Here is a 52,234-nt window from a genome sequence, read left to right as displayed (position 1 = left end):
AACCCCACCACACCCCCGGCAGACCGGGGCAACGCCACACCCACCAACACCCCGGGACCGGCCCCACGCGCCACCAACAACCGCGCCAGACGACCGGCCCGGTCCATCACCTCCCCGTACGACAACCCCACCCCACCCGACACCAACGCCACGTCATCCGGCGCCGCACCCACCCGGGCACCGAACAACCCGGGCCAGCAACCACCCTCCGCCCCACCACCGAACACCGGACCCCGGCCCGCCTCGAGAACCCCGCGCCGCTCGTCCCCCGACAGCACGTCCACCGAGCCGATCGCCACATCCGCGTCCCCGACCACCACCGACAACAGACGCAACCACCGCTCCACCACCGACTCGACCGTCGCCGCATCGAACAGATCCGAGCTGTACTCCACGAACCCGTCGAGCCCGTCCAGCCCACCGTCGACCGCCCACCGCTCACTCAGGCTGAAGAACATGTCGGCGCGGGCCGCACCGGCGCCCACCAGGGCCGCTTCGACGCCGAGGCCGGGCAGGTCGAACCGGGCCGTCGGCGAGTTCTGCAGCACGAGTGCGGTCTGGAACAGCGGGTGGCGGCCTGCCGAGCGCGTGGGGTTGAGCTCCTCCACCAGGTACTCGAACGGGACGTCCTGGTTCTCGAAGGCGTCCAGTGTCGTGGCCCGTACGCGCTTCAGGAGCTCCGCGAAGGTGGGGTCGCCAGAGGTGTCCGTGCGCAGGACGAGCGTGTTCACGAACAGCCCGACGGCGTCGTCGAGCGCCTGATCCGTCCGGCCGGCGATGGCACAGCCCAGCGGGATGTCGGTGCCCGCACCGAGCCGGTGGAAGAGGGCCGCGAGGCCCGCCTGGAGGACCATGTAGAGGCTTGCGCCACTGCGCCGGGCGAGATCGGCGAGGCCCTGGTGCAGCTCGGGGGCGATGCGGAACTCGAACATGTCGCCGCGGTGGGACTCCACCGCGGGGCGCGGCCGGTCGGTGGGCAGGTCCAGCTGGTCCGGAAGTCCGGCCAGGGCCTCGCGCCAGTAGGCGACCTGCTCGGCCAGGCGGCTGTCCGGGTCCGTGGCGTCACCGAGCAGCCTGCGCTGCCACAGCGTGTAGTCGGCGTACTGCACGGGCAGTTCGGGCCTGTGGCGTTCGCCGCCGCCGTGGCGCGCCCGATAGGCGTCGGTGAGGTCCTGGGCGAACGGGCTGAGCGACCAGCCGTCGGCCGCGATGTGGTGGATCAGGACCAGGAGGACGTGCTTGGTCGGTCCCTCGCTGAACAGCTCCGCGCGCAGCGGGGTTTCGACCGACAGGTCGAAGGCGTGCCGTGCACGCTCGCGAACCATGGTGTCGAGTTCGGCCCGGTCCGCCACGTCGGTGACGGGCAGCGGCACGTCGGCCGTCGGCCGGATCACCTGCCTGGGCACCCCGCCGACCGGCGGGAAGACCGTGCGGAGGCTCTCGTGCCTGGCCACCACATCGGCGAGGGCGAGACGCAGGGCGGTGCGGTCGAGCGTGCCGGAGAGTTCCAGGACGAGCGGCATGTTGTACGTGGGGCTGGGCCCCTCGAGCCGGTGCAGGAACCACAGCCGTTGCTGGGCGAAGGAGAGCGGGATGTCCTGGGGCCGTGCGACCGGGGTCAGCTCCGGCCTGGTGACGTCCCCTTCGGTCAGCCGTCCGGCCAGTTCGGCAACGGTCGAGGACTCGAAGAGCGCCCGGATCTCCAGCTCCACGCCGAGTTCCGCGCGCACCCGGCCGATCAGCCTGCCGGCCAGCAGCGAATGCCCGCCGAGGGCGAAGAAGTCGTCGTCGACACCGACGCGGGCCACCCCCAGCACCTCGGCGAACAGACCGCAGAGGATCTCCTCCCGGGGGCCGCGCGGCTCGCGGCCGCCGCCGGCCGCCGCTTCGGCGGGCGCGGGCAGCGCCTTGCGGTCGAGCTTGCCGTTGTGCGAGAGCGGCAGCTCGTCCAGGACGACCAGCGCGGCAGGCACCATGTAGTCGGGGAGGTACCGGGCCAGATGCGTCTTGACCTCGACCGGGTCGACCGGTGTCTCGCCGCTCGGCACGACGTAGCCGACCAGCCGTTCGTCCCCCGGCTGGTCGTGCCGCACGACCACGGCGGCGTGCCCCACCGAGGCGTGCTGGGCCAGGGCGGTCTCGATCTCGCCCGGCTCGATGCGGAAGCCTCGCAGCTTCACCTGGTCGTCGGTGCGGCCGAGGAACTCCAGGGCGCCGTCCGCGCGCAGCCGCGCAAGGTCACCGGTGCGGTACATGCGGCCGCCGGGCTCGCCGAAGGGGTCGGCGACGAACCGGCCCGCGGTCAGCTCCTGGCGGCGCAGATAGCCGCGGGCCACCTGGTCACCCGCGATGTAGAGCTCTCCCGTCATGCCCTGCGGTACGGGCGACAGATGCTGGTCCAGCACGTACAGCCGTGTGTTGGTCACTGCGCGGCCGATGGGTACGACCGTGGCGTCGGGCTCCGGGGCACACTGCCAGGAGGTGACGTCGACGGACGCCTCGGTGGGGCCGTAGAGGTTGTGCAGTTCGACGCCGTCGTTGCGGAAGGTGGTCAGGAAGCTGTCCTGGAGGTCGACGGAGAGCGCCTCGCCGCTACAGATGACCCGGCGCAGTACGGTGGCGCAGTCGGCGGCACCGGGGTCGCCGAGGAAGGCCCGCAGCATGGACGGCACGAAGTGGATGGTGGTGATCCGCTCGCTCCGGACGAGGCGGGTCAGATAGGCGGCGTCGCGGTGCCCGTCGGGCTTGGCCAGGACCAGGACGGCCCCGGTGGCCAGTGGCCAGAAGAACTCCCAGACGGAGACGTCGAATCCGGCCGGGGTCTTCTGCAGGACGCGGTCGTCGGGGGTGAGCCCGTACTGCTCCTGCATCCAGTGGAGCCGGTTGACGATGCCGCGGTGCGGTACCACCACGCCCTTGGGGCGGCCCGTCGAACCGGAGGTGTAGATCACGTACGCGGCGTGGTCGGGGGCCGGCGCAACGGCTGTCCGGCGGCGGGCGGCCGAATCGGCCGCCGGGTCCGCCGCGGCGCACGGGCCGTCCAGCGAGAGCGTCGTGACGGGCACGGCGGGCAGGCCCGCGGCGATGCGCTCGTGGGTCAGCAGCAGGACGGGGCGTGCGTCGTCCAGCATGTGGCGCAGGCGTTCGGCGGGCAGGCCGGGGTCGACCGGCAGATAGGCGGCGCCCGTCTTCAGCACGGCGAGCAGCGAGACGACGAGGTCCGTCGAACGGGGCAGTGCCACCGCCACCACGTCCTCGGGCCCGACGCCGCGTTCGGCGAGGGCGTGGGCGAGGCCGTCGGCCCGCTCGTCCAGCTGGGCGTAGGTGAGTTCCTGGCCGTCGCTGCGCAGAGCGGGCGCGTCGGGGGTGCGCGAGGTCTGTGCCTCGAACAGTTCGTGCAGGGTGGCCGGTGGTACGTCGACGGAGGCTCCCGTGCCCGCAGCGAGCGCCTCGGACCGCTCCTGTGCTGTGCTCAACTCCAGGGCGCGGACCGGTTTTTCGGGCGTGGCGGCGACGGATTTCAGGACGTGCACCAGCCGGTCGCTGTGGGCGTTCACGTCCTGTGCGCTGTGCGTACGGGCGTCGGCGACGACGTCCATGCGGAATCCCGCGCCGTCCGAGCGGTCCCAGACGAGTACGGACAGCCGGCCGATCATGCCGGGGCCGACGTTGTGCACGGTCGCCCGGCTGTCGCCGAAGGCCACTTCGTAGGAGAACGGGATCATGTTGGCGAACGGTGCGAAGCCGCGGGCGATGCCGCCGCTCAGCCCGAGCGCGCGGACGACTTCCTCGCCCCGGTGGCGCTGGTGCGCCATGATCTCCCTGATCCCTGACGAGACCTGGGCCACCACGGCGCCCAGCGTCATGTCGGGTTCGACGGTCAGCCGCAGCGGCAGCACGTTCGACGCCATCGCCGGAACACGCTGTGCGCGCGAGTCCGGGCGTGCCGGAACGGGCGTGCCGATGACGATGTCCCGCTCACCGGTCAACCGGTGCAGATAGACGGCTGTCGCGGCGATCAGGACGCGTGGCCAGCGCACGCTCTCGGTGTCCGCCACCTCCCGAAGGGCCTCGCTGTCCTCGGCGGACAGCTGCACGGTCCTGCGGTGAATCGCACCGGGCTCCGCCGTGCCGGACGCCGAACCTCCCAGGTCCACGGGGCCGTTCCACCCGGCGAGGCGGTCGGCCCAGAAGTCTCGGTCGCGGTCGAAGTCCTCGGAGGACCGGTAGGCGGCATCGGCGCTCAGCAGTTCGGCGAGCGGGAGGAACGGAGTGTCGGGGACCTGCTCGCCACGGAGCAGAGCCGTGTACACCTCGGGCACCCGTCGCGCTATCAGCGACATCGCGAACTGGTCCATGACGGCGTGGTGGTAGCCGTGGTACCAGAAGTGCCGGTCCTCGGCGAGTCTGAGCAGGCCGTGGTTGAAAAGCGGTGGGTGCGCGAGGTCGAAGGGGCGCTTCATCTGTTCCCGCAGCCACGTGTCGGCCGCGGCGTCGGGGGCGTCGTCCGAGCCGAAGTCCTCGTACGACAGCTCCCACGGGAAGTCCCGTAAGACGACCTGCCGCGGTCCTTCTGCCGTCTCGACGAGACGGACCTGGAGGGTCTCGGCCTCCGACATGGTCCGCCGCAGGGCGGCCTCGAAAAGGCCCCGGTCCAATGGCCCGCGAATTTCAAGGTATTCGGATGCAATATAGGTGGACGTACCCGGCAGGACCTGCTCTGCGAACCAGACCTCACGCTGTGCCGCGGAGAGTTGCAGGTAGCTTTCGTCGTGCGTGGACACGTGCACTCCAATACCATTCTCAGTGGTGCATCTGTAAATAACTGGATTTACCCACGGAGAACTGCAGGCTTGCGCGAATTGCAATTCCCTGAAATTTCGGAACGGAACCGATGAACCTTGACCATCCCGATGGACCTTAACCACCTCGGTGGAACGGTCAGCGCGCGAACGAATTCGCCTGCGAACGCGCAGCCGACACGCGGGACGACACGGAAAACTTCATGCTCATAATCCGGATCCGGGCAGGCCGAAGCCACGGGGGAACACATCACAGTGCCCTGCCCGCAAAAAATTAAAAGTGTGATGAAAAAATTCCACGTCGCGCAGCCCCGGCCACGCGTGCCCACCGCCCATCGCTCCGGGCGTGCGGCGCGGCCGAAGCCTCGCGGTTCGCGGACCTGGGGCTCAGCCTCTGCCGCCCTCCATGGCCTCGATGAGGCTCTTCGGGCGCATGTCGGTCCAGTTGGCCTCTACAAAGTCGATGCAGGCCTGCCGGCTGTCGTCGCCGAACTCAACTCTCCAGCCGGCGGGCACGGCCGCGAAGGCCGGCCAAAGTGAATGCTGATTCTCTTCGTTGACAAGAACGTAGAAGCTGCCATCGGAATCTTCGAACGGGTTGCTCACTCTGTTCCTTCGTCTCGTCGTTCAGGCACGCCGTGCTCGGTACGAAAAGGTCAGGGGCACATGAAAAGAACAGGGTGAATTCGGCATCCGAAAAAGCCGGCCGGAACCATCGGAACGTATGTCGATGTCATACCAAAAACCCCCGCTGAGCGCACGAAACCCGACCGGCCTTAACTGATTGGCCATTGACGACCAAGCCGGCTGGGAAATCATCACCGTATGCTTCGAACTTTAGTTTGACAATAAAATTCTCCCTTGGGGGCACCGGCATGTCAAGGACGATCTTGACGCAGAACCGCAGTTGGCCAGAAAGGAACCTTTACCGGTCCATCGGATCCGCTCGGCACCACCGGCGCCCGAGGGCGTGGCCGACCGCGGATCCCCCGCGCTTGAGCGGTTGACGGGCTCCGGACAGACACCCGACGTCCGCCACAGGCCGCCGACGTGTTTCGGATTCGACCACATCGTTGGCTCGATCAGAACGCACCCGACAGTCCGACCACCCCGCCCCGGGCGCGCCTTCACACCACGCCCTGGACCAACATCCGGCTCGATCGGCCACGGAAACCCAACTTCCTTGCGATCAGCACGCGCCGCGCCCCGCCGCGCCCCCGCAGATCTCCAGGGCCTTGGATTCCCACCACGTCCGCGCCATCGGGCGCTCGTTCATGAACCCGCAGCCGCCATCGGGCCCCATCTCCCGGCGTCGAGTCGCCGGTTCACGGATCGGGCAGCACACGCGCACGGCGGACGGGTCGATCGCCGACGGACGGACAAGCACACAACGCCTCCGGCAGGCATGGCAGATCCTGGTTGTGACACCTCCCGCCAGGAGATTCATCGCGTTGCGGAGTCACCCGGCCGGCGGACTCCCCCACTCGTGCCGGAATCGGCTCACCACGTCGACGACCCGGCACACCCCTCGGCTGCGACCCCAACGCCGATCCGGCCACGGAGGCCGTCCGCGGGGCGGAAGAGTCCCGAGGGTGGTCGGTGATGCGGCTCGCCGACCACCGGCAGCACTCCTTCAGGAGCCTGCGCGACGGCCGTCGGCGTCGTGTCCGGCACCGAGCCGACGGACGAGGTTCACGGCCTCGTCGGTTCTTCCCGCGCCACAGGTGCGGAGGATGTCGGCGAGGCCGGGGTGCTCGGGTTCGAGGAGGGTCGCGGCCGCCAGGATCTCCGCGGCACCGGCACGGGAGTTGAGCAGATCGCGCAGCCGCAGGGCGAACTGCGCATCCGGGTCCGGCCCGGCGGTGGCCGCTGCCGGACGGGGAGGGGCGGGCGGGAGCGAGGCGGTGCCCAGCGAGTCCTGGCCGGGGGTTCGACTGGTCCTGATGGTCGCCAGGGTCTCGCGCGCGGTCGCGGCCGGTACGGTGCCGGCGCGGACGTCGTGGGCGAGGCGGAGCACCGCCGAGAGGCGGGCCGCGGCGTCGGGGTTGGCGATCCGGGCGCGCTGGGCACGCATGACGAGGCTGAGCATGGCCGGCGAGACCCCGAGGATCTCCGCGAGGCCGGACTGGGTCACCGCGAACAGGGTGCACAGATCCCGGCAGAGTTCACCGAGCGGAGCGCCGTACCACTGGCGCTGGAGTTCTTGGTTGCGCGTCGTGGCGGCCTGGTCCATGAGGACACCCTACGAGCGATTTTTACACTTGTCAAAGAAGGTTTTCATGTGTCAATCTCTCGTCCGGAAGCCCGACCACCCTCGAACTGACGGGATGTCATCGTGTCCTGGACGCGCACCACTTCGCTCGCCGCCGTCGCCGCCCTCGCAGTACTCGGCCTGACCGCCTGCGGCAGCGACGGCGGCGAAACCGAAGGCTCCGGCAAGCCCGCCGTCACCGCCCCCGCAGCTCCGGACGCCGCCTCCGGAGACACGGACGCCTCTTCGGACGACACCACCGCCTCCGGCGTGAAGGCCCCGGACGACCTGCCCGCCGGCCTGCCACTGCCGAAGGGGGAACTCACTTCCGTGACCGGGGGCAAGAACGCGTACGTCCTCACGTACCGTACGGACGACCCCGAGGCCACGCTCGACGCCTACCGGTCCTCCCTCGAAGGCGCCCAGTACACCGTGGTCGACATCGGCGGCACGTTCACCGCCAGCTCCGGCACGACCGCCGTGCAGATCACCACCACCACCGACACCGTGATCCTCACGCTCGCCGGCGCCTGACACCGGCGCACCCGTGCGCCGGTACGCTACGGCGCATGGAAGCAGGGGCGATGCTCGCCGACCGGTACCGGTTGCTCGCGCCGATCGCGCGCGGCGCCCAGGGCACGGTCTGGCGGGCCGTGGACACGCGTCGCGGCGAGGACGTGGCGGTGAAGGTCACCGGCGGCGCCGACGTCGAGTCGCTGCTGCGGCTCGTGTGCGAGCAGTCGGTGCGCATCGGGCATCCCCACGTCCTCGCCCCCGTCGACTGGTTCGTCCGCGACGGCGAGGCCTGGCTGGTGCTGCCCCTGGTCCGCGGCGGCACGCTCGCCGGACTCCTCGCCGACTACGGGGAACTGCCGCCCGCCGTGGGCCTGCTCCTGGCCGAACAGCTCCTGGACGCGCTCGTCGCGGTACATGCCGCCGGTCTCGTGCACCGTGACGTCAAACCCTCGAACGTCCTGCTCGCCGCGACCGGGACCGCCCGCCCCCACGCCTGCCTCGGCGACTTCGGCATCGCCCGCGTCCTGCCCCACCTCCGGCTCACCGCTCCCGCCTTCGTCCCGGGCACGCCCGACTACCTCGCCCCCGAGATCCGTGCCGGGGCCGACAGCTCCCCCGCCCAGGACGTCTACGCCGCCGGGCTCGTACTGCGCGCCCTGGGCGCCCCGCCGGCGCTGCTCGCCGCCATGACCGCGGAGCGGCCCGAGCACCGGCCCACCGCCATGGCGGCCCGCGACGCGATCGCCGCCGCCCGCGTCGCCCTCGGGCCCGAGAGCTGGCCCCTGCAGTGGCAGGACGAACCCTTCATCGTCCCCGACCAGCTCGGCGACGCACCCGTCCCCGACCGGCTCGGCGACACCCCTCTCCCCGTCCCCGACCGGCCCTCCCGCCGCCGACGCCCATGGGTGGCCCTCACCGTCGGCGCCGCACTCCTCGCGGGCATCGCCACGGCGGCAGTGCTGATCGGCGGCAAGCCCGGCAGCCCCACCACACCCGGCGGGAGCGGCCCGTCGGGCGCCCCCACCCGCACCGTTCCCCCCGACGCCGAGCGCGGTCCCGCCGACCCCGAAGGGCCTGCCGCCTTCAACTCCTGCCCCGCGGATCAGGAGTACGGCGTCGCCTTCAGCCCCGAGGGCTACGCCCTGTCGTGCGCGCACGTTCCCGGCACACGACGCTACGAATGGCAGCCGATCACTCCCGAGGACTGACCGCGGCCGTTCCTTCCCGGCCTCTGCCGAGGCGCGTACGACGTCGGCACAGGCCTTGGATGCACTTGCCCGCATGGTCGAATCGTCCCGTAATGGCGCGAGCTCCGGGATGTGGCGGCGCGAAGCGGGCACCGTGGCGCGCCGGGCCGAGGAGCTTCCGGGGCGGGCGACGGCTCCCTTCGCCACCCTCGCCGAATCGCAGGTTCCTCCCGTTCCCACGGAATGGGCGCCGCACTCGCACGATCTGTACGAGCCCGTCCGGGTGCGCGGCCTCGTCGAGGAACACGGCGACGCGGTGGGCATCGTGCTGCACGACCTCGGCCACGCCTCCCGCGTCGCGGACACGCTGGTCCTCATGCGGTCCGGCCTCGTGCACGCGGCGGGACCGCCCGTCGACGTCCTCACCACGGAGAACATCGGCGAGGTCTACGACATCCGCGTCGAGGTCGAAGTGGCCCCCGTACGGGCCACCTTCGCGGCGAAGCCCGACCTCGCCGTCGTGGAGGCTTTCAGGGCCGACGACGAGACCATCGAGAAGCCGGAGAAGCGGGGCGTGCCGGTGCCGGCCACGCTGGGGGCGGATCCGGCCGACCCGATCAAGAACATGCAGAACGTGTTCGGCACGATCGGCGAGGCCACGGGTAGCACCGAGCGGGCCGACCTGGTGCTCCAGGAGTTCGACGGGCACCTCGCCCCGGCCAAGAAGCGGGTGACCTCCGCCGGTCTGCCGACGAAGGACTTCCTGTTCTTCGACGGATGGCTCCAGGGTGGCAACCTCACCGTCCGCCCCTACGGCGAGGGCGCCCTGTTCACCGCGACAGGCGAAGAGCTCGGCATGACCCCGCCTGGACCGAAGACGTCAACAAGGCTCACGGGAACGGGGCGTCGCCCCCTCCCACGGCCTTGTGCAGACCGATGCAGAAGGGCTCACCGCGGTGGGAAGGGCCAACCTCTTCCACGCCGACGACGAGGGGGCGGGAGGATACGTCGCGGCGCTGGAGAAGAACCCGATCCGTGAGTCGCTCCCGGCCGTGAAGGAAGGCCGCGCACACGCGTTCCCGGCGCGGTTGTGGGGCGCGGGCGGTCCGCGTTCCTGCGAGCAGGCGATCGACGCGTACGTCGACGTGCTCGACAAGAAGTGAACGCCCGGCAAGAGGCGGACGCCCGGCGAGAGGTGGACACGCCGCGGGCATCGGTACCCGGACGGAAGCCGGAGCCGCGCACCGATCGCGGCCGCGGTTCCACCGGGGCGGCCGTCCTCTGGTGCTCCCTCCCGTCGGGGTCCTTCCGCCGAATAGGCCCGGGAAGAAGGCCGGGGCAGTGCGGATCGCAAAGAGGCCGGACCGGTCGCGGGCGGTCTCCGGGATCGGCAGTCGCACCGAACGATTTACGGTCCCTGCCCGGGGCGGGTCACGATCCGCGTCCGGATCCGTGCCGTCGTCATCGACGACGGCACGGCGGCGCGTACCGCGTTACCGGCCCCGGGGGTTCAGACCCTGACCGACACGTACTCCTTGCCCTTGTCGTTCTCGATCACGACCTTCTGCACGTCGGCCATGGGAACGGCCGCCGAGCCGTCGAGGTTGGCGCCCTTCTTCCCGTCGGCGACGAGCCAACTGCCCGCGATCTCGCGACTGCCGTCCTTCGCCACGACCACCACACGGCAGCGCTCGCCCGCCGGGATGCCCGTGACCGAGGCGTTGAGGCGGATCCAGTCGACGGCCGGGGTCACCCGCAGCCTCATCTCGCTGCCGGTCGAAACGCTGCGGCCCTCAAGGACCTTCATGCCGCCCGGCTGCGTCGGTGGCACGGTGGCGGTGACCACGGGGGCCGGGGGGGTGGCCTCCGGAGCGCGTTCCCCGGTGCTCCGGCCGATCAGGACGCCGCCGCCGAGGACGGCCGCCGCCGCGACCGCGGCGACCGCGCCCAGGACCGCTCTTCGCCGCAGCGTCTGCCCGGCACGTTCCCTGCGGACCTGCCTCAGCGTGCGCTGCAGCAACAGGTCACCGCCTTCCGGCGGCCCGTCGAGGAACGCCTCCGGGGGTACTTCGCCGAGTGCGGACTCCATCTCCCGCAGCTCGTCCAGTTCGTCGCGGCACTTCTGGCACGACGCCATGTGTTCGTCGACGGTTCGCACCTCCTGCTCATCGAGTGCGCCGAGGACATAGGCGCCGAGCAGTTCGCTGTCGTGTTCCTTGATACTCACACCGCCACCCCCTTCAACGCCACGATCTCCACTGCCTTCGGTCTGTCCGCGTACACGTCCCGCAGGGCCTTCAACGCATAGTGTGAACGGGACTTGACCGTCCCGGGTGGTATCCCGAGGGCCTTCGCCGCCTCGGCGACGCTCCTGCCCTGGAAGTAGATCTCCATGAGCACGTCCCGGTGGTCCGGCGAGAGCCGGTCGAGCGCCTCCATGACGACCATCGAGTCGACCACGGCGTCCGCGTGGTCCTGCTCGACGGGCTGTGTGGTCACCGACTCGGCGACCTCCGTGGGACGCGCGGCCCTGGCCCGGTACCGGTCCGTGATGATGTTGCGGGCCACGGTGAGCAGCCAACCACGCACCGATCCCTTGCCGTTGACCAGGGCGTCCGGGTGTTTCCAGGCCCGGATCAGGGTTTCCTGGACCACGTCCTCAGCAGCGCTGCGGTCGCCGGTCAGACGCTGTGCGTACGCGAGCAGGGCCCTGCCGTGTTCCTCGTGGAGGGACCGGATCAGTGCCTCGTCCCCGGTGTCCTGTCTCCGGCTGCGGGACCACAATGCCGCCATCCATTTCTCCGTCCTCTCCTGGGCCGACGCGCTGAACACGGACGGCGGGCCGGACCGGTTCAACACCGGGGCGATGTGAGCCGAATCACGGAGGGGCGGGGGGCGAACGGGGCCCCGGTCACCCCGTCCCGCACTGCCGGTCCTCGTTGATGCAGCGCACCAGTTCCGCCATTCGGTCCTCGGGCATCACGTTCACGAACATCGCGTGGTCGGTGACCGGATCACGCAGTTGCTCCGGGAACGAGTCGACGGCGAACGGCGTGCCCTCCGGGAGGTCGTAGGTGAGGGTGACGCGCAGTTGCGGCACCGGGAACGTGGCCCGCGGGCAGGTGCCGTCGGCGGCGGGGAACTGTGCGTGCGCGCGGTGGTCGGGGCTGTCGGTGGCGAGGCCGTTCCAACAGCTCGGGAAGTCCAGGGTGCGGGTCGGCCCGCTGCCCGGCGGGCAGAGCGCGTAGTCGCGGGTGAACCGGTCCGGGTAGCCGGAGCAGCCCCACTGGGCGCGGGCGTTCCCGCTGTCCGTGGTGGCCGCGACCGGGTCGCCCGTGATCAGTCGTATGAAGCGGGGCATGCCGACGACCGAGCTGACGGGGTTGCCGCGGAACTCCACCCGCACCGAGGAGGCGGTGACGATCTCGCCGGTGTTGCCGTGGGCTCCCCCGCCCGGCTCGTGGGCGTCGTGGCCCGTGCGGTCGAGGCGGCGCAGCACCGGCCAGTAGTAGGTGGACCGGTCGCCGCCCGCGCAGGTGGTGTCGGCGGCGGCCAGACTCCGGTCGGTGGACAGGGCGTTGGTGGAGAGATTGCCGACGTAGTCGTGGGTGTGGTGGGCGCCGTTCACGACGCCCGGGGAGATCACGACGTTGTCCATGTTGTAGTGGCCCTGTTCGTTGCGGCCGCATTCGACGGTGTAGGAGCCGGTGGACGCGTCGGGTCCGGCAGCGGGAGCCCGGGGCTGCGGGACGGTCCCGATGTCCACGTACTTGTCGTCGGCGGGCACGCCGGACACCGTGGCGGCCCTGCCGGCGCCGAACAACGTGACGCCCAGGAACACGATCAGCCCGAGCGTCACGGGCAGAACCCCCCAGAACAGACGGGAGTTGGGGAAGGACAGCTTGATCCGCACGGAAGCAGGGTGACACCGGGGGCCGGGGCAATCAAGGCTGCCCGCACGCCACCCGCGAAACCTCCGTGAACCCTCTCGCCGGTGAACGTCAGTGGAACAACTGCCCCCGTACGGCGCCGTCGGGAAACTCCCGGGTGTGCACATTCGAGTAGAAGCCTGTCGGGCTCCCCTTGAGGCGGGCGATCACCTCGGCGTCGGGGACACCGACGCTTCCCGAGATCGCGAAGACGTTCTTCGGCACGGGAGAGACGAACAGCGGGAGCCGTACGTCGCCGTTCTCGCCGAGCACCCCCTCGTGGATGTGTCCGGCCAGCGGTGCCCCGATGTTCACCCAGGCCATGGAGTAGTCGACGCGGTCCGTCCTCGGGTGCAGGAACGTGGTGCTGTGTCCGTCCGGGTCGCCCGCCCTGCCGGGGTCCTCGGCCGGTACCTCCTGGCCGCCGTCCGCGAGCGCGCGCAACCTGCCGCCCCTGATGATGCTGAGCGGGTTCACCGGCTTCTCCAGGATCCGGAGCCGGCCGCGCACCGCGCCGCGGGGGAACTCCTCGGAGTGCAGGTCGATGGAGAAGTCTCCGGGGTCGGTGCGCAGCCGTCGGGCGAGCGCCGCGGAGGACACCGAGGTCTGCCCGGCGGCGGAGTTCACCGAGGCGGGCATGACCGTGCCGAACAGCTCGGCCTTCATCCCGCCGCGGCTGCCGGGCCGGCCCTGATGGAGGTGGCCGCTCGTCGGCCTGCCGACGCCGTTCCAGGTGAGGGCGAAGGTGACCCGGTCGCCCTTGACCTTGACGAGCGCGACGGCCTTGCCGTCCCGGTCGCCCCCGGTGGGCCCGTCCTGGTCGCCGGTGAGCCGGGCGACGAGGGATACGGCCGGTGCCCGCGCCGCCTCGGCGGCGGCCGTCGAGATCCCGGCGCCACCGGATCCCCTGGTTTCGGGGCCGTCCTCGGCCGACGCCGGGACCGTACCGGCGAAGCCGGCGACGAGCACGGCGACGCCCGCCGCAACAGTGAGCCTGCGCATGTCTGTCGTCCTTCCGGGAGTGGGGCTTCCAGTCGGGCCCTACGCGTCGACGAACGGACGGATCGTCCGAACGGTTCAACGCCGCTCGCGATCCCGGTCGCCGGGGGCCGGAGCGCCGCACGCTGAACCCGAAGGGCGGACGACACGTGTGGGCCGCGGGGGAAATCGCCCCGCCGCGTTCCACGACGTACGAGAGAGGTCATCACCATGCGTGCACGCAAGGCTCTGTTCGCGATCCCGCTGGCCCTGGGGCTTGTCGCCTGCGGTACCGGGGGCAACAGCGACACCAGCAGCACCGGCGGCGGCAGGAAGCCGGGCAGGACGGCGCCCGGTACCGAGGTCACCGTGGCGGACGTCGGGCTCGGCTCCATCCTGGTCGACGGTCAGGGCCGCACCCTGTACGCCTTCACCAGGGACAAGGAGGCCACCAGCAACTGCGACGCGGAGTGCATCGCCGTGTGGCCCGCGCTGACCGGCCCCTCCCCCGCCACCGCGGGCAAGGGCGTCGAGAGGTCTCTGCTGCGCGGGGCGAAGCAGTCGGGGGGTGCCGTGCAGGTCACGTACGGGGACTGGCCGCTGTACTACTACGTCGGTGACATGGCGCCCGGTGACGTCAACGGGCAGGGCCTGGACGGCGAGTGGTTCGCCGTGTCGCCCGACGGAAAGCTCGTCCGCAGGTCCGTGTGAGCCCGATTGCTGTCCCGTACTCCCTTGCTCCGGTGGGTCGTTGAACCGTTCCGCGTCCACGGTCGTGTGGAGCGGGACGGGATGTGCCCGCCGGACCACGTGTACGAGGGAGGAGCCTTGGCCGAGATCGAGATGCCGGGAGACGAGGTGCAACGTCTCGGTGAACTGCTGGGCCGGGTGGTGGAGCTCATCGACACCCGGCCGTCGGGCTACAACCCCGCGGACGTCGGCCCGCCGCTGGTGCGCCCCGGAACCGACTTCGACGAAGCGTGGAAGGACGGGCGCGTGCAGGTCAAGCGGAACAGCAAGGACCTCAAGGACGGCTGCGACGCCATCGTGAAGGCCTTCGCCGAATTCGACACCGGGATGGGCTCTTCCCTGAAGGAGGGCGGTCAGGGCACCGGCGGCGACCCGACACCCTCCGGGGGCGGCGCCCGGCCGGCCTCCTAGGGAGGCGGCCTCGTCGCTCCCCCTGCCCGCCCGGCCCTGCCCGGGCCCGGCCCGAAACGAACTGAGGAGAACGGTCCCATGACCACTGGTTCGCACGCCTTCGGGATCGCCGTCCCGGAGAACTGGACGGAGTACGACCTGCACGGCGACACACTCGCCGAGCGCCGCGCCGAGATGCTGCGGCACGCCCCGCAGAAGGAGACCCGGGACGCCGTCAACCACACGTTCCGCAGCGCGCGTCGCATCATGGAGGGCGCCCGCATGCGCGGCGCCGTCTATGCGGCGGGCACCACCGCCATGTACGAGGACGGCCTGCTGATGGCCGGGCTCATGGTGTTCAGCGTGAAGCCGCCGCCCGGTGAGGACTTCTCCGCGAAGGGCATCAACGAGCAGTTCTCGGCTGCCGGGGGCCGCCGCCGCGAGGGCACCGACCGGACCCTCACGACGGTGACGCTGCCGGGTGTCGGTCCGGTCGGCCGAATGTCCGGCATCGAGGAGACGGAGATCTCCGACGGCATCTCGTACAAGATGGTGGTGACGCACACGTTCGTGCCGGTTCCCGGTGGTGAGCGGGTCCTGATCATCACCTGCTTCAGCCCGAACATCCCGCTCGCCGAGCCGCTGTGCGACCTCTTCGACGCCATCACCTCGACGTTCGCCTTCGAGGAGGAGGTTCCGGTGGCCGTCGGTGCGGCGGCCACCTGAGCGGATCCGGTATCGCGGAGGGCCCGGCCGTTCCTGGGAGGAACGGCCGGGCCCTCCGCATGCGCATGTGGCGAGGACAGTGTGTGCCGAAGGCCGTGTGTGCCGAGGACAGTGTGTGCCGAAGGCCGGAAGGCCTCCGCTCCCCCGGTGAGCGGAGGGGAGCGGAGGCCTTCCGGCCCTGCCCTGTGGAGCGGCGGCACGCCGTGCTGCCGGTCAGTCCACCGTCGTCGCGGGCACGCGGACCGTGGTGAAGCGGCCGTCGCCGAGCTGCAGATGGGCGCGGCCGGGTTCACTGTCCTGGCCCATCAGACCGCGTGGCAGTCGGGCACCGACGAGTTCGCCGTCGCCCATCAGGCGGGGCGCGAGCAGGGCGCCGCAGCGGTTGCGGCGGACGGCGGCCTGCCAGCCGCCGATGCCGCCGAGCAGCGCCTCGTTGTTGCCGGCCACGATCAGGCCCCAGCCGTCCCCGGCGCTGCCTCGGGCGAGCGCGACGAAGTCGGTGTCGAGCTCGGAATTGATCATCATCTCGGCGTCGTCGACGAGGATGGCTCCGGCGGGGCTGTCCACCTTGCCGAGCGCGGTTCGGAAGTCGGCGACCGCGACGTCGGCGTCGGTGAAGACCTCCACGACGCCGGGCTGTCCGGCGAGGCCGCGCAGCGGTGAATTGCGCGGTGCGATCACCACGATCTTCGTGCCCGACCCGGTCAGCGACTTCGCCATGGTGAGCAGCACCGTGCTGCGGCCGGACCTCGGCGGGCCGGCGACCACGAAGGACGGCACCTGTGACAGGTCGGTGCCGATGGCGGCGAGTTCGTCGCCGCCGACGCCGACCATCGCCCACAGCGGGGAGGTGTTCCGCGGCCTGCGGGCGAGGGCCTCCGCGAAGTCCAGCTCGTCGGGGAGCACGTCCACCCGGAACGGCCTGCGCTCGGCGGGTACGTCGGCGTCGCGTTCCGCGACCCGTTCGGCGAGTGCGTCGAGTGCCCGGGCCTGGCCCGCGCCGGTGGCGTCGGTGCCGTCGGGGCCGGGGATCAACGCGACCTGGGCGCTGTCGGTGTCCTTGGCGAGGACGCCCCGGCCGGCCGGGAGTTCCTCGGGGACGTTGCGGGCGTTGAGGCCCACCATGGAGTAGTCGGCGCGGTCGTTGAGGCGCAGGACCAGCTTGTCCTCGGTGGAGGCGGAGAACCGGCTCTGGCCGAGGATGCGGTCGCCGGACAGGACCAGGTGCACTCCGACGCTCGCGCCCTCGCGCATCAGGAGGGTCATGGCGTCCATCAGGCTGCCCTGGTCGTAGCTGGCGAAGTCCCGCTCGAATGCCTCGAACCGGTCGACGAGCAGCAGGACGTGCGGGGGCCGCTCCGCCTCGGGCAGGGTGCGGCGCAGCTCGGTGAGGTCGGCGACGCCCCGCCTGCCGAGGAGTTCACGGCGTCGTCCGACCTCGGCGACCAGGCGGTTCAGGAGGCGGGCCACCCGCTCGATCTGGCCCCGGTCCACCACCGCGCCGCAGTGCGGCAGTCCGCCGAGGACCTGGAGGGCTCCGTTGCCGCAGTCGAGGCCGTACAGGTGGACGTCGGCGCAGCCGTGGGCGCCGGTGAGAGCGGCGGCGAGGGTGCGCAGCGTCTGGGACCGGCCGCTGCGCGGTGAGCCGACGATGTACAGGTGGCCCATTTCGTCCGGGTCGAAGGCGAGTTGGCGCTGTGTCTGCTCGGTGGGGACGTCGACGAGGCCGTACGCCACCGGGGTGAGCCGGCCGTCCTCGGTCGCCCCGGGAGGCGTGGGCAGGTCGGTGAGGGTGAGGGTTTCGGGCAGCGGGGGCAGCCAGGGGCGGCGGGCGGGCGGTACGGAGAGCCGGGTGGCCGCGTCGCGTACCGCGTCGACCAGTACCGACAGGTCGGTGACCGGCTGGAAGGTGTCCTCCTGGGCGTCCGGCCTCGGTATCGGGGCGCCGAGGGCCTCCCAATGGAGTTCGGTGAGCACCGGCGCCGGGCGGTCCTCGTCCGCGGCCGATGTGTCGAGGCGTCGGCCGCCGATCCGGCCGGTCTGGAACGGGAGCAGCGCCGCGTGGCCGAGTCTGGCGTGGGCGCGGCCGGGGGTGCGGGGCGAGAGCTGCCCGGAGTCGGGGGCGTCGATGATGTCGCGGCTCTCGCCGGTGTCGGTGGTGCGCAGGGCGATCCGCAGGTTGGTGTTGGCGCGGATGTCGGCGGTGACCGCGCCGGAGGGCCGCTGGGTGGCGAGGATCAGGTGGATGCCGAGGGAGCGGCCCCGCTGGGCGATGTTGACGAGTCCGGAGACGAAGTCGGGGAGTTCGCGCACCATCGACGCGAACTCGTCGATGACGAGGACGAGCCGGGCCATGGGGGCGAGTTCGGGGCGGCGGGTGCGCTTCTCGGTGTAGTCGTCGATGTCCTTGGCCCCGGCCTCGGCGAGGATGTGCTCGCGTCGCTTGAGTTCGGCGCCGAGGGAGACCAGGGCCCGCCCCACGAGGTGGGTGTCCAGGTCGGTGACCATGCCGACGGTGTGCGGCAGGTCCTCGCACTCGGCGAAGGCGCTGCCGCCCTTGTAGTCGACGAGGACGAAGTTCAGCTCGTCGGGCCGGTTGGCGACGGCGAGGCTCGCCACCAGGGACTGGAGCAGTTCGGACTTGCCGGATCCGGTGGTGCCCGCGATCAGGCCGTGCGGCCCGTCGGCAGCCAGATCGACGGCGAACGGGCCGTCCACGCCCTCGCCGATGACGGCGCGGGTGCTGCGGGCGGCGATCACCCAGCGCGCGGCGACGGCGTCGGGGGTGGGTGGTTCGAGGCCGAGTACGTCGAGGAGCCGGGCGGAGGCGGGCAGCAGGTTCTCGTCGGCGTCGTCGCCCACGTCGCGGATCGGCGCGAGCGCGCGGGCCACGCCCACGCACCAGGAGCGGGTCGGTGCGTCCATGCGGACCTCGTCGACGGGGTCGGCGTTGTCCTGCTCGGCTCGCAGCCACTCCGGTCCGGCCACGGCCACCGCGCCGCACTCCTCGGGCAGGAGCCGGGCCTCGTCGTCCACGCACAGCGCGTACACACCGACGGCCGGCCCGTCGCGGAGGATCTGGATGACGCCGGGCAGGGAGCGCAGTCTGCGGGCGCCGTCGAGGACCACCAGGACGTCGGGTTCGCCCACGGCGCCGCCGCGCGGTGCCCGGTCGCCGGCCTGTCGGCGGGCGGCGATCACGGCGGTGAGTTCCGCGATGCGGCGGCCCACGGACTCGGCGCTCGCGCCGACCAGGGAGATGGTGTCCTCGCCGAGCGGCGCGCAGTGCGGCAGCCAGTGCACCCAGGACCAGCGGTCCGCGCCACCCGTGCCGGACAGTATGCAGATCCGCAGGTCGGATGGGCTGTGCAGGACGGCGGCCTGGGCGATCAGCCAGCGCACCAGCGGCTCGGCGATGTCGCCTCCGGCGACGCCCATGACGCCGCAGGTGCGCAGCGGCACGGTCACGGGAACGGAGTGCGTGATGCGGTCGACCCTGCGGCGGTGTTCCGGCTCGGCGGGGTCCTGGAGTTCCACGTAGGCGGGGCGGTCGGCGACGCCGAGCCTCATCAGCAGGAAGTCGTCGTCGCGCCGGCGGCGCTCCCACAGCCGCTGTCGCGGGCCGGTGGCGATCAGGAGGGCCGATGCCGGGTCCGGGGCGGCCAGGCGGCGGGCGTGCTGCTCGGCGAGCACCGCCTCGTCCACGTCCTGTTCCAGGGCGGCCTTCTTCTCCTCGTACTCCTTGAGCTGCTCCTCGTGACTCTCCTTGCCCCGGCGCTTGTTGGAGAACTGGGAGACGAGGGCGACGACCGGGGAGAGGACACCGAAGATCAGGAACCTGGGGTTGTCGAAGATGACGAACGAGACGGTGGCCATCATCAGCGGCGCGAAGATCAGCACGAGCTGGAGCTTGTTGCGGGTGGGTCTGCCTGGCGGCACGGGGAGCTGGAAGCGGTTGTCGACGAGTGGGGGCAGCAGCCGGGGCGGCCGGTTGTAGTCGAGTCCCACGCCGTCGGCGGAGGGCTGGAGGGCGGCGTCGGGCACGGAGGGCGCGGCCAGTTCGAGCAGGGCCGGGCCGACGGTGAGGACGCCGCCGAGCGGCCAGTCCGTCCAGTCCCGCGTCTCGGTGCCGTCCCGGGTGACGCCGTCCTGTTCGACGGAGCGTACGGTCGCGGTGCCGTCGGCGTGCACCTTCAGGCATGCCGCGGTCCTCGCGAGCCCTTCGGCGCGGAGCTGGATGCGGCAGGACGCGGCGGAGCCGATCTCGTAGTCGCCGGGCGACAGCCGGAGCACCACGCCGGCGTCGGCGCCGCCGATGCCGCGCAGTTCCACGACGCCGTCCGGCTCCGGGCCCGCCTCGGGTGCGGGGGCGTCCAGGGACAGCAGGCTGCCGGAGCGCAGGGCGGCGGCGGCCATCGGGCGGTCGGCGGGGAGCGGGGTGGCCCCGTGGTACAGGACGGGCGGTGTGTCCGGGGTGCCGCCGCGCAGCCGCCGGTGCAGTTGCGCGGCGAGTTCGCCCGCGGGGGCCTCGGGGTCGGCCTCGATCATGATGTCCGCGGTCTGACCCTGCTCCGGGTCGACGGCGGTGACGGTCAGACGCATCGTCAGTGCTCCTTGGGCACGGGGGTCGCCAGGGGTGCGGGACATCGGCCGGGCCGGACCGGCGAGGGGCCGGCCAGGCCGATGTTCCGGCGGGGTCACTTGCGGAGGCTCGAACCCATCTCGGAGTCGAACTGGGTCATGCCCTCGCCGTACTTCTTGATGTACTCGGAGATGCCGGTGAGGCCCTCGGTGACCTTGCCGTAGTTGTCCGTGTACTCCTGCACGAAGGGCTGGAAGTCGTTCCTCGCCGACGGCGTGTTGTAGCCGTCGGCGGTGAGTGCGTCCAGGTCGGACTTGATCTTGTTGAGCTGGGCGACCGCGATCTCGTACTCGTTCATGGTCTGCGTGGCGCAGGCGTTGGTCTTCTCGTCGTTGACGATGTAATCGGCCATCGGGATGTCTCCTGTTTCCGAGTCGATGGTGCGGAAGGTTGTTCCATGGGCCGTTCGTGGACCCGTGCCCCACACACGAGGGGTGCGGTCATTCGGTTCAGACCTTGATGGGGACTTCTTCCGGCGGATTCGCCAGATCGGTGTCCTGGTTGGAGTTGACGGCTCCGATGGTTTTCGTGGGAATCGAGGAGAGGGGCACCTCGGGTCCCTTGGTCTTGAATCCGTGGTCGTTCTCGATCTTCTTGCCGGCCAGCGAATTGCCCACGCCGTAGCCGAGTTTGATGCCCGCGTTCTCCGCGGTGGTCTGCGCGTCGGCACCCTTGGCCCCCACCTCGTAGCCGAAGTTGACGAGTTGGCCGACGGTGCCCTTGAGGATGCTGGTGAGGGCCTCGTAGCCGTATTCGTGGAGCTCGGTGACGGAGGTGGGACCGCCCGCGTGGGCGTAGTAGTCGTGGATCGGGGTGTGCTGCTCGTTGAAGGAGCCGTTGGCGTCGATCTCGGTGAGGGTCTTGCCGTTGGCGTCCTTCACCTGTACGGAACCGTTGTTGTTGACCTTGACGTCGAACGTGGCCGGGTTGCCGTTGGCGTCGGTCGTGGTGACGGTGCCTTCCACGCCGTCCTTGGTGACGGTGAAGGTGGTGTTCTCGCCGCCCGCGGTGTTGCTGAACGTGGTGGTTCCGTCCGGGTTCTGCGTGATGGTGACGTTGCCCGCCTGGTCGGTGGTGGTGGCGGCGCCGTTGGCGAAGGTGGTGGTGGCGCCGCCGCCGGCGGGGGTGACGGCGGGTGCCGTGCCCGGCCCGCCGGTGACGGTGGTGTTGTTGCTGAAGGTGATCTGCGGGGGTCCGGCGGGCCCCTCCTGTCCTGCTCCGGGTTGCGCCGTCTGGGCCACGCCGGGCCCGGTGAGGCTGCCGTCGGATCCGACGGTCACCTTGTCGCCGGGCTGGTTGCTGCCGGGTACGGACACGTCGAAGGTGCCGTCGCCGTTGGCCTTCACGTCGAACGGGCCGCCGTGGACGGTGGAGCCGTCCTTGCCGCCGACCGGGATGTCCGCGGAGGGACCGCCGGTGTTGCCGCCGACCGTGAAGGTCTCGGGGCCCGGCGCGGGGCCGCGGTCGTAGGGGTTGTGCGGACCGTCCAGGATGTCGGACTTCTGGCCCGGCGTACCGGCGTTCTCCCCGTCGCCGGGGCTCTTGCCGAAGGTGGTGTTGTTGGTGTCGATGCCGGTGTTGCCGCCATGGAAGCCGTCGTGGTGGACGACCGGGCCGCCGCCGGGGGTGGGCACGGTGATGCCGCTGTTGCCGTCGCCGGTGACGGTGCTGATGGTGGTGTCGCCGGGGTTGTTTCCGATGGGGTTGCCCGCCGTGTCGATCGGAAGGTTGGTGACCGGGTCGAGATGGGTGCCGGAGGGGCCGAGGCCGGTGACACCGCCGGGTGCGAAGGTGCCGGTGGCCGGTCCGTACGTGACGGAGAACTCGCCGTCGGGTCCGTCCGCGTTCGGGCCGTGCACGACGGTGCTGCCGGGCTCGTGGACCGGGTCGGCGCCGTGTGTGGTGATCGTGGGTCCGTTCGGGCCGTTGGACAGGGTGTTCTGGCCGCCGGTCATCTCCGGCGAGCCGAACAGGCCCCAGCCCTCCTGCTGCGGGGTGTTCACGGTCACCTGGGTGTTGGTGCCGGTGATGTCCGCGCCGCTCGGCGAGTTGTCGACCGTGGCCTGGCCGTTGTTGTCGACGGTGTGGCTGACGCCGGAGTCGTGGTGGACGGTGGTGGTGGCCGGGCCGTTGCCGTCGTTGCCGATGGTGGTCGTGAACCCGTCGTTGCTGAAGGTGGTGGTCTGTCCGTCCGTCGAGAGGGTGGCGCCGTTGGCGCTGGTGATCGTGCTGGGGGCCGGGTTGCCGCCCGCGGGGTTCGGGCGCGGCGGCACCTTCGCCTCGGCCCCGTCGGGGGTCTTCGTGGTGATCGTGCCGTCGGCGCCCGAGTTGACGGTCGTGGGCGGGCCGCCGGGTGTCTGGTGGTGGGTGACGGTGACGCCGCCGCCCGGGCTGACCGTGGTGTCGATGCCCTGGGTGCTGACGCCGTCGGTGCCGACATCGGCCTGCGCACCGGCGGCTCCGGTGTCGGTGAAGGTGGCCACGGGGTTGTTGTCGGCGTCGGTACCGGCGGTGATGGTGACCGGGCCGTTGGTGACGGTGCCGGTGTTGTCCACGCCGAAGTTGCCGTTGTTGTCGGCGACGGTGGTGCCGTTCGCCCCGGTGACGACGGTGCTGTTGGGGCCTGCCGGGGCGTTGTTGCTGATGGTGCCGTCGTTGTTGATCGTGCTGTTCGCGGTGTTGTTGCCGTTGACGTCCGTCTGGGCGCCGTTCGCCGTCAGGGTGGTGCTGCTGCCACCGGAGGTGGTGATCTGTGTCGGGGTGTCGCCGTCGGGCGGGTTGACGGTGACCGAGGCGGGCCCGCCCTGCGGCCCGACCGTGGTCGGACCGTTGCCGCCCGTACTGACCGACGTACCGTTCTGACTGACCGTCGTGACACCGCCCGGGCTCTGACCGACCTGGACCGGGTTGATGGTGCCCACGCTGCCGCCGGTGCCGTTCGGGCCGTGACTCGCCTGGATCGGACCGTTGCCGACGGTCGTGGTGCCCTTGTTGTCGACCATGATCGTGGTGTTGTCCGGACCGCCCGTGCTGACTGTCTGGGTGCCGGTTCCGCCGGGCGCGGACTTGGTGACGGTGCCGTCCTCGTGGACGCTGGTGGTGCTGCCGTCGGCGGTGGTGACCTGGGCGGGGTTGCCGCCCGAGGGCGGGTCGACGGTGACCGAGGCGGGCCCGCCCTGCGGCCCGACCGTGGTCGGACCGTTGCCGCCCGTACTGACCGACGTACCGTTCTGACTGACCGTCGTGACACCGCCCGGGCTCTGACCGACCTGGACCGGGTTGGCGGTGCCCACGCTGCCGCTGATGCCGTTCGGGCCGTGACTCGCCTGGATCGGGCCATTGCTGACGGTCGTGGTGCCGTTGCTGCCGACGGTCACCGTGGCGCCGTTCGGGCCGTGGACGGTGACCGAGTGGCCGCCGCCGCTGTTCACGGAGATGGTGGTGTTGCCCGCGTTCACCGGGTTTCCGGGGGTCGGCTGCGGCACGGCCGGCGGGACCGGGTTGCCCTGTGCGTCGTTGGCCGTGATGGTGCCGTCGGGAGCGACGTTGATCTCCTGGTCGCCGTGGGCGATGCTCGCCGAGCCGTCCTTGTCGACCGTGGTCGAGCCGCCGATGGTGACGCCGTCCGCGCCGTGGCTGATGCCGTCGACGTGGAACTTTCCGTTGGGGTTGATGGTGAACGCCGTGCCGTCCGGGGCGCTGAACTTGATGTCGAGCGGTGAGAATTCGGCCTTGCCGCCGGGGCCCGTTGCCGTACCGCCGCCCTTGCCGTCCGTGGTGATCCCGCCGACGGTGACGCCGCCGTCCGGGCCCGCCGAGACCTGCGGCTGACCGCCGGGCGGCGTCACGTCGAGGCCGCCGCCGGGCTTGGTGGTGACGGCGGTGCCGTCGGGGCCGGTGAAGGTGACCGGGGCCGTGCCGTTCGGGCCCACGGCGATGTCCCCGTTCGGGCCGACCGTGATCGGCGGCTGGGTGCCGGAGGGGTTCAGGTCGAACTTTCCCTGTGGGTTGACGGTGATCGTTCCGTTGTCGGGCGTGCTGAACTTGATTTCGGTGGGCGAGAACTCCACGTTCCCCCCGCCGCCGGTGGCCGTACCGCCGCCACCGCCGTCGGTCGTGATGTTGCCGGTGGTGACGGAGCCGTCCGGGCCGACCGAGACCGGCGGCCTGCCGTCGGGCGGGGTCACGTCGAGCGAGTTGTTCGGCCCGTTGAACTGCACCGTTTCGGGGGTGGGGCCGCCGGTGGCCACCGTGAATCCCGTGTTGTCGAGCGTGGTGGCGGCGCCGCCCGGCGTGGTGATGGTGGCGCCGCCGCCCGGCGGGATGCTGGTGCTGACGTTGGTGTCGGTGAAGATGACCGGGCCGCCCGCGTTGGCCGGGGGCAGGTTGACGTTCTGGCCGCCGGCGTCGCCGTTGACGACGCTCACGTTGCCGTTGTTGCCGACGGTGGCCTGTGTGCCGTCCGGCAGGGCGAATCCGCCTCCGGGGTTCCCCGTGTTGCCGCCCAGCGTGGTGTTGCCGAAGTTGATGTCGACGTTGCCGTCGGCGGGGTTGTGGGTCACCACCGGCTGGCCCGCCGGAGCACCGTTGAAGACCGAGTTGACACCGTTCTGGTTGTCCGTTCCGAGCCCACCGCCGTTCACCGTCGTGGAGCCGCCGTTGTCGGTCAGGGTGAGGCCGGCCGGGGTGGAGACCGTGTTGTTGTTCACGGTGAACTCCGGCGTGGGGCCGCCGCCGTCGCCGGACGAGCTGAACGTCGTGGTGCCGTCGGGCCCCTTGGAGACCTCGCCGAACGATCCCGAGGTCGTGAAGCCGCCGTTCGGGCCGAGCTCCGTGGAGAGCGTGGGCTTCTCCGACTGCGCGGGCGCGAACTCGCCGCCGAGCCCGCCGATGATCTTCTCCTTCGTGGTCGGGCCCTGGATCGGGGTGTCGATCGTCGTCGTGGTGCCGTTCGAGGTGATGACGTCCCCGTCCGGGCTCTTGATGGTGTTCGTGCCGTTCGCCGTCGTCGAGGTGAACCCGTCGGGTGTCGTGGTGGTCGTCGACGTCTCGGGCCCCGGGACTCCGAAGGGCAGGTCGTCGGGGGCCTCGACCTGGTCGGCCTTGGGGCCGGGCGGGGTGATCTTCGTCTCGGTCTTCGCGCCGTCCGGGGTCGTGACCTTCGTCTTGACCTCGCCCGTGGTGGGGTCCGACTTGGTCGTGCCGTTGATGCCGTGGAAGCCGGTCTTCTGCGCGCCCTTGGTGTCGACGAACAGGAGGTCGCCGGGTTTGAACCTGCCGTCGGTGAAACCGAAGGTGTTCGCGGAGAACGCCTTGTCGATGTTGCTCTTGAACTTGCCCTTGGTGGTGAAGGCGTCCTTGATGCTGGTGGCGAACTTCGTCCCGCCGAACAGGGTGAGGGCACCGGCCGTGGCGGCGCCGAGCGCGGCGCCCGTGGCGGCCGAGGCCGCGTCGAACTTCTTCCTGTCGACCACCGCCGTGATCCCGCTCGCCAGGAAGCCGAGGGAGAACTCGGTGGTCACATCGATCGCGAACTTGGCGCCGAGGGCCAGACCGGGGGACGCCTTGATGCCCACGAGCCCCTTGGACAGCGGGTCGATGATCTTGCGGACGAACGTCGAGTTCTTCAGGGCCGCCGAGACCGCCCCGGAGGCGGTCCCGACTCCCTTCCCCACCTTGGCCAGGAACGGCGCGAACTTCGCCAGTTTCCCCGCCGCCCCGACGATCTTCCCGAGCCCGCCGAGCAGCACGCCACCGGGTACGAGGGTGAGCAGGCCGATGACGATCTCACCGGCGTCGAGCTTGCCCTGCGAAACCATCCGGATGATCGAGACCGCGAACAGGATCCCGCCCAGGATGAGACCTATGACCGGGAAGAACACGGCGACGATGCCGATGATGACACCGGCGATGATCTCCACCAGCGGGTTGTCCGCGAGGAAGTCACCGAACTGCTTGATGAAGTCCCGTGCGGGGATTGCCTGTTCGGCGGCTTCGTCGAGGATGACCGTGGCCTTGTTCGATCCGTCCTCGCGCATCCGCTGCGCCGCCCTGCCGAGCTCCTCGGCGGCGGACAGCGCCTCCTTCGCGGCGCTCACCTCGCCCTGCTGCATCAGGTGGGCCTCGGCCTGTTCCGGGGTGGCGTCCTCGGCGAGGGCCGGGACCTCCGTCCTCGCGGTGGCGGCGACCTCCTGGCCCTGGTCGATGGCCCGGTCCAGCAGGTCCTGGGCGTCGGTCAGGGTGTTCGCGTACTCGTCGTAGGCGCCCGCGGCGGTACGGAAGGAATCCCGGGTCTTCTCCAGGAGCCCCGGCAGGTCCTTGGTGATGCGTGTCTTCAGGGCGTCCATCGCCTGGCCCTTGCCGCGGCGCAGCGCCCCGTCGGCGCGCAGCAGGTCGACCGCCTCGCCCGCCCCGTCGCCCAGCTCCTGATAGGTCCTGGCCAGTGTTCTGATCGCCTCCGGGTTCCCCGGGGTCGGGTCCTCACCGAACCCGAGCACCTCCCAGCCCGTGGTGTGCCGACGCGCCATTTCCAACTCCTCCCGACTACACGCCCGTTCGGCACCCCCTAACGGGGCGTCCCACGTTTTGGTTCAGCTCGTTGAACCGCTCCGGGGTTCCGCGCGTGTGACGGCCGACGCACCAGCGGTGCGCGTCACCAGGCCCCGTACGGAGGAGGACGAGAAAGATGCGCGACGCCCCGAGGACGACGAACGACGCACGGCGGACAACGCCGTGGCACATGGCAGCAAGGGTGACGGCGATGTGCGGCCTGGCGGCCGTCACCTGGCTGGTGCCGCCCGCACCGGCGCAGGCGCTGGGGTCCGTGCGGGCTCCGGATTCCGTACGGGTGCTGGACTCCGCACCGGCTCCGGCCACCGTACGGATGCGGCCTTCCCGGGAGCTCCGGGTGCTCCGGGCCGACGAGGTGACGAAGTACTACGTGGTCAGGTCCGCGCAGGAGAACGGCGGCGAGCAGGAGACGCTGTTCGGGATCGCGGAGCGCACCCTCGGCGACGGCGACCGGTTCGAGGAGATCCTGGTCCTCAACAGCGGGCGCCAACTGCCGGACGGTTCGGCCTTCGTGAGCCCCGATCAGCTGCCCCCGGGCTTCCCGCTGATCCTGCCGGAGGACGCGGACGGTCCCGGTGTGGAGTTCGGTGTCCTGCCCGAGGAGAGCGCCACCTCGGCGAAGCGTCCCCCGCAGAGCGCCTCCCCCGCGACGCGCGCCGCGGCCGGCCGGAGCGCGGGACCGTTCGCCGGGCTCGGCGACCGGCTCGGGTCGCCCTGGCTGATCGGGGGTGTCGTCGGCGCCACCGTACTGACCGTGGTGATCGTCGCGCGGCGTCCGATCGGCCGGGCCCTGCGCGCCACCGGTTCCGGGGCCGCGCGGGCCGCCCGGGTGCTGCGGCCCCGGCTGCCGCGCCGTCTGGCGCTCGCGCTGCGGCGGCGTCGGCGGGGCGCGCTCGCGCGGCGGCTCGCGGCGGACACCCGTACGCCGGTGGTGGTGCGGCAGGCCCTGCGCGAACTGATCCCCGCCGAGGCGGCGAAGGCCGGGCGTCCGGTCCGGGTCTACAGCGTCCTCGCCGAACCCACGAAGCTGCTCGCGTCGGTTTCGGGGGCGCACACGGCGCCCGCGCCGTGGACCGCGCTCGAACCGAATCGCTGGGAACGCACCGGGCTGCCCTCCGTCGTCGAGGGCGATCCGGCGGCCGGCGTGACGCTCGCGCTGCCGCACCTCGCCCGCATCGGGGTGAGCGAGCGGGGCGCGCAGGTCATGGTGGATCTCGGGCAGATCAACGGCGCCCTCAGCGTCAGCGGTGACCTCGTCGTCGCCCAGGACACCCTGGCGGCGCTGGTGCGCGGCCTGCTCGAACTGCCGCGGCAGAACACGGTGGTGGTGGCGGTGGACCCGGGCGCGAGCACCCTGCCCGGACTCAACGGCCTGGTCCGGGTCCGCTCCGTTTCCGAGGTGAAGGGCAAGGCCCCCGAGGAGATTCTCGACTCCGCCGAGGAGCTGGGTGTCGGCCTGATACGTGGCGCCGCCCGTACGGGCGAGGTCACCGGGTTCATCGTCCTCCAGGACGCGCCGGCCCCCGAGGAGGCGCGGGCGCTCGCGGACCTCACGGGATCCGGGGGCGACGGCTGGATCGTGCTGGCGGTCGGCGACGTGCCCGGGGCGCACTGGAGGTGGTACGCGGAGAGGGACGGCAGCGTCGACCTGGGCGTACTCGGTCTGCGGGTGGTCGTTCCCACGCAGACGTCGGCGGGGGCTGGCACGGGGCGGGTCTGACGGTCCGCGACCCGGAAAAAGAATTCCCCGGGAATTGAACCTCCCCACCACAGCGGCCGTTTTCACAGTGACAGTGACCGACCGGAAAGAATTCCGGGACCAGGAACTCCGCCCCGGCAGTCGGCCGACTCCTCCCCTGCTGCCGGGGCGGTCCATTGCTTCAGCAATACAGCAAGAAACCACTTCCAGCTTCCCGAAAGAGGGATACCCATGCGTAAATTCACCTATGTCCCGGCCGCGTTCACGATAGCCGCGGTCATGCTGACGGCGGCCTGCGGAAGCTCCGGGGGCACGGCGGCGACCACCACCGGTTCCGCCGGGCGCGCCGCCTCGACGGGCAACGGTACGCAGCCCTCGCAGGCGGGCCGGCTCAGCGTCTGGAAGAGCGAGGAGCTGGGCCCGGTCGTGACGGACGGCGCGGGCTTCACCCTGTACCGCTTCGACAAGGACACGGCGAAGCCGCCCGCTTCCAACTGCGCGGGCGACTGCGCCGCGGCCTGGCCGCCGGTGCCCGCCGACGGTGCGAAGGCGGGCCGTGGCCTGGCCCCCGGTCTGCTCGGCTCGGTGAAGCGCGCCGATGGCACGAAGCAGCTGACCCTCGCCGGATGGCCGCTGTACCGCTACGCGCAGGAGACGGCGCCCCGGCAGACCCTCGGTCAGGGCGTCGGCGGCACCTGGTTCGCGGCGGCGCCGGACGGCACAAAGGCAAAGACGCCGGTGCAGGAGGCCCCGAGCGAGCCGAAGGATCTGCCCGCCCTGTCCACGGTCGACGACGAGGAACAGGGCACGATCGTCCGCGACGGCAAGGGGCGCACGCTCTACCGCTTCACCAAGGACACCGCCTGGCCGATGAAGTCCAACTGCGAGGGCGCCTGCCTGAAGGAATGGAAGCCCGCCGAACTCGTCGACAAGAAGGACATCGAGGGAATCGACCCGAAGCTGATCATCCCGTACACCCGCCCCGACGGTACGAAGCAGCTCACCATCGACTGCTGGCCGCTCTACTGGTACACCGGCGACAAGAAGCCCGGTGACACCAACGGCCAGGGCGTGAACAGCACGTGGTTCACCGTGCGGCCCGACGGCAAATTGGCCAAGTAGCCGCGTCGCCCCTGCGGGGGAACCGTCCCGTGCCCCGGTCGAGGACGCCGGTTTCCGAGAGAGCTGCCCAGGGGTGGGTTCGGACCTCCGCCGGACCCACCCCCGACAGGCGTCGGCCTTGCGCGGCCGGCTCCCTGAGGTGCTGATCGTTGTGCAGAGGGGATACGGGAACGCTCCGCCCGCTCATGCCTGGTCCTCCTGCGCCGCGGCCAGGCTCGCCTCGATGGCCTCCTCGTCCGACATCCCGCTCAGTGTCAGGTCGCGTGATCGCCACGGATCCTCGCTGCTCGTCCAGGTGCGGTTGATCGCCTCCTGCAGCCGGGACAGATAGGCCTCACCGTCGCGTTCGTACTGCCGCGTCTCGGCGGCGTCCATGCGGATCAGCCTCGACCCGTCCACGGCGCTGTACCAGCAGCGCGCGTTCAGGAAGAGCTGCTCGCCCACGGCATACAGGACCCAGCTGTTGCCGTCGGTCGCGATCCGTTCCGGGCGTTGCGCCTCCCGCGCGATCCGGGCGGCGTCACCCCACTGCTCCACCGGCGGGACCCGCTCCGGGGTTCGGCGAGAGGCGTCGTCGAGCGAGACGTACTCGAAGGTCGGGTCCGCGTCGCGGTGCAGAGCGAAGAAGATGTTCCGGTGGCAGATCGTGCATCTCAACCGTGTCTCGACGCGTTCCATCAGTCCGGAACCGTGCAGGCGGAGCATGTCGTCCAGTGCCACCCGGTTGTGCGCCCGGCGGAGACGGCCGACGGCGACCCCGGCACGCAACACTGCGATCGTCGCGTCCACATCGACGCCGCCGGGCGCCGATGCCGCCCTGATCAGCGTGCCCGCGCAGCCGGGGCAACGCTCGTCGGCGGGATCGGTCCCGGCGTACGTGTCCTCCGCTGTCATCTGGATGAGCTTCAGGTGACCCGGCTCGTCCTTCGGGGCCCACCCGTCGTAGAAGACCTTCACGAACCCGTGCCCGATGGAGTGGGTCGAGCTCGGGCCCGTGCGTCCGGTGATCGGCTTGCCGAGTGCCTCCTCGACCTGGCTCTTCGAGGCGTCCCGGCTCAGCCCGGGAATCAGGGTGCCGAGCCCCGTGAAGCCGCTCGGCGCGGTCTCGCCGGGCCGGACGTGGAAGAGGACCGCCGTCACCACCCCGTCCCGGAGCATGATCTCGCCGCCGGAACCGAACGTCAGGTACCGGTCGTGGTGTGCGGGCGCACCGACCTCGAACTCGCTGATCACCGGGTTCGAGCCGAGCAGGTCGATGACACGTCGCACGGCGTCGTCGTGCTCGGCCATCAGGAGGGCGTCGTCGTACGGTTCGAGGGCCTGCCGCACCGCGGTCGCCCGGGCCGCTGCCCTGCGTTCCGCCTCCTGCGCACGCCGGGCGCGTTCCGCGTCGCTGACGATCGACGGCTCGGCGCCGAACCACAGCCGCTTCTCGAACGCCTCACGGTCCCGGGAACGTGTCAGATCGACCTGGCACAACGTCGCCAGTGAATCCCGAAGACCGCCCCGGAAGCGCTTGTTCGTCATGGTCAAGTACTGCTCGACCTGGGAATCGGCGCCCCCGAGGATCATGTCGATCACCCGCCGGCATTTTCCCGGCGGGCGCGCCGGGACGGCGTCGGCGTGGAAAACCGCGAGTTCACCGAAGAGCACGACGTAGACGGCCCAACACCGAAGTGGGCTGCGCTCTGCGGCGGCGATCTGCTGCGCGGTCACCTCGAAGCGGAAACGATCATGCCGACCGTCCCGGTCGACCTGCACGTTCAGCGTCCCGTGACCGTCCTCCTGGACGTCGATGAACGGCTCGTCCCCACCCTGGTCGGGCAGCAGCCACAGCCGCCGTACGCCCCTGCCGGGCGCCCGGCCCCGCGGGCTTCGCTTCCTGCTCATGGCTCCTCCTCGTGCACCTCACGCTCGCGCCGGTCCCTCTTCCCCGCGAGACCCCGCTGCACCTCCGGCGTCCCGGCCGTCCGTGCCCACGGCCCAGCAGGCCCAGCAGGCCCAGCAGGCCGACGCTACGCCCGACATCGTGCCAGCGCGGCCCTGCACGGCTCGGCAGGGCCCTCGGTCGTCCTCGCCGATGGCCACCGGGACGTCGACCGGCCTTCGGTGCTCGCGTGCGGAACTCCGTCGCTCGATCCGTCCGGGTTCGGGCTCCGTCGCCGCATCGCAGGCCGTTAGTCTGTCGACATGTCGGAGCGTGTCATGCCCGGTCGCACGGACGGCCTGATCACCCTGGTTGCCGCGGACGCCCTGTGGGTCGATCTGACGACCGGCAGCGCCGTGCCGACGGCTTCCGGGGCCTTCACCTGCTCCCCTGCCCGTGCCCGGGCGGGATACGTCCTGCTCGGCAGCCGTGCGGTGGCGACGGTGAGGACGGGCGACGGTCAGTGGGATGTTCCGGAGGGCGAGGTGCGCCGGGCGGCCGCGGAACTGAACGCGGTGGGGATGGATCGGCGGGACCTGGTTCGCGTCGGTCCGTTCCGTGGTGCGTCGGGGCAGGAACGCGACGGGGAAACGCCGCTGCTCTGGCGCCAACGCGTCAAGGGGGAACTGAAGGGGGAACTGCAGGGGCCGGGCGACCCCGAACGGGCAGCACGACGCGAGGTCGGCCGGCCGTCCCATCTGGCGGGGATCGACTGGCGACAGTTGCTGGTGGAACAGACCCGCGGCGGGGCGCAGCGCACGTGGTGGCTGCCGCGCGCTGTGGTCAGGCTGCTGGACGCGGCCGAGCACGCCGAGAAGCAGTGGGTGCGAACCGCGCCGGCCCGCCGGGCGGGCACGGCCGTCACCGAGGCGTCCTCCCTCCCCCGGCAGGCCCGGGACACCGGCGGCCGGCGGACGACGGACCCCGAGGGCCCCGCCGTCCCGCTGCGCCCGTACGGCAAGGAGCTGGAAGGCCGGCTGTACTCGGTGCTCAGCCGGAAGCCCGGGACCTCCCGCAAGGTGGCCGGGTGGGCATGCGCCGTCTGCCGCACCGCGCCCGCCACCGTGCTCGACCACTGCCACGAACACGGCTACGTCCGCGCCCCCGTCTGCCAGTCCTGCAACACCCAGGAACGCCCCGACCACCTGTACAGCAACGACATCCGCGTGGCGAACCGCTACGAACGCCTCTTCCGCACCGACGCCGGCGACTGGCTCCGCCACTGGCACCGCTGCACCGGCTGTCGCGCACGTACCACCCTGCCCCTGCCGCACCTCGCCGCGTGGACCGCCCGCATAGCCTGCCGGTCGCTGCGCCCGACCCACCGCGCCCCACGCGGGCGCAAGCCCTGCGGTGTCCTGCGCGTGTCCTGGACAGGCAGTCAGAACGCGCCCCGTTCCTGCCTGCTCACCGTCGCCGTCGACTTCTGCCCCTCCGGCGAGCACCGTGTCCTGGCGCGGGTCACCTACCGCGAAGCCACCGAGCGGTTCCGTGCCTGGTTGGCCGAGACGGCCCCCGCCGTGGCCGCCGCGGCCGGTCCTGACCGCCTGGACGACCTCCCCACCCGGTTCCGGCCAGTCGTCGTGGACACCGGCGGCGAGGGTCTGGAACTGTTCTGAGCGGGCGCCGGGTGACCTGACACCCCGGCGGAATGTGCGGCGGAGCCCCGCGGGGCGGGGCCGAGGGGCGCGGTCGGTGGAGTCGTGTGTGCGGCCGGGCCTGCCACGGGGCAAAGATCGCAGATGTGCCGGGATCCCGCATGGGGGACTGTCCCCCATTTCCTCGGCCCACTGACCGGTGGGGCAGCGGGGCGTACGGAGCGCCGCGGTGCCGGAGGGCGGCCGGTGGCGGCCGTGACCGCCCGAGGGGGCGGGCCGGCGGCGTGCGACCGGGTGCCGTCCGGCCGAGGGGCGTACGGGCAGGTGGTCGGCCCGGCGGGTATATGGGGGCAGGCGCGACGTGCCATGGGGGACGCCCGTGCCCCGGCCGCCACCGCACGGCCCGGTCCGCCGTGCCCGCTCGTCGTGCGGGCCCGCAGAGCCGGGCCGGTCGCCCGGTCGTCGTGAGCACGCGGCGGTCCGGTCGACCGTCCGGTCGCCCAGCGCTGCTGCGGCCTGTGCGGTTTCCGTCCAATCGCGCCGGGCGGCGAACCCGGAGGGCGGATCAGCGGCGGCCCGCGGACGGGACGGCGTGCTCGGCGGTGTCCCGGCCCGGTGTGCGCCTCGGCCGCGGGAAACCGCCCGTGGGGTGCCCCGTCCGCCCCACGAGGAGTCGTCCCGAAGGAACTTGGGGGCACATCCCGCATCCGCCGTCGCTGCGACACCCGTTCTACTGATCTCCGGCCGGCGGTTCCCGCGGTGGCGTCCCGAGGGAGCGCCGCCGGCCCGGATTCGACTCGTGTCCCACAACCAACAGGTGCCGTACGACAAGACATACAGGAGCGCAGGACATGCGGACCTCTCTGGGTATCGATTCCCTTGCACGGAGGGTGTACATATCGATGGTCGACCGGCCCGGCTCGGAAGTGACCGAGCTGGCCGAGCAACTGCAGGAGACCGAGGAAACGGTCCGGGACGGGCTGGAGCGGCTGTCCGCCCTGTTGCTCGTCGTCCCTGGCGACTCCGCCAGCGGCTGGCGGCCGGTCGACCCGGAGGTCGGGCTGGCGGCGATGCTCACCCGGCAGCAGGAGGAACTGGCCCGCCACCGGCTCCAGGTGGAGGGCAGCCGGCTGGAGGTGACGCGGCTGCTGTCGGAGCGCGGGCGCGGCGGCCGGGAAAGCGTTCCGGACGTCAAGTGGCTGGCCGGTGCGGACGCCGTGTGGCGGCACATGAGCTTCCTCGCCGACGAGTGCGCGAACGAGTGGCTGACCGTCGGACCGGTCGAGCGGCCGGACGCGGCGGCCTTCGAGGCCGGTCACTCGCTGGACGAGATCCTGCGGCGGCGCGGTACGCCCGCTCGCGCCATCGTGCTGGAGAGCGTCCGCAACGACCCCGAGGCGACGGAGCGCCTGCGCCGGAACGAGGAGTGCGGCGGCGCCGTCCGCACCCTGCCGTCGCTGCCGGTGTGGATGATCGTCTCCGATCGCAGGCACGCCGTCGTGCCGGTCATGAGCGGCCGCAGTGTGGTCGGCGCGATGGCGTGCGGCGTCGAGTCGGTCACGGAAGCCTTCGCGACCCTGTTCGCCCGGCTGTGGAAGGAGGCCCTGCCGCTCGCGGAGGCGCGTCCCCGTACCCGTGGCAACCTCTCCCTCCAGGAGCAGCACGTGCTCCGGCTGTGGGCGCAGGGGCTCACGGACGCGGCGGCGGCCCGCCGGATGGACGTCTCGCTGCGCACGGTGCGCCGGCTCTCGGAGAAGCTGACCGACCGGTTCGGTGCCCAGAGCCGGTTCCAGCTCGGTGCCCTCGCGCTCGCCAGCGGCGGCATCCGCGCCGAGGACATGGTCTGAACCGTCCCGCCCGGTGCGACCCGGCCGTAAAGGGGCCGGACCCTCGTCGAGGAGGTCCGGCCCCTTCACCGCGTGGCACCGGGTGCGGTCATCCGGCCGGTGCGAACTGTGCCGTGATCTCCGCCATCATCAGATCGGCGATGCTCTGGGCGAGTTGCGCCGGGGTGGGAGAGTCGAACACGGCTCGCACCGGCACGTCGATCCGCAGCGCCTTCCGCAGCCGTGAGGCCACCTGCGTGGCGAGCAGCGAATGCCCGCCCAGTTGGAAGAAGTCGTCGTGCACACCGACGCGTTCGATGCCCAGCAGTTCCTGCCACACGGTGGTGACGGTCCGCTCGACTGCGTTGCGCGGTGCCGTGTACTCCCTCCCCAGGTCCGGTCGCTGGTGGTCCGGCACCGGCAGGGCCGCCCGGTCCACCTTGCCGTTGGCGGTCAGCGGGAGGCGCTCCAGCGCGACGAACGCCGCCGGGATCATGTAGTCGGGCAGGAACCGCCCCAGGTGGGCGTGGAGGTCCGCGGTGCTCGGCGCGTCCGCGCCGGTGGTCACGAGATACGCCACGAGCCGCTTGTCGCCGGGGTCGTCCTCGCGGACGATCACGTTGGCCTCGCCGATGCCGGGGTGGCTCAGCAATGTGGACTCGACCTCGCCGAGCTCGATGCGGTTGCCGCGGATCTTCACCTGGTTGTCGATCCGCCGCAGGAACTCGAGCTGTCCGTCCGCCCGCCACCGCACGAGGTCGCCGGTGCGGTAGACCCGGGTGCTCACCCCTTCGGCCTCGTACGCGGTGAACCTCTCCTCCGTCAGCTCCGGTCTGCCCCGGTAGCCGCGGGCCACCGGCACGCCCCCGATGAGGAGTTCGCCGGGCACCCCGACCGGCACCGGCCGGTCGTGCTGGTCCACCACGAACACCAGGGTGTTGGAGACGGGCCGGCCGATCGGCGGGACCGGTTCGCCGGGTTCGACCACCGTCGAGGTGGTGACGACCGCGGCCTCGGTGGGGCCGTAGTTGTTGACCACGCGGAAAGGCAGCCGTGCCCGCGGTGGCATCCGCAGCCGGTCACCGCCGGTCAGCACGTAGTCGAGGGGGCTGTCCGCCGCCCACGGCAGCGCCGCCAGGGCCTCCAGCATCGGTGTGGACAGGAATGTGGCGTGGACGCGCTGTTCGCACAGCCAGTCCCGCAGCAGATGGGGGGTGAGCCGGACGGTCTCGGTGGTGACGCAGCAGGTCGCGCCGTGGGTCAGGCCGAGCCACAGCTCCCACGCCGCCGCGTCGAACCCGACCCCGGCCAGCAGCGCGATCCGCCGTCCGGGTTCCAGCCCGTACTCCCGTGCCGTCCAGTGCACCAGGTTGACCAGGCTGCGGTGTTCGACCTGGACGCCCTTGGGGCGGCCGGTGGAGCCGCTGGTGTAGATCAGGTAGGCGAGGTCGTGCGGTGCGGCGGCCGGCCGGGGGTCGGTGTCCGGTTCGCCGGCCAGTGTTGCGGTGTCCTCGTCGAGCAGCAGCAGCGGCACGTCCGGGGGCAGCCGGTCGGTGTGCGCGGAGCCGGTGAGGACGACCGGGGTCCCGGTGTCCCGCACCATGTGCGCCAGCCGCTCCGCCGGGTGGTCCGGATCCATCGGCACGTACGGCGCCCCCGCCTTCAGGACTCCCAGCAGGGCCGTGATCAGGTCGGGGCCGCGCTCCAGGCACACCGCGACCGGCATGTCCGGCCGTACTCCGTACCGAGTGCGCAGGTGGTGGGCGATCCGGTTGGCCCGGGCGTTCAGCCGGCCGTAGGTCAGCGTGCCCTGCGGCCACTCGACGGCCACCGTGTCCGGCTGCTGTGCCGCCCGCTGCTCGAACAGGCCGTGCAGCGTGGCGGTGTCCGGGAAGGCGGTCGCGGTGTCGTTCCATTCGACCACCGTCCGCCGCCCTTCGCCGGCGGTGAGCAGGCACAGCCGGGACAGCCGTGCCGCGGGCTCGCGCGCCACCGTCTCCAGCAGTGTGCCCAGGTGGCCGGCCAGCCGGGTGACCGTGTCCCGTTCGAAGAGGTCCGTCCGGTACTCCAGGGTGCCGCGCAGTCCGCCGTCCGGGTCCTCGGACATCATCAGGGTGAGGTCGAACTTGGCGTCCGGCAGTGTGACCGCGAAGGGTTCCACGTCCAGCCCCGGGAGGCTCCAGCCGTGCTCGTCCGGCGTGTTCTGGAACACGAACATGGTCTGGAACAGGGGGTTGCGGGACGGGTCGCGGTCGGGGGCGAGTTCCTCGACGAGGCGCTCGAAGGGCAGGTCCTGGTGGTCGTAGGCGCCGAGCGCGGTCTCCTTGACCCGGTCGAGGAGTTCGGTGAACGCCGGGTCGCCGGACAGGTCGGTGCGCATGACCAGTGTGTTCACGAAGAAGCCGATCAGCTCCTCCGTCTCGGCACGGTTGCGGCCGGCGACCGGGCTGCCGACGGTCACGTCGTCCTGGCGGGTGTACTTGACCAGCAGCACCTGGAAGGCGGCCAGCAGCACCATGTACAGGCTCGCGGTGCTGCTCCTGGCCGCTTTCCTCAGTCCGGCGGCCACTGCCGCGCCCACCTCGAACGTCACGGTGTCGCCGCCTGCGGACCGCCGTTCCGGCCGGCGGTGGTCGGTGGGCAGTTCCAGCGGTTCGACGCCGGCGAGCCGCTCCCTCCAGTACGCCAGCTGTCCCTCCAGCACGTCACCGGTGAGCTGCTGTCGCTGCCACACGGAGAAGTCCGCGTACTGCACGGGCGGTTCCGGGTCCTCGGACGGGGTGCCGGTCGTCGCCGCCCGGTAGCCCTCCCGCAGTTCGCGTGCCATGACCGGTTCCGACCAGCCGTCGCAGACGATGTGGTGCACCGTCAGCAGCAGGTGTGCCTCCTCGTCGGCCAGCCGCACCAGGTGCGCGCGCAGCAGCGGTCCCGTCGCCAGGTCGAACGGTCGGGCGGCCTCCGCGCGGGCCAGGTGCCGTGCCGCCTCCCGGCGTTCCTCGGCGTCGGCGATGTGCCGCAGGTCGTGGACGGTGGTGTGCACCGGCTCCGGCGGATCGACGATCTGCGTGGGCTCACCGCCGTCGTCGGCGACGAACCTCGTCCGCAGGATCTCGTGCCGGGCCAGCATGCGGGTCAGTGCCGCGTCGAGAGCGTCGGGGTCCAGCGCGCCGCTGACGCGCAGTGCGAAGGGCACGACGTACTCGGCGCGTCCGGGCTCCAGTTGGTCGAGGAACCACAGCCGCTGCTGGGCGAAGCTCAGCGGCAGCGGCCCGCCGGTCCGGTCGGCCGGTGCGATGCGCTCCGCACCGGCCGTCCCGTGGGCGGCGAGCTCCGCCACGGCCGCGGCCAGTGCGGCGACGGTGGGTGAGGCGAACAGCTCCCGCACCGGCACCTCCACGCCCAGTGCGTCCCGCAGTCGTGACGTCACCTGGGTGGCGAGCAGGGAGTGGCCGCCGAGCTCGAAGAAGTTGTCGTCCGCGCCGGTGACCTCGGTGCCCAGCACCCGGGACCATGCCTCGGCGATCGTGCGTTCGACCGGGGTGCGGGGGGCCGGGCCGCCGGCTCCGGACGCGCGGGGCTCGGGCGCGGGCAGTTCCCGCCGGTCCACCTTGCCGTTCGGGGTCAGTGGCAGCCGCTCCAGCGCCACGAACGCGGACGGCACCATGAAGTCGGGCAGTTCACGGCGCAGCCGCCCGCGCAGGTCCTCGCCGCGCACCGTGGCGCCCGCCGCCGGGACGACATACGCGACCAGCCGCTTGTCGCCGGGGGTGTCCTCGCGGACGACGACGGTGGCCGCGGCGACGTCGGGACCGGCCAGCAGCACGGCCTCGATCTCACCGGGTTCGATGCGGTGCCCGCGCAGCTTCACCTGGTCGTCCAGCCGTCCCAGGAACTCCAGTTGTCCGTCGGCCAGCCAGCGCACCCGGTCACCGGTGCGGTAGACCCGGCGCGGTGTGCCGTCGACGTCGGCGGTCACGAACCGCTCCGCCGTCTGGTCGGGCTTTCCCCGGTATCCGCGCGCCAGTCCGGCGCCGCCGACGAGGAGTTCGCCCGGCACCCCGGTCGGCACCGGCCGGCCGTACCGGTCCACCACGTGCACGAAGGTGCCGCGCACCGGGCGGCCGATCGGCGGCACGGCCGTGCCGGGGACGATCTCGGCCGAGGTCGTCACCACCGTCGACTCGGTCGGCCCGTAGTTGTTGACGACGCGGAAGGGCAGCCGCAGTCCGGCCGGCAGGCGCAGCGCGTCGCCGCCGGTCAGCACGTACTCCAGGGAGGTCGGCTCCGACCAGTCGAGGGCCGCCAGCGACTCCAGCACCGGTGTCGAGACGAAGGTGCCCGTGACCCGCCGCCCGTTCAGCCAGCGCTGGAGCAGCGCCGGTGTCAGCCGCACCGTGTCGTCGGGTACGCACACGGTGGCGCCGGTCGCCAGTGCGGGCCACAGCTCCCACGCCGCCGCGTCGAACCCGACCCCGGCCAGCAGCGCGACACGCCGTCCCGGGGCCGCGCCGAAGGTGTCGGCCGTCCAGTGGACCAGGCCGGCCAGGCTGTGGTGCTCGATCTCGACGCCCTTGGGCCGGCCGGTGGATCCGCTGGTGTAGATCACGTACGCCAGGTCGCCGGGGGACGCCGCGGGTTCCGGGTCGTGGGCCGGCAGGTCCGCGAGGGACGGCCGGTCCCGGTCGGTGAGGAACCGGCCGGGTTCTTCGGGCAGCCGTGCGGCCCGGGCGCTGTCGGTGACGACGAGTGCGGCCCGTGCGTCCGCGATCATGTGGGCGAGCCGGTCGGCGGGGTGCTCCGGGTCCAGCGGCAGGTAGGCGGCGCCGGACTTGAGCACCGCGAGCAGTGCGGTGATCTGCTCGGGGCCGCGTTCCAGGCACACGGCGACCACGTTGCCGGGGCCGGCTCCGCGAAGGCGCAGGTGCCGGGCGAGCCGGTTGGCCCGTGCGTTCAGCTCCCGGTAGGTCAGTTCTCCGTCGGCCGAGAGCACCGCCGTCGTGTCCGGCCGCAGGGCGGCGCACTCCTCGACGAGCCGGTGCACCGTCGTCCCGGCCCCGGTGTCCGTGGCGGCCGCCGTCCCGCTCCACTCGTCCAGCACCCGGTGCCGTTCGGCGCCGGTCAGCACCTCCAGTTCGGACAGGCGGCGCTCCGGGCCGGCGACCGCCGCGCGCAGCAGCGTGGTGAAGTGTCCCGCCAGCCGCTCCGCCGTGTCCGGTGCGAACAGGTCGAGGGCGAACACCAGATCGCCGTCGAGCGAGCCGTCGGGCCGCTCGGTGAGGATGAGGGTCAGGTCGAACTTGGCCTCCTCCTCGCGGACGGCGAACGGCTCCACCGCTGCCCCGGGCAGCTGCCAGGCGTGGCCGTCAGGGGTGTTCTGCAGTGCGAACACGGTCTGGAACAGGGGGTTGCGGGACAGGTCGCGGTCGGGGGCGAGTTCCTCGACGAGGCGCTCGAAGGGCAGGTCCTGGTGGTCGTAGGCACCGAGCGCGGTGTCCTTGACCCGGGTCAGCAGCTCGGTGAACGCCGGGTCGCCGGACAGGTCGGTGCGCATGACCAGTGTGTTGACGAAGAAGCCGATCAGCTCCTCCGTCTCGGCGCGGTTGCGGCCGGCGACCGGGCTGCCGACCGCGATGTCGTCCTGGCCGCTGTACTTCGCCATCAGCAGCTGGAACACCGCCAGCAGCGACATGAACAGGCTCGCGCCCTGCCCCGCCGCCAGTCGCCGGGCCGCGCCGGCCACGTCGGCGGGCACCGAGAAGGACACGGTGCCGCCCCGGCCCGACCGCTCGGCCGGCCGCCGGTGGTCGGTGGGCAGTTCCAGCGGCCGTACTCCGGCGAGCCGCTCCCGCCAGTACGCCGACTGCCCCTCCGTCGCCGGGCCGTCCAGCACCTCGCGCTGCCAGCTCGCGAAGTCCGCGTACTGGAGGCCGAGGGGGGCCGGGGCGCACGGCCGGCCGGCCACCGCCGCGCCGTACAGCTCGCCCAGCTCCCGGGCCAGAATGCCCTCCGACCAGCCGTCGGAGACGATGTGGTGCACCGTGAGCAGCAGCAGCCACTCCGTGTCGGCCACCCGCACCGCCATCGCGCGCAGCAGCGGCCCGGTGGCCAGGTCGAACGGCCGGCCCGCAGCCTCGCGCAGCATCTCGCGCGCGGCGTCAACACCGAGGTGCCGGGCGTCGTGGACGTCGACCGTCACCTCCCGCGCGGCGTCGACGACCTGGAAGGGGCGTCCCGTGGCGTCCGCGACGAACCGGGTCCGCAGGATCTCGTGCGAGGCGGTCAGGGCCGTCAGCGCGGCACCGAACGCGTCCGGTGCGAAGTGCCCCTCGACCCGCAGCCCCACCGGGATCGCGTACTCGGCCCGGCCCGGCGCCAACTGGTCCAGGAACCACATGCGTTGCTGTGCGAAGGACAGCGGCAGGGCGCCCGTCGACCGGTCCGCCCGCGGGATCGCGGCGCAGGTCCCCGGATCCAGCGCGTCCACGGCCGTCGCCAGCAGCGCCGGTGTCGGCGCGTCGAACAGTGTCCGGTACGGCACGTCCACCCCGAGGTCCCGGCGCAGCCGGGCGGCGACCCGGGCGGCCAGCAGGGAGTGCCCGCCCAGTTCGAAGAAGTCGTCGTCCGCGCCGACCTCGTCGACGCCCAGCAGTTCGGCCCAGATGCCGGCGACGGTTCGCTGCGTGGGGGTGCGCGGCGCGGCGAAGGCGGCGGAGACGTCCGGGCGGTGGCCCTCGGGCGCGGGCAGCGCCCGCCGGTCCACCTTGCCGTTCGGGGTCAGCGGCAGCCGCTCCAGTACGACGTACCGGGCGGGCAGCATGTGCTCGGGCAGCTCCCGCGCCAGTGCCGCGCGCAGCCCGGCCACGGCCACGTCCGTGCCGCCGGCCGGCACCAGGTACGCCACCAGGCGTTTGTCGCCCGGAACGTCCTCGCGGACCACGACCGTGGCCGCCGCGACGGCCGGCCGGGACAGCAGGGCGTTCTCGATCTCTCCGAGTTCCACCCGGTGTCCGCGCAGCTTGACCTGGTCGTCCATGCGGCCCAGGTAGACCAGGCGTCCGTCCGGCAGCCACTTCACCAGGTCGCCGGTGCGGTACACGCGCGCCCCGGGGTCGGCCGAGAACGGGTGCGGCACGAACCGCCGTGCCGTCAGATCGGGCCGGTCCAGATAGCCGAGGGCCACGTTGACGCCGCCGATCAGCAGTTCGCCGGGCACTCCGACCGGCTGTACCTCGCCGTGCGCCCCGACCACGTACACCTCGGTGTTGTCGATCGCCCGGCCCATCGGCACATGGTCCGCCGCGGGGTCCACCGTCGTCGTCCGGCTGACCACGTTGCCGACGGTCGCCTCGGTCGGACCGTACTCGTTGACGATCGCGGTGCCCTCGGTGCCCAGGGTCAGCGCCCGGTGGGCCAGCGCCGGTGCCAGGTCCTCGCCGCCCACGACCATCGTGGCGATGCCGTGCCGGACGCCGTCCTGTTCCAGCCGGGCGGTCAGCAGTTCCAGGTGCGCGGGCGTCGCCTTCAGGAAGCTGATCGGGACACCGGTCGCGACGATGTCCACGGCCGCGTCGAACACGGTCCGTCCCTGCTCCGGCTCCGGCACCACCAGGCGCAGCCCCTGCACCAGCGGCAGGAACAGCGCGGTCACCGTCAGGTCGAAGGCCGCCGACGAGCACAGCAGCGAACCGATCCGCGCGCCGGGTGCCGGCGGATAGTTCCGGTCGCACCAGTGCAGGTAGTTGACGACACCCCGGTGCCCGACCCGCACGCCCTTGGGGCGGCCCGTCGAACCCGAGGTGTAGATGACGTACGCCAGGTCGTCCGGGCCCGCGGCGGCGACCGGGGCGGTGCCGGGGCCGGCCGGCCACTCCCGGTCGGCCGGCAGCAGTTCGGTGCCCGGCGCGAACAGGTCCGTGTACGCGGACTGCGTCACCACCACCGGCGCGGCGCTGTCCTCGACCATGTACCGCAGTCGCTCGGCGGGGTAGGCCGGGTCCAACGGCACGTATGCGGCACCCGACTTGAGTACGCCGAGCAGCGCGCACACCAGGTCGGGTCCGTGGTCCAGGCACACCGCGACCAGCGCGCCGGGGCCGACGCCCCGCTCCGCCAGGTACCGCGCCAGTGCCTCGGCACGCTCGTCCATCTCCCGGTAGGTCAGCCGCTTCCCGCCGTGCTCCAGGGCCACCGCGTCGGGCCGGTGCGCGACCTGCTCCTCCACCAGCCGGTGCACGGTCGCGGTGTCCGGGAACGCGGACCGCGGCCCGTTCCACCCGGTCAGGATCCGGTGCCGCTCCGGCTCCGTCAGCATCTCCAGCGCACCGAGCGGCTCCTCGGGCGCGTCGGCGGCGGAACGCGCGAGCGTCGCGAGGTGCCCCGTCATCCGCTCCGCCGTGGCCCGTTCGAACAGGTCGGTCCGGTAGCCGAGGAAACCGCTCAGCCGCTCGCCGTCCGCGACGACCTCCAGCGTGACGTGCGCGTCCGGCGGGAACGCGGCGGCCTCCCGGCCGGCGGTGCGCCATGCGAACCACGCCACCGCGGCCCCCGTGCCACCGGTCGCGTCGGCCAGTACCGCGAGCGGCGCCGGACCGCGGGCGGCGGCGTCCGCCATGCCCCGCGCGACGTGTGCCAGGGCCTCGGTGAACGCCGGATTCCCGGCCGCGCCGCGCACCACGGTCGCCGTTTCCGTGTCCCGCGCTCCGTCCGCCGGCACCGCGACCGGGACGTCGCCCCGGCCTGCGTACCGCGCCAGCAGCGTGTGAAACACCGTCAGCAGGACCGCGGGCGGCTCCATGCCCCGGTCGCGGGCCAGCGCGGCCAGCGCGTCGGCGGTGCGGGCGGGCACGTCGAACGGGACCCGGTCCGCGGGGCCCGGTCCGTCGTCCGACGGCCGGTGGTCCGACGGCAGCTCCAACGGCTCGAGGCCCGCCAGTGCGTGCCGCCACTCCCCCAGCTGGTGATCAGCCACCGTTCTCTCCCCATCGTCAGGACATCGTCAGCGGTACAAGCGGTTCACGGGCGGCACGTCGTACGGCGCGCGGCGAGGGACGGGGCGGGGGCCTCCGGGCGGGCCGGGGACCGTGCCGCCGGCGGAACCGCGACCGCCGGCGCCGAACGTCCGCGACGAGCAGGCTAGGACGCGCGGACGCACGACCCCAGTGGACACAAATGACGCCCCTCGGGGGTGGTCACAACTGCCCAGTGCCGCTCGCGATCACCGCTGGCCACCATGGACGGCGTTACCAACGCCCAGCCCGGACGCCCCCCACGGGGGGCGATTTCACGGGTACCCGGCCCGATCACAGCGGTCGCGGCCCCATCACGGTGTCGAGAGGAAAAGCCGGTCGTGTACCCGCATCGCCAGCCCCCGGACAGCCCGCGCCACGCAGTCCTGACCACCATCGCCTCGGACTCGCACACCTGGAACCTGCTCTTCCTGCAACTGCTGCTGGAGGAGCAGGGCTGGGAAGTCACCAATCTCGGTGCGTGCGTCCCGGTCGACGTCCTGGTCGAGGAGGCCACGGCCCGCACGCCCGACCTCATCGTCGTCAGCACGGTCAACGGACACGGCGCGGAGGAGGCCACGGGCCTGGCCCGCGCGGTGCGTGCCGTGCCGGCGCTGGCCGAGGTGCCGCTCGTCGTCGGAGGCAAGCTGGACACCTCGGGCAGCGTAGCCCCGGAGGTCCACGACTCGCTCACCGACGCCGGCTTCGACGCGGTCCTGACCGGCCCGAACGCCGTCCCCGGGCTGCTCGCCCTGCTCGACGCCCTGCACGGGCACCGGCACGGAAGGCCCCACGCCGATGCCGTCCGCTGAACCCGCCCCCGCCGGGGGTGCCTTCCACCGCTTCGTCGCCGACGCCGCCCGCACCGGCAGCCTCGTCGTGCAGCCCCGTATGGGCTTCGCCGACCCCGCCCTGATGCGCACCGGCCTGATCGCCACCCGTGCCGCCGACGCCACCACCGTCGGCACCCTCACCCTGGACAGCTTCACCCGCGTCGGTGATTACGCCGCCGCCGCACGCGCCGTCGCCCAGGACCATCACCTCAACGGCTATCCGCTGGTCAGCATGCCCGTCGAGACCACCACCGGTCTCCTCGACGGCGTCCACGGGCCCGGTTTCCCCGTCCAGGTACGGCACGGCTCCGCACGGCCCGGCCGGATCGTCGAAGCCCTCATCGCCGCCGGACTCGACGCCACCGAGGGCGGCCCCGTCTCCTACTGCCTGCCCTACGGCCGCACCCCGCTGGCCACTTCGGTCCGTGCCTGGGCCGAAGCGTCCCGCAGGCTCGCCACCCTGCGCGAGACCGGCGCCGAACCGCATCTGGAGACCTTCGGCGGCTGCATGCTGGGCCAGCTCTGCCCGCCCTCCCTGCTCGTCGCCCTCTCCGTCCTGGAAGCCATGTTCTTCCGCCGGCACGGCCTGCGCAGCATCTCCCTCAGCTACGCCCAGCAGACCAGCCGCGAACAGGACGAGGAGGCCGTCCACGCGCTGCGCGCCATCGCCGCCGACCAGCTCCCGGACGTCTCCTGGCACGTGGTCGTCTACGCGTACATGGGCGTCTACCCGGAGACCTGGGACGGTGCGCTGCGGCTCGTGGCGGACGCCGCCCGGCTCGCCGTGCGCACCGGCGCCGCCCGGCTCATCGTCAAGACACCGGCGGAGTCGGCCCGTATCCCCTCCGTCGAGGAGAACGTCATCGCGCTGGAGACCGCCGCCGCTGCCGCCCGCACCACGCGGCCGGCCGCTCCGCCGCCGTCCACCGGAATCGAGGCGGAGGCCCGTTCCCTCGTCGAGGCAGTCCTGAACCTGCACGACGACCTGGGCCAGGCCCTGATCCGCGCCTTCGCCCACGGCTACCTCGACGTCCCCTTCTGCCTGCACCCCGACAACGCGGGGCGCACCCGCAGCTTCATCTCCGACCGCGGCCGGCTGGAGTGGTCCCGCACCGGGTCGCTCCCGCTCGGCAGGCCCACCGCCGCGCAGCCGTCCCGGCGGCTGACCTCGTCCGGGCTGCTGCAAGCGCTCAACCACGTCAAGAACCGCTACGACGATCCCGCGGCCCGCCTCGACAGGGCGAGCTGATCCGAGCGGCTCCCGCCCCGGCGCCCCTCCGCCACCGGTGGCCGGTGCCCCGACCCGGCAACGACAGGACAGGACATGACAGACATGACACTTCAGACAGATCTCCCGCCGGCATCCGATGCCGTCGCACTGCCCTCACCGCTGGAGCACCTGCGCGACCCGCGCACCCGAGCGGCCCTGCGCGTCCAGCAGGCGCTGATGGCCGGTGCCCGTTCCTTCCTGCGCTCCGACGGCGCCGTGGAGATGGCCCACCCGATCATCGGCCCCGTCACCGACCCGGGTTCGCGCGGCGCCAAGCAGGTCGACGTCGACTACTACGGCCACCGCTACAAGCTGATGACCAGCGCCATCCTCTACAAGCAGGCATCGCTGCTGGCCTTCGACCGCATCTTCCTCATCACGCCCAACGTCCGTCTCGAACCCGTCGAGACCAGCAGCACCCAACGCCACCTCACCGAGTTCCGGCAGGTCGACGTCGAGTACGCGGGCGCCACCCGGGACGACGCCATGGACGTCGCCGAGCGGCTGGTCCGCCACGCCGTGACCACCGTCGTCGACGAGTGCGGCGACGACCTCGCCGTCCTCGGCCGCGACCCCGAGGCCCTGCGCCGCCTGGTGGACCGGCCGTTCGCCCGCGTCCCGCACGGCGAGGTCGTCGACGGCCTGCGCCGCGACGGGTACCCGCATGCCGCCGGCACCGAGATCGAGTGGGAGGCCGAGGAGCGCATCTCCCGCCAGGCCGACGCCCCGTTCTTCATCGTCGGCTACCCCAAGGGTTCCCGCGGCTTCTACGACAAGGAGAGCCCGGCCGAGCCCGGCACCCTGCTCAACTTCGACCTCATCGCCCCCGAGGGCTGCGGCGAACTGTGCAGCGGCAGCGAACGCGAGTACGACTACACGGCCCTGGTCACCCGGATGCGCGAAACCGGCGAGAACCCCGCCAAGTACGCCTGGTACCTCGACGTCGCCCGGCACGGCATCCCCAGCAGCGCGGGCTTCGGCATCGGCCTGGAGCGCCTGACCCGCTGGGTCACCGGCCTGGACTCCGTCTGGCGGACCACGGCCTTCCCGAAGATCGCGGGGGTCGTGTCGCCGTGACCCAGCTGGCTGCACCCGGCCTGCCCGAGGACACCGTCCGCGCCCGGGCCCGCGACGGCGCCGCCGCCGTCTTCCCGCCCCTGGACAGCTACGGCACCGCCGTCTTCGGCGCCGTCCCCGAATCCGCCGGCGACGAGATCGACGCGCTGCGCCTGGCCCCGCCCGTCTTCATGCCGGGCCGCCTGGCCAAGCTCATCGACCTCGGCCGCGAACCCCTCTACTCCGACGTCCGCCTCGACACCGCCCTCGGCGGCTTCACCGCCCCGCTGCCGGTCTATCTGTCGGCGCTCGGCTCCACCCGCGTCACCAGCACCAGTCTCGCCCTCAGCCGCCAGGCCGGACGGCTCGGCGTCCCCATGGTCATCGGTGAGAACGTCGCCCCCATGAACGGCTTCCGCTCCGGCGGCGACGACCACCGCAAGGGCCTGCTGGAACGCGTCCAGGCGTACTGCGAGGAACTCCCCGACGGCATGGGCGGCATCTGCGTCCAGCAGAGCACCGAGGACGCCGACTCCGAGGTCTGGAACCACGTCTACAGCGACCCCGCCGTCACCGGGCTCCTGGCCACCGGCCGTCTCGGCTTCGAACTCAAGGTCGGCCAGGGTGCCAAGCCCGGCCTCGGCGGCCTCACCATGATCAGCGAAACGGTCGCGGCCGACCTCGCCGGACAGTACGCCGTCGAACGGCTGGGCCCCGGCGCCTCCTCGATCCTGCGCTGCGCGAGCCCGGGCACCTTCACCGACGAGATCTTCCGCCGGCAGATCCAGCTCATGCGCAACAACTATCCGCGCGCCCGCTGCTGGGTGAAGCTCTTCCCCGGCCGCGACGTCGGCCGGGCCGCCGCCATCGCCTGGGAAGCCGGTGCCGACGCCGTCGCCGTCGACGGTGCCGAGGGCGGCACCGGCTGGGCCCCGACCGGCTTCCTCGGCCACGTCGGACTGCCCCTCGCCGAATGCCTGCGCCGCGTCGACCCCGTCGGCCGTACCCTCCTCGCCAGCGGACGTGTCTGGGACGGCATCCGCGCCGTGAAGCTGCTCGCCCTCGGCGCCCGCGCCGTCGGCCTCGGCCGCGCCGCGCTGATCGCCGCCGACGAGGACCCCGAGCACGGCCTCGAACGCCTGCTGGAGGCCATGGCGCTGGAACTGCGCATGGCCGTCAGCGCACTGGGCCGCTACGCGGCGGAGGAGACCGGCCCCGAGGACCTCTGGGAGCCCCGGTCATGATCTACGAACACTCCTACGAGCTGGTCACCGACGACCTCTTCGTCCTGCTGCCCCGGCTGGTGCCCGGCTCGGACCTCTTCCTGAAGATCGAGGGCCTCAACCCGGCCGGCTCCGTCAAGCTGAAGACCGCGCTGAGCCTCATCGAGGACGCCGAGCACCGCGGCGTCCTCTCGCCGGGCGCCCGCGTCATCGAGTCCTCGTCCGGAAACCTCGGCATCGCCCTCAGCTCCATCTGCGCGACCAAGGGCTACCGCTTCACCTGTGTCGTCGACCCGAACACCAACGCCACCAGCATCGATCACATGCGTGCGCTGGGCGCCGAGGTGGTCGTCGTCGACACCGTCGACGCCAACGGCGGCTTCCTCCAGTCCCGCATCGCCCACATCCGGCGCCGCATCGAGGCGGACCCGACCGTGGTCTGGCTCAACCAGTACGCCAACCCGGCCAACCCACGCGCCCATTACGAACAGACCGCGCGCACCCTGCTCAAGACGGTGCAGCACCTCGACTACCTGTTCATCGGCGTCGGCTCCACCGGCACGTTCGTCGGCTGCGCGCAATACCTGCGCGAATTCTCGCCGCACACCCGGATCGTCGCCGTCGACGCCCTCGGCTCCGTCCTCTTCGGCGCCCCACCCGGCCCGCGGCACATCCCCGGGCTGGGCGCCAGCCGCATCCCCGAACTGTTCGAACCCGGCCTCGCCGACGACGTGGTGATGGTCGCCGAGGAGGACGCCGTACGCGAGTGCCGGCTGCTCGCCCGCACCCACGGCCTGCTCACCGGTGGCTCCACCGGCTCGGTCCTGGCCGCCGTCCGTCGCCGTGCCGACACCATCCCGGCCGGTTCCCGCATCGCCGCGATCTCCCCCGACCTCGGCGAACGCTACCTCGGCACGGTCTACAACAACGACTGGGTCGAGCGGAACTTCGGCGTCCTCACCTGATCCCGCCCGCGAAAGGCAACCACCGATGTCAACCTTCCACGTGATCGACGGCTCCGTTGCCCAGGATGTCATCGGCTCCGCGCCGTCGGCCGTCCTGGATCTCGTGCGGGAGACCTACCTCCAGCACAGCCGCGGGGCCACCGTGAACCCCAACAGTCACTTCCTGCGCTTCCCGCACGACCCCGGCGCCCGGATCATCGCCCTGCCCGCCCACCTCGGCGGCGACGCACCGGTCTCCGGCCTCAAGTGGATCGCCAGCTACCCGCAGAACGTGAACCACAACCTGCCGCGCGCCTCCGCCGTCCTCCTGCTGAACGACGCCGAGACCGGCTACCCGTTCGCCTGCCTGGAGGCGTCCGGCATCAGCGCCGCCCGCACCGCGGCGTCCGCCGCGCTCGCCGTGGAGACCCTCGCCGTCGACGACAGCCCGAAGACGGTGCTCTTCGTCGGCGCCGGCGTCATCGGCCGGACCGTCTCCGACTTCCTCGCGGCGCGCGGCACCAACGTCCGCGAATGCCTGGTCCACGACCACGTCGACACGTACGCCAAGACCTTCGCCTCCTACGCCGCCGACGCCCACGGCTGGCAGGCCCGCACCGTGCCGCAGGTCGACGCGGCCCTGGCCACCGCCGACCTGGTCGTCCTCGCCACCACCGCGCCGGCGCCCTGGCTGACGGACCAGCAGACCGTCCTGCCGGGCCAGCTCATCCTGAACCTGTCCCTGCGCGACATCCACCCCACCGTCATGATCAAGTGCAACAACGTCCTGGACGACATCGACCACTGTCTCACCGCGCAGACCTCGCCCCATCTGACGGAGATGGAGTACGGCACGCGCGACTTCATCAACGGCACGCTGGCCGACGTGCTGCGCGGGGACGTGACCCTGTCCCACGACCGCCCCACCGTCTTCTCCCCGTTCGGCCTCGGCGTCCTCGACCTGGCCGTCGGCCACCACATCTACCGAACCGCCCTGGCCACCGGTCGCGCCACCGGGATACCGGACTTCTTCCCCGAGCTGAAGCGCTGGTGAGCCGGGCGGCACCGGCCGCTTCCTCCGACGCCCCGGTCTCGCGTTCCCACCGAACACACGGTGGGACGACGGGACCGGGGCGTCGGCATGTGTACCGAAGGGGCCGGGGAGAAGCGGAGGAGGGAAGCGGGAGAGCCTGGGTGGAGATGTCACCGACAGCCCGGCGGCGGGGACCGGGGCAGCGTCGGGCGAGGAGACCCCGAGGCCCGGAGCTCCGAAGCCCGCTGACCGCCCCGAGCCGCCCCTGACCTCCCCGGCCGACAACCCGGGCCGCGCTCCCACAGCGGACTTCCGCCCCTGGTGCATCGCAAGGCCCGACCCGCCCCGGCCGGGCCAGGTGCAGGTGGAGCGGAGCTCAGTGGGACCGGATGGCCCGGAGCCTGGTGGGACCTGGTGGTGCACCGGGGCCGGGCGGGGTGGCGTACTCCCCGGGCCACGGCCGCCGGCGCTCGCGGACGGCGGAGAGCCGACGAACACGACGAGGGGCCCACCACGTTTCCGTGGTGGGCCCCTCGTCGACCCTGCCGGCTCCCGATGGTCCGGCGACGGTCCGCGGTCAGACCTGCAGCAGCTCGCGTTCCCGGTCGGTTCCGCCGGTCGGCACCGTCTCCTGCAACGCGGAGACCACGGCGTCCAGTTGCTCGTCGCCCCTGACCATCTCCATGTGCCGACCCGGCATCGTCCGCTGGGCCAGCCCTTCCGGGTAGAGCTCGCGCCAATGGGCCAGGTACTGGGCCTCCGGCACCTCGTCGCCGCTGCCTTCGCGCACCGTGTCGCTGACGAACAGCGTCGCCCTGGCCATCGAGCGGCCGGGCCGGTAGGCGGCGAGCGAGCGCACCTCGGCCTCCAGCACCTCGAAGGGAAGCCACTCGTCGAGCGTGACCAGATCCTCATCGAGGTCCATATCCGGAGCCAAACGCCTCAACTCCCGCTCCGTCGCGGCTCGTTGGTCGCCACGCTCGTCCTGGCCTCGGTGCCACAGCTCGTTCACCCGGCGGTACACCTCGGCGTACCGCTGGAAGCGGTCCCGCTGGTCGTCGCCGGTCACCGCCGGCTCCAGCAGGTACAGACCGGTCACCTCCTCCGGGGCCCGCACACCCATCGCATGTGCGATCACCGCGCCGGTCGACCAACCGAGGATGGTGCACGGGCCCGTGGGCCGCACGCTGCGGATCTCCCGCCAGTACCGGTCCGCGATCGACTCGAACCCGACGAGCGGCGCCTCGTCCGTGTTCAGCCCCGGCGCCTGGATGCCGTACACGGTGAACCTGCCCGTCAGACATTGCGCGAGCGCCCGGTACGGGTGGGTGCTGCCGCCGCCCGGGTGCACGCAGAAGAGGACGGGCAGCTCCGGGTCCGCCACGGACGACAGGAGCACCACCAGCCCGGCCGACGCCGCCTGCGGGACGTCCAGCGCGGCCGCCAGCTGGGCCACCGTCGGGTTCCGCACGAACTGCTGGAGGGTGACGCCCAGGCCGGCTTCCCGCAGCCGGGAAACCGCCCGCACCGAGCTGATCGACTGTCCGCCGAGTTCGAAGAAGTTGTCGTGGATGCCGATGGTGTCGATGCCGAGGACGTCGGACCACACTGCGGTGATGGTCTCTTCCGTCGAGTTGCGGGGTGCGGTGTAGGTGGTGGCGAGTTCGGGCCGGTCGTGGCCGGGGGCGGGGAGTGCCTTGGTGTCGACCTTCCCGTTGGGGGTGAGGGGCAGCTGGTCGAGGGTGACGTAGGTGGTGGGGACCATGTAGTCGGGCAGCTGCCGCTGGAGATGGGTGCGCAGTGCGGAGGTGTCGGGGTCGTGTCCGGGGGCGGGCACGATGTAGGCGACCAGGCGTTTGTCCCCGGGGGTGTCTTCGCGGGTGGTGACGGTGGTGGTGTGGATGTGGGGGTGGGTGGTCAGGGCGGCTTCGATCTCGCCGAGTTCGATGCGGTAGCC

At 72.0% G+C, this 52,234-nt stretch carries 28 protein-coding genes and 2 pseudogenes; 17 read left to right on the top strand and 13 right to left on the bottom strand.

Translation table 11 applies throughout. The features are described from left to right. The 3 genes from ABZZ04_RS33610 to ABZZ04_RS33600 all read right to left on the bottom strand — a co-directional run. A partial coding sequence (locus ABZZ04_RS33610) for an amino acid adenylation domain-containing protein (RefSeq protein WP_356936010.1) occupies positions 1-4,784 on the bottom strand: 4,784 nt, incomplete at its 3' end. Positions 4,785-5,189: 405 nt separating this feature from the next. Beyond that, entirely contained in the window at positions 5,190-5,408 is a 219-nt protein-coding gene (locus tag ABZZ04_RS33605) for an MbtH family protein (protein WP_356936009.1), read from the bottom strand. 1,027 nt (positions 5,409-6,435) lie between these two features. Then, entirely contained in the window at positions 6,436-7,035 is a 600-nt protein-coding gene (locus tag ABZZ04_RS33600) for a DNA-binding protein (RefSeq protein WP_356936008.1), read from the bottom strand. Positions 7,036-7,137: 102 nt separating this feature from the next. On the opposite strand from ABZZ04_RS33600, the gene ABZZ04_RS33595 reads away from it, so the two are divergent. From ABZZ04_RS33595 to ABZZ04_RS33580, 4 genes and pseudogenes are all read left to right on the top strand, one after another. Continuing rightward, the gene (locus tag ABZZ04_RS33595; protein WP_356936007.1) at positions 7,138-7,587 is read left to right on the top strand and encodes a hypothetical protein; all 450 of its coding nucleotides are present in this window, start codon (positions 7,138-7,140) and stop codon (positions 7,585-7,587) included. Positions 7,588-7,622: 35 nt separating this feature from the next. Next, positions 7,623-8,777 (top strand): serine/threonine-protein kinase, encoded by a 1,155-nt coding sequence (locus ABZZ04_RS33590; RefSeq protein WP_356936006.1) that lies wholly within the window; start codon positions 7,623-7,625, stop codon positions 8,775-8,777. Positions 8,778-9,039: 262 nt separating this feature from the next. Then, positions 9,040-9,254: pseudogene (locus ABZZ04_RS33585) on the top strand (ABC transporter ATP-binding protein); the annotation flags it as partial. Then, a pseudogene (locus ABZZ04_RS33580) lies at positions 9,250-9,919 on the top strand (Fe3+-hydroxamate ABC transporter); the annotation flags it as partial. The pseudogenes ABZZ04_RS33585 and ABZZ04_RS33580, both read left to right, overlap by 5 nt. 347 nt (positions 9,920-10,266) lie before the next feature. On the opposite strand, the gene ABZZ04_RS33575 reads toward ABZZ04_RS33580, so the two are convergent. The 4 genes from ABZZ04_RS33575 to ABZZ04_RS33560 form a co-directional block, all read right to left on the bottom strand. After that, positions 10,267-10,983: a zf-HC2 domain-containing protein gene (locus tag ABZZ04_RS33575; protein WP_356936005.1), complete on the bottom strand. Its 717-nt coding sequence runs from the start codon at positions 10,981-10,983 to the stop codon at positions 10,267-10,269. Next, positions 10,980-11,549 (bottom strand): sigma-70 family RNA polymerase sigma factor, encoded by a 570-nt coding sequence (locus ABZZ04_RS33570; protein ID WP_356936004.1) that lies wholly within the window; start codon positions 11,547-11,549, stop codon positions 10,980-10,982. The genes ABZZ04_RS33575 and ABZZ04_RS33570 overlap by 4 nt, the downstream gene beginning before the upstream one ends. A gap of 118 nt (positions 11,550-11,667) precedes the next feature. After that, positions 11,668-12,669, bottom strand: a complete 1,002-nt coding sequence (locus tag ABZZ04_RS33565; protein ID WP_356936003.1) for a DUF1996 domain-containing protein — start codon at positions 12,667-12,669, stop codon at positions 11,668-11,670. Between the two features lie 88 nt (positions 12,670-12,757). After that, a complete protein-coding gene (locus tag ABZZ04_RS33560; RefSeq protein ID WP_356936002.1) occupies positions 12,758-13,687 on the bottom strand; it encodes a CHRD domain-containing protein in 930 nt (309 codons plus the stop codon). Positions 13,688-13,894: 207 nt separating this feature from the next. Here ABZZ04_RS33560 and ABZZ04_RS33555 point away from each other — a divergent pair, with 207 nt between their 5' ends. The 3 genes from ABZZ04_RS33555 to ABZZ04_RS33545 all read left to right on the top strand — a co-directional run bounded on the left by ABZZ04_RS33555 (position 13,895) and on the right by ABZZ04_RS33545 (position 15,529). Next, positions 13,895-14,374 carry a hypothetical protein gene (locus ABZZ04_RS33555; RefSeq protein ID WP_356936001.1) on the top strand — a complete coding sequence of 160 codons (480 nt, stop codon included), beginning with the start codon at positions 13,895-13,897 and terminating at the stop codon, positions 14,372-14,374. 117 nt (positions 14,375-14,491) lie between these two features. After that, entirely contained in the window at positions 14,492-14,824 is a 333-nt protein-coding gene (locus ABZZ04_RS33550; protein WP_356936000.1) for a hypothetical protein, read from the top strand. 78 nt (positions 14,825-14,902) lie between these two features. After that, positions 14,903-15,529, top strand: coding sequence for a hypothetical protein (locus tag ABZZ04_RS33545; protein WP_356935999.1), 627 nt, complete (start codon positions 14,903-14,905; stop codon positions 15,527-15,529). A gap of 213 nt (positions 15,530-15,742) precedes the next feature. Here ABZZ04_RS33545 and ABZZ04_RS33540 read toward each other — a convergent pair whose 3' ends face one another. The 3 genes from ABZZ04_RS33540 to ABZZ04_RS33530 form a co-directional block, all read right to left on the bottom strand. Beyond that, the gene (locus tag ABZZ04_RS33540; RefSeq protein ID WP_356935998.1) at positions 15,743-20,131 is read right to left on the bottom strand and encodes an FtsK/SpoIIIE domain-containing protein; all 4,389 of its coding nucleotides are present in this window, start codon (positions 20,129-20,131) and stop codon (positions 15,743-15,745) included. Between the two features lie 95 nt (positions 20,132-20,226). Then, positions 20,227-20,523 (bottom strand): hypothetical protein, encoded by a 297-nt coding sequence (locus ABZZ04_RS33535; RefSeq protein ID WP_356935997.1) that lies wholly within the window; start codon positions 20,521-20,523, stop codon positions 20,227-20,229. Between the two features lie 97 nt (positions 20,524-20,620). Beyond that, positions 20,621-26,698 (bottom strand): hypothetical protein, encoded by a 6,078-nt coding sequence (locus ABZZ04_RS33530; protein WP_356935996.1) that lies wholly within the window; start codon positions 26,696-26,698, stop codon positions 20,621-20,623. Positions 26,699-26,910: 212 nt separating this feature from the next. Between ABZZ04_RS33530 and ABZZ04_RS33525 the strand changes: the two genes are divergently transcribed. Continuing rightward, on the top strand, positions 26,911-28,461 hold the full coding sequence (locus tag ABZZ04_RS33525) for a hypothetical protein (RefSeq protein WP_356935995.1): 1,551 nt from the start codon (positions 26,911-26,913) through the stop codon (positions 28,459-28,461). Positions 28,462-28,671: 210 nt separating this feature from the next. After that, positions 28,672-29,562: an SCO0930 family lipoprotein gene (locus ABZZ04_RS33520; protein ID WP_356935994.1), complete on the top strand. Its 891-nt coding sequence runs from the start codon at positions 28,672-28,674 to the stop codon at positions 29,560-29,562. A 183-nt stretch (positions 29,563-29,745) separates the two neighbouring features. On the opposite strand, the gene ABZZ04_RS33515 is transcribed toward ABZZ04_RS33520, so the two are convergent. Then, on the bottom strand, positions 29,746-31,452 hold the full coding sequence (locus ABZZ04_RS33515; protein WP_356935993.1) for a hypothetical protein: 1,707 nt from the start codon (positions 31,450-31,452) through the stop codon (positions 29,746-29,748). Positions 31,453-31,752: 300 nt separating this feature from the next. Here ABZZ04_RS33515 and ABZZ04_RS33510 point away from each other — a divergent pair, with 300 nt between their 5' ends. Both ABZZ04_RS33510 and ABZZ04_RS33505 read left to right on the top strand, forming a co-directional pair. After that, positions 31,753-33,108, top strand: a complete 1,356-nt coding sequence (locus ABZZ04_RS33510; protein WP_356935992.1) for an endonuclease domain-containing protein — start codon at positions 31,753-31,755, stop codon at positions 33,106-33,108. Positions 33,109-33,989: 881 nt separating this feature from the next. Next, entirely contained in the window at positions 33,990-34,934 is a 945-nt protein-coding gene (locus ABZZ04_RS33505) for a helix-turn-helix domain-containing protein (protein ID WP_356935991.1), read from the top strand. An 88-nt stretch (positions 34,935-35,022) separates the two neighbouring features. Here the strand turns inward: ABZZ04_RS33505 and ABZZ04_RS33500 are convergent, their stop codons facing one another. After that, complete coding sequence (locus ABZZ04_RS33500; RefSeq protein WP_356935990.1) at positions 35,023-43,881, bottom strand: amino acid adenylation domain-containing protein; 8,859 nt, start codon at positions 43,879-43,881, stop codon at positions 35,023-35,025. A gap of 378 nt (positions 43,882-44,259) precedes the next feature. On the opposite strand from ABZZ04_RS33500, the gene ABZZ04_RS33495 reads away from it, so the two are divergent. From ABZZ04_RS33495 to sbnB, 6 genes are all read left to right on the top strand, one after another. After that, the gene (locus tag ABZZ04_RS33495) at positions 44,260-44,730 is read left to right on the top strand and encodes a cobalamin-dependent protein (RefSeq protein ID WP_356935989.1); all 471 of its coding nucleotides are present in this window, start codon (positions 44,260-44,262) and stop codon (positions 44,728-44,730) included. Beyond that, on the top strand, positions 44,717-46,000 hold the full coding sequence (locus ABZZ04_RS33490; RefSeq protein ID WP_356935988.1) for a methylaspartate mutase: 1,284 nt from the start codon (positions 44,717-44,719) through the stop codon (positions 45,998-46,000). Before ABZZ04_RS33495 ends, ABZZ04_RS33490 begins: the two co-directional genes overlap by 14 nt. Positions 46,001-46,084: 84 nt before the next feature. Next, positions 46,085-47,098, top strand: a complete 1,014-nt coding sequence (locus ABZZ04_RS33485) for an asparagine synthetase A (RefSeq protein WP_356935987.1) — start codon at positions 46,085-46,087, stop codon at positions 47,096-47,098. After that, complete coding sequence (locus ABZZ04_RS33480) at positions 47,095-48,321, top strand: glutamate synthase-related protein (RefSeq protein ID WP_356935986.1); 1,227 nt, start codon at positions 47,095-47,097, stop codon at positions 48,319-48,321. Before ABZZ04_RS33485 ends, ABZZ04_RS33480 begins: the two co-directional genes overlap by 4 nt. After that, a complete protein-coding gene (gene sbnA, locus ABZZ04_RS33475; protein ID WP_356935985.1) occupies positions 48,318-49,265 on the top strand; it encodes a 2,3-diaminopropionate biosynthesis protein SbnA in 948 nt (315 codons plus the stop codon). Before ABZZ04_RS33480 ends, sbnA begins: the two co-directional genes overlap by 4 nt. A gap of 25 nt (positions 49,266-49,290) precedes the next feature. Further along, on the top strand, positions 49,291-50,298 hold the full coding sequence (sbnB, locus tag ABZZ04_RS33470; protein WP_356935984.1) for a 2,3-diaminopropionate biosynthesis protein SbnB: 1,008 nt from the start codon (positions 49,291-49,293) through the stop codon (positions 50,296-50,298). A gap of 556 nt (positions 50,299-50,854) precedes the next feature. Here sbnB and ABZZ04_RS33465 read toward each other — a convergent pair. Further along, on the bottom strand, positions 50,855-52,234 hold a 1,380-nt coding region (locus tag ABZZ04_RS33465), incomplete at its 5' end, for an alpha/beta fold hydrolase (protein WP_356935983.1).

It is taken from the genome of Streptomyces sp. NPDC006435, assembly GCF_040612315.1.
In the GTDB taxonomy this organism is placed as follows: Bacteria; Actinomycetota; Actinomycetes; order Streptomycetales; family Streptomycetaceae; genus Streptomyces.
Note: the sequence above shows the minus strand (reverse complement) of the source record. Positions and strands in the feature narration are given on the sequence as shown.

What these genes read in the sequence shown, in the direction of transcription:
- ABZZ04_RS33490 (WP_356935988.1), top strand. Translation starts at nt 44,717, where the DNA reads ATGCCGTCCGCTGAACCCGCCCCCGCCGGGGGTGCCTTCCACCGCTTC.
- sbnA (WP_356935985.1), top strand. Translation starts at nt 48,318, where the DNA reads ATGATCTACGAACACTCCTACGAGCTGGTCACCGACGACCTCTTCGTC.
- ABZZ04_RS33570 (WP_356936004.1), bottom strand. Translation starts at nt 11,549, where the DNA reads ATGGCGGCATTGTGGTCCCGCAGCCGGAGACAGGACACCGGGGACGAG.
- ABZZ04_RS33505 (WP_356935991.1), top strand. Translation starts at nt 33,990, where the DNA reads ATGGTCGACCGGCCCGGCTCGGAAGTGACCGAGCTGGCCGAGCAACTG.
- ABZZ04_RS33510 (WP_356935992.1), top strand. Translation starts at nt 31,753, where the DNA reads ATGTCGGAGCGTGTCATGCCCGGTCGCACGGACGGCCTGATCACCCTG.
- ABZZ04_RS33560 (WP_356936002.1), bottom strand. Translation starts at nt 13,687, where the DNA reads ATGCGCAGGCTCACTGTTGCGGCGGGCGTCGCCGTGCTCGTCGCCGGC.
- ABZZ04_RS33555 (WP_356936001.1), top strand. Translation starts at nt 13,895, where the DNA reads ATGCGTGCACGCAAGGCTCTGTTCGCGATCCCGCTGGCCCTGGGGCTT.
- ABZZ04_RS33515 (WP_356935993.1), bottom strand. Translation starts at nt 31,452, where the DNA reads ATGAGCAGGAAGCGAAGCCCGCGGGGCCGGGCGCCCGGCAGGGGCGTA.
- ABZZ04_RS33600 (WP_356936008.1), bottom strand. Translation starts at nt 7,035, where the DNA reads ATGGACCAGGCCGCCACGACGCGCAACCAAGAACTCCAGCGCCAGTGG.
- ABZZ04_RS33545 (WP_356935999.1), top strand. Translation starts at nt 14,903, where the DNA reads ATGACCACTGGTTCGCACGCCTTCGGGATCGCCGTCCCGGAGAACTGG.
- ABZZ04_RS33530 (WP_356935996.1), bottom strand. Translation starts at nt 26,698, where the DNA reads ATGGCGCGTCGGCACACCACGGGCTGGGAGGTGCTCGGGTTCGGTGAG.
- ABZZ04_RS33525 (WP_356935995.1), top strand. Translation starts at nt 26,911, where the DNA reads ATGGCAGCAAGGGTGACGGCGATGTGCGGCCTGGCGGCCGTCACCTGG.
- ABZZ04_RS33485 (WP_356935987.1), top strand. Translation starts at nt 46,085, where the DNA reads ATGACACTTCAGACAGATCTCCCGCCGGCATCCGATGCCGTCGCACTG.
- sbnB (WP_356935984.1), top strand. Translation starts at nt 49,291, where the DNA reads ATGTCAACCTTCCACGTGATCGACGGCTCCGTTGCCCAGGATGTCATC.
- ABZZ04_RS33540 (WP_356935998.1), bottom strand. Translation starts at nt 20,131, where the DNA reads ATGCGTCTGACCGTCACCGCCGTCGACCCGGAGCAGGGTCAGACCGCG.
- ABZZ04_RS33590 (WP_356936006.1), top strand. Translation starts at nt 7,623, where the DNA reads ATGGAAGCAGGGGCGATGCTCGCCGACCGGTACCGGTTGCTCGCGCCG.
- ABZZ04_RS33535 (WP_356935997.1), bottom strand. Translation starts at nt 20,523, where the DNA reads ATGGCCGATTACATCGTCAACGACGAGAAGACCAACGCCTGCGCCACG.
- ABZZ04_RS33520 (WP_356935994.1), top strand. Translation starts at nt 28,672, where the DNA reads ATGCGTAAATTCACCTATGTCCCGGCCGCGTTCACGATAGCCGCGGTC.